Source organism: Vibrio mytili, assembly GCF_000830505.1.
In the GTDB taxonomy this organism is placed as follows: domain Bacteria; phylum Pseudomonadota; class Gammaproteobacteria; order Enterobacterales; family Vibrionaceae; genus Vibrio; species Vibrio mytili.
The window spans coordinates 1-57,671 of record NZ_JXOK01000041.1; the positions used below are offsets into that span (position 1 = coordinate 1).

Here is a 57,671-nt window from a genome sequence, read left to right on the forward strand (position 1 = left end):
TTTTGCTTCATCTTCAATTGTGCTGCGCTTTACGTATGTACGTTTTTTGCGCACCTCAACCTGAACATTCTTACTCTTACCACCACCCGCATTAACACTAAGTGTACTACGAGTTTTACGCTGTAGCGTAAGGCGAGTCGGCTCTGATTCACCAGATTTGTCACCGTGTTCTTTTTTTAGATGAGAAAGAAGTGTTTGCTTCTCGTCATCTGTCACATTGTCAGAGCTCGCCTTTTTAATGCCAGCGTCAGCAAGTTGTTCAATCAAGCGGTCGACTGGCGTACCAATCTCATCACTCAGTGCTTTAACTGTTAATTGTGTCATGCCGCTTCCTCCTTGCTGAAATTATGCTTCTTCGCCGAACCAACAGATGTTACGTGCGGCCATAATTAGCTCACCTGCACGTTCTTCCGTCAGGCCTTCGATACCTTCTAAATCATCAATACCTTGGTCGGCAAGATCTTCAAGTGTTGCTACACCTTTCGCTGCCAATTTGTATGCCATTTCACGCTCCAAGCCTGCAAGACCAAGTAAGTCTTCTGCTGGCTCAAGGCCTTCGAATGACTCTTCTTGAGCAAGCGCAATCGTTGTTAGCGCGTCTTTTGCACGGCCACGCAACTCTTCGATCAACTCTTCATTAAGACCATCGACTTCAAGCAACTCATTCACTGGCACGTATGCCACTTCTTCTAGCGTTGAGAAACCTTCTTCGACAAGCAACTGAGCAAAGTCTTCTTCGATATCGAGGTACTTCATGAAGTTTTCAATAGACGCTTGTGATTCTTCAGCGTGCTTCTTCTGAAGATCCGCGACCGTCATAACGTTCAGTTCCCAACCTGTTAATTGAGATGCTAGACGAACGTTTTGACCATTACGACCGATAGCTTGCGCCAAGTTATCTGCTTCTACCGCAATATCCATTGAGTGTGCATCTTCATCTACGATGATAGACGCAACATCAGCAGGTGCCATTGCGTTAATAACGAACTGAGCTGGGTTGTCATCCCACAGAACGATATCGATACGCTCACCACCAAGCTCACCAGACACTGCTTGTACACGTGCACCACGCATACCAACACACGCACCCACAGGGTCGATACGCTTGTCATTGGTTTTTACTGCGATCTTAGCGCGAGAACCTGGATCACGTGCTGCACCTTTCAGTTCAATGATATCTTCTGCGATTTCAGGAACTTCAACGCGGAACAGTTCAGCTAGCATTTCTGGCTTAGAGCGCGTGATAAACAGTTGGAAACCACGAGCTTCTGGAGCCACTTTGTACAGTAGACCACGAACACGGTCACCTGGACGGAAGTTTTCGCGTGGCAGTTGATCATCACGAAGAATAACTGCTTCAGCATTATTACCAAGATCAAGCACGACAGTGTCGCGGTTTACTTTTTTAACAACACCAGTGATCAAGTCACCTTCGTTATCAATAAATTGCTCAACGATTTGTGCACGTTCAGCTTCACGAACTTTCTGTACGATAACTTGTTTTGCCGTTTGAGTCGTAATACGGTCAAACGTCACTGATTCAATTTCATCTTCGATGTAGTCGCCAAGCTCAATAGACTCATCATCGTATTGTGCCGCTTCTAATGAGATTTCTTTAGTTGGATATTCGACATTATCAACAACCAACCAACGACGGTAAGTAGTGAACTCGCCTGTTTTTCGGTCAATAGCAACACGAACTTCAATTTCGATATCGTATTTTTTCTTTGTAGAAGTTGCCAGAGCAATCTCAAGAGCCTCAAAGATGCGCTCACGAGGTACCGCTTTTTCGTTCGATACCGCTTCTGCTACCGCTAAAATTTCTTTACTCATTGTATTTAGCCTCTAAGCTTAAACTTTTTTAGGGAACTAAAATTTAGGGATCAGGTTAGCTTTTGAAATGTTACTTAAAGCAAACTCTTCTTGCTGACCGTCGACAGTAATAGTCACGGTTTCGCCATCAACGCTGTGGATAATACCTTTCCACTTGCGACGATTTGCTACCGCCATTTTCAAAACGATGCTGACCTCGTGACCTATAAATTGCTCATAATGTGCTGCTTTGAACAGTGGTCTTTCTAGACCTGGAGAAGACACTTCTAGACTGTAAGCAACAGAAATTGGATCTTCGACGTCTAGCACTGCACTCACCTGATGACTTACCTCTGCACAATCATCGACATTAATGCCATTCTCATGATCGATAAAAATACGTAATGTCGAGTGCGCGCCAGCACGAATAAACTCTAATCCAACTAACTCATAACCTGATGCCTCTACTGGCGCTTCAAGCATTTCAGTAAGTTGTCTTTCTAAACCAGTCATTTTAACCACTCCAGAAACAAAAAAAGGGCTCAGAGCCCAATCAAAAAACCAAGCAGTGATCTGAGTCATATTCAAAAAACTCAGATAACAAAAAACCCCGATAGTCGGGGTTTTGTGCTGCTGGACCCTGATACGTTAAGAATAGACAAAAAATCAGTTCTTAACTCGTAGCGTGGTTAGCACTACGCAAACTTGCCCAATCTTCGATTTCTATTAGCAAACTTCTTAAAAGTTTTACCCTAAGAAAGAGATTGGTTGCGGGGGCCGGATTTGAACCGACGACCTTCGGGTTATGAGCCCGACGAGCTACCAAGCTGCTCCACCCCGCGTCCGACTTGCTGAGCATTATACTCGCAAACAAGTGATTTACAAGTTTGTAAAACATGGTGCCGAGAGAGGGACTCGAACCCTCACACCAAAGGCACTAGCACCTCATGCTAGCGTGTCTACCAATTTCACCATCTCGGCAGCAAAACCTACAGCTTATTGTGGAATTTCATCACCCGCAGGGGCTGGAACTTCACTCGCTGCATCTTTAACTTGCTCTACCACTGGTTGACCTAATGTTGGGTCGACCCATTGAGATTCAGTCTTGTGCGTAGACATACGACCAAGTAACAAGCTAATGATAAAGAATACGGTTGCTAAAATAGCAGTTGTTCGGGTTAAGAAATTACCTGAGCCGCTAGCACCAAACACTGTGTTTGAAGCACCAGCACCGAACGAGGCTCCCATATCTGCGCCTTTACCTTGTTGAATCAACACAAGGCCAATTACACCAAGCGCTGCCAACAGGTAAATCACAAGTAGAACTGAAAACATTTTTCCACCTATGTTCCTAATTGTTGAGCCAGCGCCGCTCAAAAAATAATACATGTTATTAAATGAACAAGGCTAGCGACCTCCTAACGGGAGGCGGTGCAATACTAGCGAAAGCCAGTAACGCTGACAAGGGAAAATTAGTAAAAAATCAGTACGAACGTACCAAACGCTCAAAAAAAGGGCAAAAGCTGCCCTTTTCTTTCACTCGGTAAATAAAGCTCTGGATTAGCAGCTTAATTTAACCGCTTCGGCAATCTTAAGCGCTGAACTTTGAACCAGTTCAGCTTCTTCGCCTTCCACCATAACGCGGATAAGCGGTTCAGTTCCAGATTTACGCAGCAATACTCGGCCTTTATCACCAAGTTCGGCTTCCACCTCAGCGACAGAATCTAGTACGGCCTTTGCTTCTAGTGGATTGTTCTCTCCTGAAAAACGTACGTTTTCTAGAACTTGTGGATAAAGAGACATACCTTGAGACAAGTCGTGCAATGACATATCGCTACCAACAACAGAAGCAAGTACTTGTAATGCAGCAACAATTGCATCACCTGTTGTCACTTTATCCAGTAAAATAACGTGGCCAGAGTTTTCAGCACCAATTTTCCAGCCTTTCTCTAGCAACTGCTCCATCACATAGCGGTCACCAACAGCAGCTCGTACGAATGGAATACCTAACTGTTTTAGGCCATTTTCCATACCTAAATTCGTCATTAGGGTTCCAACAACACCACCTTTTAACTCTCCGCGGCGTAATGCATCGCGAGCAATAATGTAAGCAATTTGATCACCGTCCACTTTGTTCCCTAAGTGATCGACCATAATAATGCGGTCACCATCACCATCAAACGCTAAACCTAAGTGAGCTTGCTCTTCAACGACACGTTTCTGCAGGGCTCGTACATCGGTGGCCCCAACTTGGTCATTAATATTGGTGCCATTCGGCTCTACACCTATCGCTACAACGTCAGCACCTAATTCTTTAAACACACTTGGTGCGATGTGGTAAGTTGCACCGTGTGCGCAATCAACCACGATTTTAAGTTTCGCGAGGCTCAACTCAGAAGGGAATGTGCTCTTACAAAATTCAATGTAGCGACCCGCCGCATCGTTCATTCGCGTTGCTTTACCAAGCTCAGCTGACTCAACACACTCGATGTCTTTATCCAGCTCGGCTTCAATCGCCAACTCAATATCGTCCGGTAATTTAGTTCCCTCTGATGAGAAGAATTTAATACCGTTATCGTAGTAAGGGTTGTGAGAGGCAGAGATAACAATCCCGGCTTCTGCACGAAATGTTTGAGTTAGGTACGCAACAGCTGGTGTTGGCATTGGTCCTGTCAGCGTGGCCTTTAACCCCGCAGCTGCCAGGCCGGCTTCCAATGCAGATTCCAACATGTAACCAGAAATACGAGTATCTTTACCGATAATCACTTTTTTTGTACCTTGTTTCGCAAGTACACGACCAGCGGCCCAACCAAGCTTAAGTACAAAATCAGGTGTGATTGGGTATTGCCCAACTTTGCCACGTACACCGTCAGTACCAAAGTAACGTCTTTTATCAGACATAAACTTACCTTTATATATAATATTTTGTTTTAACTAATTTTTTAACTGAATCAAACGACAGCTTTCTAAGCATTGTTTTGGGTCATCTTAACAATTTTCATTGCTTCGATGGTATCTTCAAAGTCATGAACTCGAATGATCTGCGCGCCTTTCATAGCCGCGATAGTGGCACAAACAACACTGGCGTTAGTGCACTCTGCAGGTTTTTTGTCTAACAATTTGAAGATCATTGACTTACGGGACATTCCGGCCAAAATTGGCAAGCCAAATTTATGAAATTTTTCTAAATGAGCAAGCATATGATAATTGTGCTCGAGGGTTTTACCAAAGCCAAATCCCGGGTCAAGAATGATATTTTCACGGGCAATACCTGCTGACTCACAATCGGCGATACGCTCGATAAGAAACTGTTCGACTTCCTGCATCAAATCATCATATTGCGGATTGTGCTGCATGGTTTTAGGTTGACCTTGCATATGCATGATACACACAGGAAGATTGGCTTCCGCGACGGCTTCTATGGCACCGGGCTCCGTCAGAGAGCGAACATCATTAATAAGGTCTGCACCCGCTTCTATCGATTGCTTAATGACTTCCGCTTTGCTGGTATCAACAGAAATCCAAACATCGTACTTTTCCCGAATCGCCTTGACCACTGGTACAACGCGTTGCAGTTCTTCTTCTAAAGAAACGTCTGGCGCACCAGGTCGAGTGGACTCGCCACCAACATCAATAATACTGACGCCTGCACGGACCATTTTTTCAACTTGAGCAAGCGCGGACTCAATGGAGTTATATTGCCCTCCGTCAGAAAAAGAGTCAGGAGTAACATTAAGAATCGCCATCACGTGTGGGCGTGATAAATCTAAGGTTTTGTTATTTGCAGCAATTTTCATAATAAACACAAAAACCCCGAGCGAACTCGGGGTTTATTATTCTCAAACTTATTTATTCAGTGTCTTTTTTTTCTGGTGCATCGCTAGGTGAAGAATCCTGTGAAGAAGGCGTATCAGCATCTTTCGCTGTATCCGCTGGCTTATCTTCTTTTTCTTCTGCCTTCGCTTGAGGCTTGTCGTTATCCTGCGGCTTATTGGCAGCATTGTCGCTCCATCCAGCAGGCTCACGAACCTCAGCTTTACGCTCCATCAGATCGTCAATTTGGCGAGCATCAATGGTCTCATACTTCATCAGCGCATCTTTCATTGCATGCATGATGTCCATGTTCTCTTCCAGAATCTTTTTCGCGCGGTCATAGTTGCGGTCAATGATTTGACGAACTTCATCATCAATCAATTTCGCCGTGTCATCAGACATATGTTTTGTCTGAGTCACACTACGGCCTAAGAACACTTCACCTTCATCTTCAGCATAGAGCAACGGACCAAGTTTTTCAGAGAAGCCCCACTGAGTTACCATCTTACGAGCGATTTCAGTTGCGCGTTCGATGTCGTTCGACGCACCAGTTGAAACTTTTTCAGCCCCGTAGATAAGTTCTTCCGCTAAACGACCGCCGTACAAGCTAGAGATCATAGACTCTAGATGCTGGCGAGACATGCTAACGCGGTCTTGCTCTGGGAGATACATAGTCACACCTAACGCGCGACCACGTGGAATGATCGATACCTTATAAACTGGATCATGCTCTGGCACCAAACGGCCAACAATGGCGTGACCCGCTTCGTGGTAAGCGGTTGACGCTTTAGTTTCTTCAGACATCACCATAGAGCGACGTTCTGCACCCATCATGATTTTGTCTTTTGCCAGTTCAAACTCAACCATAGATACGTTGCGTTTGTTACCACGAGCCGCGAACAATGCCGCTTCGTTAACTAGGTTGGCTAGATCTGCACCAGAGAAACCTGGTGTCCCGCGCGCAATTAGTGATGGTTCAACATCACCCGCTAACGGCACTTTACGCATGTGAACTTTAAGAATTTGTTCACGACCACGCACATCTGGTAGACCAACAACAACCTGACGGTCGAAACGTCCAGGACGCAATAGCGCTGGGTCAAGTACGTCCGGACGGTTGGTCGCAGCGATAACGATAATACCTTCGTTACCTTCAAAACCATCCATCTCAACAAGCATTTGGTTAAGTGTTTGTTCACGCTCATCGTGACCACCACCAACGCCGGCACCACGCTGACGACCTACTGCATCGATCTCATCAATAAAGATGATACATGGTGCCGCTTTCTTCGCTTGTTCGAACATGTCACGTACACGTGATGCACCAACACCGACAAACATCTCAACGAAATCTGAACCAGAAATGGTAAAGAACGGTACTTTTGCTTCACCAGCGATGGCTTTAGCAAGTAGCGTTTTACCTGTACCTGGAGGACCAACCATCAAGACACCCGTTGGGATCTTACCCCCCAACTTTTGGAAGCGGCTTGGATCACGTAGGTAATCAACCAGCTCTTTAACGTCTTCTTTTGCTTCGTCACAACCAGCAACGTCTGCAAACGTGGTTTTGATTTGTTCTTCGCTCATCATACGAGCTTTGCTCTTACCGAAAGACATGGCGCCTTTACCGCCGCCGCCTTGCATTTGACGCATGAAGAAAATCCATACACCAATCAATAAGATCATTGGGAACCAAGAAATGAAAATAGTACCAAGTAAACTCTGTTCTTCAGGAGGTGTACCTTGTACTTTCACATTTTGATTAATTAGGTCATCTAGAAGCTTTTGATCGTACACTGGCATGTAAGTGACCATTTTGGCACCGCCGCCACGACGGACAAAGCTAATCTCACCGTCTTTAAAAGTTGCTTCTTGAATCTGGCCTTGGCCAACTTCCTGTACAAACGTGGTGTAATCCACGGTTCTGCCATTACTTTCCCCAGGGCCAAAGCTCTGGAATACCGACATCAATACGACAGCGATAACAAGCCACAGAATTAAATTTTTTGCCATGTCACTCAAGGTGTAAGCCTCTCGATAACTAATTGTAATTAAAGGTAGGGTACTACAGTTCAATCACTGTAGCTATACTGTTAACTCACTCCCTAGTGGGGAAAATGGTTAACCTTTGTAACCAGTGGCTACAACAAAGACTTCTCGTGAGCGTGCTCGCGATGAGTCTGGTTTTCTGATTTTGACGGTTTTAAACATGTCTCGGACTTCTTTCACATATTGATCGAAGCCTTCTCCTTGGAAAACCTTTACGACAAAGCTACCATTAGGCGCTAGAACTTGTCGACACATATCTAATGCCAATTCAACTAAATACATAGCACGTGGTTGATCAACCGAGCTATTACCCGCGATATTAGGCGCCATATCCGACATGACTACATCGACCATAGAAGGCTGGATTCTTTCCAATAACGCTTCCAATACTGCGTCGTCACGAAAATCGCCTTGCAAGAAGCTGACGCCTGCAATCGGATCCATCGGCAACAAATCACACGCAATGATTTGTCCAGAGTCACCTATTATTTTAGCAGCATATTGAGACCACCCACCTGGGGCTGCCCCTAAGTCAACGACTGTCATTCCCGGTTTTAACAACTTATCTTTTGTTTGGATTTCATCAATTTTGAAATAAGCTCGCGAACGGTAGCCCTTTTTACGAGCTTCATTTGCGTATTTATCATCAAAGTGTTCTTTCAACCAACGTCCAGAACTGGCCGAGTGTTTTTGTTTACTCATTTTAATCCTAACAAGATACAAATAGGAGCTATTGCTACAATAGGCGCAAGCTATTACTCAATAAATTATAGTCTTCAGCATTAGATGGCGTTAAAATAGCGTTTTTCAACCCTCATTTAAAGAAAATTGGCCGCGTAATGAACCTAAGCACCAAACAAAAGCAGCACCTTAAAGGCCTAGCTCACAGTTTAAAACCTGTTGTGCTAATGGGCGCAAATGGACTTACAGAAGCCGTGCTAGCAGAAATTGAGATTGCTCTTAATCATCACGAACTGATCAAAGTAAAAGTTGCTTCGGAAGATCGTGAAACAAAACAGCTAATCATCGACGCTATCGTACGTGAGACGGGAGCAGAAAAAGTTCAGACCATTGGTAAAGTGCTTGTCCTTTATCGTCAATCTGAAGAGCGTAAAATCGAAATTCCCCGCAAATAACTTGCGCTTTAACTTTGATAGATACGCTTTGTAAAACGCCATGACGTCTCAAAGAGACGTGGCAAGAAAAAGGTCGCCATCGGCGACCTTTTTGCGTTTTGTAGAGTAAGAAATTAAATGTATTCCACTCGATCAATTTCGAAGTCTTTCGCGCCACCAGGCGTTTGGATAGCGACTTCATCACCTTCCATTTTACCAATCAAGCCACGAGCAATCGGTGAGCTAACAGAAATACGACCCGCTTTGATATCTGCTTCGTCATCACCGACGATTTGGTAGGTTTTTTCTTCATCAGTATCGATATCGATTAATGTCACTGTTGAACCAAAAATCACTTTGCCAGTGTTTTCCATCGTTGTCACATCGATAACTTGTGCAACAGACAGCTTGTATTCAATATCACGGATCTGAGCTTCACAAATACCTTGTTCTTCACGTGCCGCATGATATTCAGCATTTTCTTTTAAGTCACCCAGTTCGCGAGCTTCAGCAATTGCCGCTGAAATTTGAGGACGTAGCTTAAGAAGACGATCGAGTTCTGCACGTAGCTGTTGTTCGCCACGTAAAGTCATTGGAACTTTTTCCATTATATAAAACCTCAAGCCCAGTGTGTTTTGGACAAAAAAGCCCCACCCTGTCGAAGGACTGGGTAGCGCGTTTAAAGATATGTTTCACTTAGTGTAAACAAACTCTGAAGTGAAATCACCTTAAATCGAATACAAGCCGATTCACTCTTAAAGGTAACACTCTCCTAGCTCATACCGTGACTCAATCCACCTTGAACTCAATCCACCCTGAACTCAATCCGCCTTGAACTATCTGCAAAAAAACAAACAGCGAAAAAACAAACCGAAATGCGACTGAGACTCTTCAAAAAAGTAAAAAAAACTAAACCCTTTCAAATTAAAAACCAAATAAAACCCATTAATTTAATTAAAAATCAGCAAGATAAAAACAAAAAAAACAAATTGAACAGTGTTCATTATATTGCTTGATATTATTTTACTAGCTCCCTGCGGAACTTAGGCGGTACAACGTGTCCAGCAAGTTAGCGCTAAGGGTTAACGATATTTGACTTAATACGTTCTCGATTAATCTGTATCTAAACCAATAACTTGCCGAGAGAATCACTCTCCCACTTACAACAATGATTTATGGACAGCTAACTAGGACAAACGAAGATGAAAAAGACTCTAATCGCCCTTTCTGTATCAGCGGCAGCAATCGCGACTGGCGCAAACGCTGCGGAACTTTACAACCAAGACGGCACATCTTTAGAAATGGGCGGCCGCGCTGAAGCACGTCTATCAATGAAAGATGGTGACGCTCAAGACAACTCTCGCATCCGTCTAAACTTCCTTGGTAAGCAAGCGATCAATGATGGCCTATATGGTGTGGGCTTCTGGGAAGGTGAGTTCACGACAGCAGAGAACGGCGAAGTAGATAACAATAACGATCTAAACACTCGTTACGCTTACGCAGGTCTAGGTGGTGCTTGGGGTGAGTTTACATACGGTAAAAACGAAGGTGCGCTAGGTGTCATCACAGATTTCACTGATATCATGGCTTACCACGGCAACTCTGCTGCAGATAAACTGGCTGTTGCTGACCGTTCTGACAATATGATGTCTTACAAAGGTCAATTCGATAACTTAAGCGTTAAAGCAAGCTACCGTTTTGCTGATCGCGAAATTAAAAATGAAAACACGCCAAATGCAGAGTTCAGCGACAACGGCCAAGACGGCTACTCTCTATCGGCAATCTACGCGCTAGGTGATACAGGTATTAACCTAGGTGGTGGTTACGCAGATCAAGATGACGCTAACGAATACATGCTAGCGGGCTCTTACACTATGGGTGACCTATACTTCGCAGGTGTATTCACTGACGGTGAAAAAGCAAGCAAAGATGGCGACTACACAGGTTACGAATTAGCTGGTGCTTACACCCTAGGTCAAACCGTGTTTACAACCACATATAACAACGCAGAAACTAATGATGAAACATCTACAAACAACATCGCGGTTGATGCTACATACTACTTCAAGCCTAACTTCCGTGCTTACGCTTCGTACAACTTCAACCTAATCGACTCTGGTGACAAACTAGGTAAAGTAGGTGGCAACACGACAGCAAGCAAAGTAGATGCTGAAGACGAGTTAGCTCTAGGTCTACGCTACGACTTCTAATTTCAATGTTTAGAATTGAATCGACAATGCCTGCTTCTTGCGGGCATTGTTATTTAGAGGACTTGTTATTTTGCTGACGTGTTATTCTGTACCGCTGTTTTCTTATCTCGTTCTAGATTAAGCACCAAAAAGCATCTCTTACGTAATCTTATAGATTGAACTAAACTTTCATAGCTTGTCTCATTAATAATCTTTATTCGAGCATTTTGCGGCACGCCTAGCATATTGCTTTAACTCAAGTATACTCAACTTCATGACTAACCCTATAAAGTATCACTATGCGTTTACGTTGGCCTTTACTGTTATTTGCTCTGTTTAACTCCGTTGCGTTACATGCGTACCCTCACCAGGAAGTTTTGCCTGAGGGTGCTCGCATTAGCTTGGTCGCTCAAAAACTCAGTGATAATAAAGAGCTCATCGGTATTCACCCGACAGAACAATTATTCCCACCCGCAAGCACTTTAAAAGTGGTTACTGCATTAGCAGCAAAATTAGAGTTAGGAAATAGCTTTAGATTCCGCACCAAACTCGAAACGTCCAGCACAGACGCCGTCATTCGTTTCGTTGGTGATCCAACACTTCAAACGCAAGATTTAAAGAGCCTGCTGACCCAAGCCAAACAGAATGGTCTTAATCGCATTAATGGTAACTTGTGGCTGGATGACAGCTTATTTACGGGCTATAACCGTGCGGTGGGCTGGCCATGGGATATTTTAGGGGTGTGCTACAGTGCACCAGCAGCAGCTATCACATTAAATAGAAACTGTGTTCAAGCCTCTATTTATACCCAGCAAAATGGTGGTACACGTGTCTTCGTGCCTAAGCACCAACCAATCAAAGTCAATACCTCCGTCGAAACCGTGTCCTACTCGGTTCATAAAAGTCGTCATTGCGGATTAGATTTAATTGCTAACCCAGACAATAGTTATGAGTTGAAAGGTTGCTTGGTAGCAAGAAAAGACCCCTTACCTCTGAAATTTGCTGTGCAGGATCCCGGGCAATACACCAGTAAAAATGTTGCCAAATTGCTCGCCCAGCTTGGTATTGGACTGAAAGGTCAGATCAAAATAGGGACTGCGCCAGAGAAGCAACGTAAAGTGTTGGCAGAACACCAATCGAAAGCTCTGCCAGAACTGTTGGATTTAATGTTAAAACGCTCTGATAACCTGATCGCAGATACATTAACCAAAACACTTGGTGCCAAGTTTTTTGTCCAACCAGGCAGTTTCACTAATGGTACCGAAGCAATCAAACAAATCATCTTCTCTAACACAGGAATTGATATCCGTCAGGCACGTTTGGAAGATGGCTCAGGGTTGTCAAGGAACAATCGTATTTCTGCAGTTAAGATGGCCGAGATACTGCGCTACATCTGGAAGAATGAAAGTAAGTTAAACCTTATCGCTATCATGCCTCGATCCGGGGAATCCGGTACACTCCATTACCGTAAGAGCATGCGTCAAGCTCCTATCAAAGGTCAGTTAATTGCCAAAAGTGGGTCCATTTACGGCACCTACAATATGGCTGGATATGGTCTGGACAAAAATGGCAAACCAAATACGGTTTTTGTCCAGTTTGTGTCTGACTACTTTCCAGATAATAGTAGCGGCCATCGCTCTTCTGTCGCCCCTATTACTCGTTTTGAGAAGCTGTTTTACAACGATGTAGTGAACTTTAGTCAAGCCATCCCTAAACAATAGTCGGCGTTGCTAACATCACTCGGTATAGCAGCAGTAACGACAGTAGAAGCAACAAGCACAAGCTTCTCCATATGACCGGGACCTGTTAGTAAGCTCCCGACAGTCGTTGAGGTCGCCCCCAAATAATAAAAGCGCCCAATGGGGCGCTTTTATTATTTGGCTAGGTTATTGATTACTGAATAGTAATACGAGCGAACTTACGTTTACCCACTTGGAATACGTAAGTGCCTGACTCAGGAGCAAATTTCGCATCTGCAACTTTTTCGCCTTCAATCTTTGCTGCGCCTTGCTTGACCATTCGCATCGCTTCCGATGTGGATGCACACAGGCCGGCTTCTTTCAACAGGTTAGCAACCGGAGTACCGGCTTCGAAATCAAACTCTGGCATTTCATCAGGAATTTGGTTCTTCGCAAAACGATTAACAAACTCTTGCTCCGCTGCATCAGCGTCTGCTTCACTATGGAAGCGAGCAATGATCTCTTTCGCCAAAAGCACTTTAACATCACGCGGGTTTTTACCAGCTTCGATGTCGGCTTTGAACTGAGCGATTTCTTCAAGAGGACGGAAAGACAATAGCTCGTAGTAACTCCACATCAAATCATCCGAGATCGACATGATTTTACCAAACATCTCGCTTGGTGCCTCACTGATACCGATGTAGTTGTTTGCCGACTTAGACATTTTCTTCTCGCCATCTAGGCCTACAAGAAGCGGCATCATTAGAACGACTTGTGGTTTTTGACCATTTGATTTTTGCAGCTCACGCCCCATCAGTAGGTTGAACTTTTGATCCGTACCACCAAGCTCTACGTCTGTCTCCATTGCTACCGAGTCCCAACCTTGCAACAATGGGTACATAAACTCATGAATAGCGATAGGTTGACCACCTGTGTAACGCTTTTTAAAGTCATCACGTTCAAGCATACGCGCCACGGTTTGGTTAGCCGCAAGACGAATCATGCCTTCCGCACCCAGTTCTGACAACCACTCAGAGTTAAACTGAATCTTAGTCTTTGCTGGATCTAGAATTTTGAATACCTGTTCTTTATACGTTTCTGCGTTACGCAAAACATCTTCACGGCTCAACGGTGGGCGTGTCGTATTCTTACCTGTTGGGTCACCAACCATGGCAGTGAAGTCACCAATCAAAAACGTCACTTCGTGACCGAGTTCTTGGAACAAGCGAAGCTTATTAAAAATAACCGTGTGACCTAAATGGATATCCGGTGCCGTTGGATCCGCGCCCAACTTAATACGTAAAGGACGACCTTCTTTTAGCTTTGCTATTAGCTCGTCTTCTGGAATCAGCTCTTCAACACCGCGCTTAATCTCGGCTAGTGCAGCTTCAATGCTCGCCATTCTTGTTCACTCCCACAGATTTGGCAAAAATATAATAGTTGGACATATTACTTGAATAGCGATGCATTTTGAAACGCGTTAGACTAGGTAATGTGAATTTTTACGATTATTTGGCGATCTAGACCCTCATGCATTCGATTTTTGTCCGACTCCCACTCTTGCACAAAGTACTGATCGGCTTTTTTAGTGCGCTAATTATTATCGCAGCGTTCTTTTTGCCCGATCCTCAAGAACTCGATCCGCAACAGAGCCGCTTACAAGTCGGTCAATATTATCCAGTGCCTATTTCTATTGAATTAGCACCGCTGAATGGTGATGCTTCTCAAGCGTCTTCGGTTTTGCGCTGGGAAACCTATAAAGTCAACAATGGCGAAAGTGCTGCAATTCTGTTTAGTCGTGTTGGCGTGTCTGCTCGAATATTACATGAGCTGATCGCTTCAGATAAAGAAGTAGAAAGACAGCTAACTCGTCTTAGACCAGGAGACAAGCTGCAATTCGGTTTCGATGAAAAGCACAACTTTGTTCAATTACGACGAACATTAAGTGCCTTCGAAACCTTTCGTATCAAGTTGCAAGATGGCAAATACGTTTCTGAAGTTGACAAAAAGGAAGTGGATTATCAATACAACTATGCTGAAGCAACCATCAGATCCAATTTCTGGAATGCTGGTATATCTTCTGGCTTAGATGGCAACCAAATCATGGAGCTGGCCGTAATGTTTGGCTGGGATATCGACTTTGCTTTGGATATTCGTAAAAACGACAGTTTCCGTGTTCTCTATCAAGAGCAAGTCGTTGAAGGTGACGTGATTGGTCGCGGAAAAATCATCGCAGCCATTTTTAAAAACCAAGGCGAAACTTTTACAGCAATTTTAGATGAGAAAACCGGCAAGTATTATGACGAGAATGGCCGTGCGATGAAAAAGGCGTTCTTACGTGCACCGCTGGATTTTCGTCGCGTAAGTTCAAACTTTAACCCACGTCGCTTACACCCAGTCACAGGTAAAGTACGCCCGCATAGAGGCACAGATTACGCAGCTCCAGTAGGTACACCAATATGGGCAGCTGGTGACGGTGTCGTACTCAAGTCGTCGTACAATAAGTTCAACGGGAACTATGTTTTTATCAAACACAGCAATACGTACGTGACTAAGTACTTGCACCTGACAAAACGAACAGTCAAAGCAGGGCAAAGGGTGAAACAAGGTCAAACCATTGGTACATTGGGAGGAACCGGTCGTGTTACCGGCCCTCACTTACATTATGAATTTTTGGTCAATGGTGTACATAAAAACCCGCGCACAGTGAACTTGCCGCAGTCCAAATCGTTAACAGGTAAAGCAAGGCAGACCTTTATGGCGAATGCCAAAGTCAGTATGGATAAGCTGGATCGCTATAGCGAGTTGTTGACCATGAACTGATCAGGTTATTGATCACGGTAACACGACTCAAAGAGGCCGCACTTTGCGGCCTCTTGGTTTTTTGCAGCCTCTTGGGCTTAAAGCCCTTCACTTTCTTGTACTGAATACGAGTCTGGATGCTCACGCCCTAACATCAATAGACATGGTGTAAGAACAAGAGTCAGCACTGTAGCAAAAGCTAAACCACCAGCAACCGCTGTCGCCAATTGCGACCACCATTGTGTGCTTGGTGCACCAAACTCCACATTCTGATTAACCAAGTCGATGTTCATTTCTAACACCATTGGCAGTAAACCAAGTATCGTCGTGATGGTGGTGAGTAACACGGGTCTCAAACGTTGTACGCCAGTACGTAAGATGGCATCCGCTTTATCCAGCCCTCTTTTCCGCATTTGATTGTAGGTATCAATCAATACGATGTTGTTATTCACCACAATCCCCGCCAATGCGATCACACCAATCCCCGACATAATAATGCCAAACGGCTTTTGAAATATCAGTAATCCGGCAAAGACTCCAACGGTGGAAAACAACACCGCACTTAAAATCAAAAATGCCTGATAGAAACTATTAAACTGGGTAATCAAGATTAGTGCCATCACTCCAAGCGCCACAACAAATGCATTTTTTAAGAACGCAGAAGAATGTTCCTGTTCTTCGTTTTGTCCACGGATTTTGAACTCGACGCCCTCAGGCAAGCCAAGGTCATCAATTGCAGCAGAGATTTTGGGCAACTCTAAAGCCAAATTGTAACCGTCAGCCATATCGGCGTTGATACTGATGACTCGGTGCCCATCGATACGTCGAATAGTACCTTGCTTGGGCTCATGCTTAATTTGGGCAAAATTAGTAATGGGCACCAAACCCGCAGCGGTTTTTATTCTTAATTGATCAAATCGACCAATATCTCGTTTACCTTCGGGGTAACGCACCAAAATGTCGACTTCTTCGTCAGCATCATCCGGTAAATAGTCACCGATCTTCAAACCATTTGTGACGAACTGTACCGTATTACCGACTAATGTTGCATCCGCTGCAAATCGAGCTGCATCATCTCGTTGGATATCAATTTGCCAGTCAATGCCCTCTTTGTTCGTGGTATCGCTCAAGTTAGTGAAGGCAGGGTTACCATCTGCCCAATTACGCACTTTCTTCGCTGCGGCATCCAAATCCGCAATGCTGTTACTTTTCGAAGACACTTCAATAACGACATCGTTTTCAACGGGTGGGCCAGCATCAGCAAATTTGTACTCAAGCTCCACACCAGAAAAACGGTCTGTCGTTTGTTTAAGTTCCTCTATGATGGTTTTCACTTTACGCCGATACTGCCAATCTACGGGAGTGATTTGGATCTGACCAATTTCATCCCCGTCATTGCTTTTCCCCGTTCGCGTATAAACACTCTCAAACTCATCATGACCAAGCATGACCTTTTCAATCTCTCTCATCACGCTGTCTTTCTCGTGAATCGATAAATCGCCATATGAGCGCACTTTTACAGTGAAATATGCAGGGTCAACTTCAGGGAAAAACTCGGCACCCAGACCAGCTTTGCTGTAGGTAACCCCAACACCAACAGCCAAAACGACCGCACTCAGCAACACTTTCCACGGATGACGAATGGCAACGGATAACGTTTGATAATAGAGCTTAGTGATACCGGTTGCCTTATCAAAATGGCCATTGTGTAAATCGACCATCTGCTTCTGTGCCGAAGGGGTCAACACTTGCGTATTACCAATAATACTCCCAATAACCGGGACAAATAGTAATGCCATGATCAGTGATGCGGACAACGTTGCTATCAAGGTGAGCGGCAAATATTTCATAAACTCACCAGTAATATCCGGCCAGAAAAGCAAAGGGGCGAACGCTGCTAAAGTGGTTGCTGTCGAGGCCGTAATAGGCCATGACATACGCTTTGCTGCTTGCCGGTAAGCGTCGCTACGCGAGACCCCTTCTTGCATTCTTCGGTCTGCAAACTCGGTCACTACGATGGCACCGTCTACTAACATCCCAACCGCCATGATCAAAGCAAACAACACGACAATGTTAACGGTCAGACCAAATACGGAGAGCACCAACAGACCGGTCAGAAATGATCCTGGAATCGAAATTCCCACTAAAAACGCAGTCCGGACACCTAGAATCGCGATGATGACGATCACCACTAAAATGATGGCTGACAGTACATTATTTTGCAGATCAGTCAGCATCAATTTGACTTCTTCGGATTGATCCCATGTGTATTTGACCAACAAATTGTCAGGCCACTCAGCGCGCTGTTGTCCTTCAGCCATCACCGCTTTCACCAGCTCGACCGTTTCAATGATGTTTTCACCTGCGCGTTTTTTAACATCCAAAACAATCGCAGACTCACCATCCAGGCGCGCAAAGCTTTCTGGATCTCGAAATGACCTGCGCACCGTTGCAACATCGCCAAACGTGATCACCTCTTTACCATTCACTTTGATTGGCAGCTCTAAGACATCTTTTAATGAATCAAACACCGATGGCACTTTAACTGAAAATCGGCCATATCCGGTATCCACAAACCCTGCGGCAACAACTCGGTTATTAAGTGCAATCAAGTTGTAGATGTCGGCCTGATCTAACCCATAACTTTCCATCAAAAGAGGATCAACAACAATCTCGACGATATCTTCTCGATTACCAGCAATATCCACTTCTAATATTTGACGAAAACTTTCAAGCCTGTCTCTGAGAGTCTTAGCAACTTGTATAATCGAGCGTTCAGGTAACGTCCCATACAATACAACCGTTAATACTGGCATCTCAGAAGCAAAAGTAACTTCGTTAACCGTCGGCTCATCGCTATCTTGAGGCAACTTGGGTTTGGCAAGATCCACGGCCTCTCGGACATCGGCCATGGCTTTCGTCAAGTCAACCCCAACACTGAACTCTAAGGTGACAGAGGCATTCCCTTCTGATGCGGATGACGTCATCTCCTTCACCCCTTCAATAGACCGCAACTCTTGTTCTATGGGTCGTACTAATAAACGCTCAGCATCAACAGGAGAAATGCCCTGATGACCAACGGAAACGTAAATGATGGGAATGGTGATATCCGGGCTGGACTCCTTAGGAATTGTGACGTAAGTAATAACACCTGAAACCAATAACATAATTAATAATGTCAGCATGGTACGTGACCGTGAAAGCGCAGCATCAATTAATACGTTCATACAGCCTCCTACTGCTCATTGGTTTTATCAACAATGACATTGCTATCGGTAGAAGTCCCACTGTTAGCATTCGCACTACTATCAGCATTTGTGTCACTATCAGCATTTGTGTCACTATCCAGAATAGCTTCACTGACCTTAGTCGCTAACACTGGATCACCATCTCGAACAAACCCTTGCCCCAAAACAATAATATCGGCATGATCGCCAAGTCCTGATAGCCATACTCCATCATTTTCTGCTTTAACCAACTGGATTGGAACGAATTTTACGTGATCGTCCTGCACTGTTTTTACACCAAGGTTACCCTCTTCATCTAGCGCTAACATTGCGGCGGTGACTTTAATCGCTAATACTTCACTTAAAGGCAATTGGACTTCGGCGCTCACACCTGCGGGAATAACAGCACCGCGGTTGTCAATTTCAATTTCAACTGGGAAGGTATTGGTTGCCGTTGAAGAGACTCGACCTATATAACGTAACTTACCTTGAAGGTGCTGCTCATTGATGACCCGTACATCCGCTTTCTGACCCTGCGTGAGAGACTGGACATGTCGCTCACTGACATCTGCTTCAATCACCAAAGTTTCTAGATCTATCAAGGTTGCAATGGGATCACCAATACCAACAAAATCACCTACTTCAACAAAGTGGTGGTCAACGATGCCATCAAATGGAGCTTTAACCAGGGTATGTCTCAAGTCAATTTTTACGGTACTGGCATTTGCTTTGGCTTCAACTAATGCCGCCTGTGCAGTAGCAAATGCAACTTCTCCCTGCAACCCCCGACTTTTGAGCGACTTCGCTGCATTAAATTCTTTTTCTTTAACCAGAAGCATTGCCTGTGCGCGCTGAAGTTGGATATCAAGGTCACGCGGATCGATACGGGCTATCACTTGACCTCGCTTTACCGCTTGGCCCTTTTTGACATCAAGGCTGAGTATTTTACCTGCGATTTCTGCGCCTAATCGCGCCTGACGATTGGGAGCAGTTCGGCCATACAGTTCAATGGTTTTTCGGGTAGGCTGAGCGGCAAAAGTATCATACATGACTTTTGCTACTGGCTTATTTTCTGCTTGAGTGGAAGGTGAGGACGCGGTTTCCCCTGATGATTCGAGTTGACCCATTGTCAACCATGCAATGAGAAGAAGGATAAGAGCGAGAGAGACTAGCCATGGGCGATCGGCAATATGCCGCCCGAGAGAAGTCACAGACATAGGAAAAAGTCCTTTTATTTTTGTTTTCTGCAACTTCCTAACAGAACGTCTTTACGTAATAGACGAACAACTCAATACGCAAAGAACAGGCAATCCATGCGACTGCCTATCATTGTCTCAATTACACGCTAAATGATGCTCCACAACCACATGTGGTTGTTGCGTTCGGGTTATTCACGAAGAAGCGTGCTCCTTCCAGTCCCTCAGTGTAATCGACAATACCGCCAATAAGGTATTGCAGGCTCATCGGATCGACAACCAGTGTGACGCCACTATTTACAATGGTTGTATCACCGTCATTTACATTTTCATCAAAAGTGAAGCCGTATTGAAAACCGCTACAGCCTCCACCGGTAATGTATACACGTAATTTCAATTCTGGATTTTCTTCTTCCGCAATCAATGCTTTAACGCGTGATGCTGCGGCATCAGAAAAGGATAATGGTACGTTTACTTCGCTCACGAAGACCTCTCTCACTCGTGTCATGCGTCAAGCCTGGAGCAAGACGTCAAATTTGTACTAACTAGCCACGATTATCTAATACCTGACAAACTCGTTCAAGTATTCGCCGTTGATTCTTTATAACAGATGGCGATATGACTGCGAAAGTACACATAAATTGAGCAAAACGTTTCTAAGTTGATTATAGCTAGGTACAATGCGCTCCACTTGGTCCGAGCAATCAAAAGAGGAAATCCCATGACCAAATCATCAGATCTGTATCAAAAAGCTCAAAAAATCATACCCGGTGGTGTGAATTCTCCAGTTCGTGCATTTAACGGAGTTGGCGGTTCTCCACTGTTTATTGAACGAGCAGACGGTCCATTGATTTTTGATGCCGATGGAAAAGCGTACATTGATTACGTAGGTTCATGGGGCCCAATGATTCTTGGTCACAACCATGCCATAATCAGAGAAGCAGTGATTGAAGCGGCTCAACGTGGCCTTAGCTTTGGCGCACCAACCGAGCTGGAAATCTCTATGGCTGAGTTGGTTTCTGAGCTTGTGCCTTCAATGGAACAAATCCGCATGGTCAGCTCAGGTACAGAAGCAACCATGAGTGCAATTCGTCTTGCGCGTGGTTTTACTGGACGCGATAAAATCATGAAGTTCGAAGGTTGTTACCACGGGCACGCTGATAGCCTTCTTGTCAAAGCAGGCTCCGGCGCACTAACTCTGGGTCAACCAAGTTCTCCAGGCGTACCAGCTGACTTTGCAAAACATACATTAACCGCAACATTTAACGATCTCGATTCTGTTCGCGAGCTGTTTGAAGCAAACAAAGGTGAAATCGCGTGTATCATCGTTGAGCCAGTCGCAGGGAACATGAACTGTATTCCACCGGTAGAAGGCTTCCATGAAGGTCTGCGTGAAATTTGCGATCAAGAAGGTGCCCTTTTGATTTTTGACGAAGTCATGACGGGTTTCCGCGTAGCACTTGGTGGTGCACAAGCCCATTACAATATCAAGCCTGACTTAACGACATTAGGTAAAGTCATTGGTGGTGGTATGCCTGTTGGCGCTTTCGGCGGCCGCAAAGAAGTCATGCAACACGTTGCACCAACGGGACCAGTTTACCAAGCGGGCACGCTCTCTGGTAATCCAGTGGCTATGGCTGCGGGATTTGCGTGTTTAAACTTGCTAAAAGAAGAAGGTAACGAAAAACGCCTCGCATCCAAAACCAAACAACTGGCTGACGGTTTTAAATCTTTAGCTGAAAAGCACGGTATCCCTTTGGTTGTAAACCAAGTCGGCGGCATGTTTGGCTTCTTCTTTACTGAACAAGACAGCGTGACGTGCTACGAAGACGTAACCAAGTGTGATACGGAACGCTTCAAACGCTTCTTCCATCTTATGCTCAAGCACGGCGTTTATCTCGCACCGTCAGCATTTGAAGCCAGCTTTACGTCGCTAGCGCACAGCTCAAAAGAAATTGACGCAACACTAGAAGCGGCGGATCGTTGCTTTGCAACGCTCGCAGCAGAAGCGTGAACGTGGCACTGAGTCAAACGCGATTTGCGCACAAACCGTTTTTAGACTCAAACAGATAAGGGCCCTCGTGGTCCTTTTTAATGTCAGTTAGCTCTGTTTCCGACTCACTCTATTACCAACTGACTCTACTGCCAACTCACTCTATTTCCAGTTAATAATCACCAATACCACCAGTAAACTCACCGCGATACCAAACCAAGGCACACGTCTCACTCTGGTGTTAGTTTGCTGTTTCTCATCACGATGACAGTTTTTATCACTATTACAGCATCCCATATTAGATCTCCCGATTGATAACCGCCTGATTTGTCGTCATTATAGCAGCGTCATTTACACCTTCCCATTCACCAGTGTCATGACATTGGTAACATTAAGCGTGTAAAATATTATAAAGTTATCCTCTAGAGTCAAAGCATTAACTAAAGATAACTCAATCATAAATCGCAAACGTCACCCGTAAGTTGGACTTATCGTCATGCCAAACAATGTAAAAATCACGTCGAGTCACCGTGTTTTAATGGTCGCTCTGCTCGCCGCTGCTTTTGCTTGCTATTTATTGGTCGAACCGTATATCAATTCGATCATAATGGCTTTTATCATTTCACTACTGATGTTTCCGTTACATGAGTGGTTTGAGCGGAAAATGCCTAAGCATCGTAACAGCGCTTCGCTGCTGTCTTGTATTGTATTAACCTTTATTATTGTTATCCCCCTTTTATTTGTGTTTGCCGCAATCGTTCAACAAGGTTCAGTATTTTCGCAAAACACCTACAAATGGGTTACGGGTGGTGGCATCCAAGATATTTTCCAACATCCATTAGTTATCAAAGGCTTATCCTTAGTTAATGAGTACTTACCTTTTGATACAATCGAGCCTAAATCCATCGCAGAAAAAATTGCCCAGTTTGCCACATCCTTCGGTTCAAACCTGGTTGCTATCAGCGCCAAAATTTTAGGGGATGCGACGAACTTTTTGATGGATTTCTTCTTGATGTTGTTTGTGCTGTTCTTCTTATTACGTGATCATGACAAAATCATTTTAGCACTACGTCACATATTGCCTCTGTCACGCAGCCAAGAAGACAAAATATTAGATGAAATAGAACAAGTGTCTAAATCAGCTGTGATGGGCTCATTTTTGACGGCTATCGCACAAGGTCTCGCTGGCGGCATTGGTATGTGGCTTGCAGGATTCCCTGGCCTATTTTGGGGGACCATGATGGGCTTTGCCTCGTTCATCCCCGTCGTCGGCACAGCACTAATTTGGATTCCAGCGGCGGTGTATTTGTTCTTAACCGGCGATACCACTTGGGCGCTATTCCTAACCGTGTGGAGTGTGGTCGTGGTTGGTTCGATTGACAACTTGTTACGCCCTCTTCTTATGCAAGGCAGCTCTGGAATGAACACTTTAATGATTTTCTTTTCACTGTTAGGCGGTTTGCATCTATTTGGTTTGATCGGCTTGATTTATGGTCCACTGATATTTGCGATTACGTTAGTCCTATTTAAGATCTATGAAGAAGAGTTTAAAGACTTTCTTAGCCAACAAGACAACAGCTAATTTAGTGAGTGGCGATTAATTTGCAGCCACATAGACTCAAAGTGTTGCATTCAGCATCTCAAGGTCACATGAGCATAGACACGTTATTCACTTCAAGCTTGGGTCAGATTATGCGAAAATCCGACCCTAGTTATTTCTGATGAACCAAATTTATGTCCGCTTACATTGCCCCAAGCCAAATCGCTCAGCGTCAGTTAGAGTACTTCAACGGAAAGCACGTTTTAGTGGCAGGTGAAGTAGAAGATCTCTTCCCCCTGGAACTAACCGCACACTGCAAGGCGGTTGAAGTTTTCACTTCTAACTACAGCTACTACCGTCAAATTTGTCGTTCAGACAAAGTCAAAAGTTACTTTGGTTCTGAATTTAGTGCCGAAACACAAGCAGATATGCTGCTGCTTTACTGGCCAAAAGCGAAAGCCGAAGCTGAATATCTGCTGACTATGCTTATGGCTAAACTAGGCAAAAATACCGAACTTGTCGTGGTTGGAGAAAACCGCTCTGGCGTAAAGAGCATTGAAAAAATGTTTGAGCAATACGGTCCTGTGAATAAATACGACTCCGCTCGTCGCTGTTCATTTTACTGGGGTCAATGCATCAATGAGCCACAGCCATTTAAACAAATGGACTGGTTTAAATCTTATGATGTTGCTTTAGGTGAACACTCACTCACTGTTGTGAGCTTACCGGGCGTGTTCAGTCATGGTGAATTTGATTTAGGCAGTCAATTATTGCTGGAAACATTACCGCCTTTGTCAGGCAAAGTACTCGACTTTGGTTGTGGAGCTGGTGTTTTAGGCGCATTCATGGCCCAAGCACATCCAGAGATAGACATCGAAATGTGCGACATCAACGCCTACGCGATTACCTCCAGTCAAGCAACGCTGGAAGCAAATGGCCTTAAGGGGCGTGTGTTTGCATCCGACATTTATTCCGATACAGCCAATGATTACCGTTTTATTATCAGTAACCCACCGTTCCATAGCGGACTAGAGACGAACTATAGTGCGGCAGAAACTTTACTGGGTGATGCACCAAACCACCTATCCGCAACGGGTGAGTTGATCATTGTAGCAAACAGTTTCTTAAAATATCCGCCGATTATTGAGCGAGCTTTCAATAACTGCGAGACTCTCAATAAAACCAATAAGTTCTCCATTTATCACGCTAAAAAAAGTTAGATACTCATTGCGCAGAATGACGTCATTCTGCGCAATTCTGTGCCACAACTGAGCATTTACAATAAAATTTGCGTGATTCTGCACGGTTTACAGCCAACTTTCTTGTCAAAGAAAAAAAACTCGTTAATTTTGTCATTTAACACCCTATCCGTTTTTTGACGAGTATCCCGGTAGCGGCAATCACATTGACCTACCCCCTTTATGAGTTGTAGCCATATCCATGTTTAAATTCTACAAAAAGCAGAAGTTTAAGCGCCTTCAAAGTACGTTAATGACTGCGTTTCTTGTACTGAGTATCACCCCTCTTACGATCACTGCAATTTTTTTCCTCCAATCCCATAGTAAAGATCTGCAAGAGCAAAGTACCTCTCATTTGTTATCCGTGCGAGACACGAAGAAACAACAGATCATCAACTATTTTGAGGCGAGAGAAACCGAAGTCATGGGATTTGTGCGTTCGGAATTGGCTTACGCCAGTGGAGGACGATTTTACGGCTTAGTCAATGCATTCAGCCGCTTAGGCAATGATATTCAAGAGGCACGCACCAACGCTCAGCAACGTTACATCAAAGGTAGCGGTGATCAGATAAAGACCTCGATATTGCGTGAATCGTCGAATTACGTAGGAAGTGAGCGTTATCGCCTCCTCCATAAACGTTACCATTGGGCCTACTTGGAATTACTTAAACGCTCTGACTTTAACGATATACTTTTAGTTGATATTAACGGTAACGTCACTTACTCCATTAACAAAGATGACAACTATGGTACTAATCTGCTTACGGGGATCTATAAAGATTCTGCCCTTGGGAAAACCTTCAAACGTTTAGCCCATGATGTGAATGAGCGCCGCAAAGTTAATGAAGATTATACTCCCATCATCGTCTCAGACTTCGAACTGGAAAATGGCAGACAAGTTGCGTGGCTAGGCGCTCCCATCGTTCAGCAAGGATATCTACATAGCTATGCCATGTTCCGCCTGCCAAATAATGGCATCACTAAGTTGATAGCGGGTAAGAGTCAAGAGTCCTCAGTAAATACGCTACTGGTTGGCAGTGACAAGCGGCCTAGAACCATCAACACAAAACTCGATGACATTCGAAACAGTGTGGAAGTCGTTGACAAAGCGCTTGCTGGAGAAACAAGTGTCGGTACCTACACTAATGCTCTCAATGAAACAATCATCGCGGCTTATACATCAATAAAGACACGGGGCGTGCACTGGGCATTAGTTGTTCAACTTCCAGAAAAAGAAGCTTTCTCTCGTATTCACCAACTTGAAAAGTTGTTCATTATCGCCATGATCATCGCGATTGTACTGGTGGTGATCGCTTCACATTATCTGTCTAATTTTATCACCTCACCACTGCTTAAGCTCACGTGGGCCGCAGAGAAGGTATCAGCGGGTGATCTCGACGAAACAACATTTAACACCAAGCGGAAGGATGAAATCGGGCGCCTTGCTATTAGCTTTGAGCGCATGCAACGTTCCATCAGAGAAAAAATTCAGACCATAAAACAACAAAATGAAGAGCTGGAAAGCAACATTCAGTTAATTCAAAAACAAAATGATGAATTACAACTTGCCGATAAATTAAAAGATGAATTCCTAGCAACCACATCGCATGAGCTTCGTACGCCTTTGCATGGTATGGTCGGCATTGCTGAAACCTTAGTATCGGGTGCAAATGGCGCCATTCCAGCGAGTCAAAAGTATCAGCTTGATATCATCATCAAAAGTGGTCAACGTCTTGCGAATCTCGTTGATGACCTTTTGGATTACCATAAAATGCGCTATGGCAGTATGGACATTCATAAGTCAGCGGTCAGTCTGGCCAGCGCAACAAGACTGGTTCTAGAACTATCAAGCCACCTGCTTGGAAACAAAACCATCCGTATTATTAATCAGGTTCCTGCTGATTTGAGTGCGGTGTCCGCGGATCCACAGCGTCTCGAACAAGTGCTATATAACTTAATCGGAAACGCGATTAAATACACCAGCGAAGGCAAAATTGTTATTTCTGCTAGCGTTGTTGACGATCACGTACGCGTTCAAGTCGTCGACACAGGACAAGGTATCCCATCCGAGCACCTAGAACACATATTCGAGCCGCTCATTCAAGCAGGACAAGATGAAAGCCGTTACCGCCAGGGCGCTGGTTTGGGGCTATCAATCAGCCGCCAACTCATTGAACTAATGGGAGGCTCACTATACGTTAGCAGTCAACCAATGGTCGGCACGACGTTTAGTTTCACCCTGCCACTTGCCAGTGAAGAAGAGATTGAAGCGACTCAATCCATGGCAGCGCATGGGCATTTCCAAATACCAGAAATCAACCTCGACAGCACGGATGACCTATCATTACCCGAAAACCCTGATGGCCCTTTACTCTATGTTGCTGACGATGAACCCGTAAACTTACGTGTACTCGAGAGCTTCCTACGATTAGAAGGGTATCGAGTGCGCACCATTGCTGATGGCCCTGATACTCTAGCTTTGATTGAGCAAGAAAAGCCCGAACTGTTGCTCCTCGATATCATGATGCCAGGGATGAGCGGCTATCAGGTGTGCAGTGAATTGCGTCAAACTTATGATCATGCCGAACTGCCGATCATAATGCTGACGGCTTTAAATCAAACAGAAGACCGCATTAAAGGCTTTGAAGCAGGCGCGAATGACTATTTGTCTAAACCATTTAACAAGCAAGAGTTAGCTGCCCGAATTCAAGCACATTTGACCGCTAGCAAAGCAGAAATGCGCCACATAGAAAACCAATTACTGGAATCTCAGTTACGCCAACGTGCAGAAATCGAAGCCAGCTTACTCGAAACGCAAGGGCGCTTACTTGAACAGCTTGAATCTGCACCAGAAGCCATCATTTGCTTACGTGAAGACCAACGTGTTCGCTTTGCTAATGAAGCGGCATGCAAGCTATTTAAACGCAGTTTGGAGCAACTCAAACGCTCTTCTGCCGACGAACTTATTGCCCCCAAATTCCTTACCGTCAAGCAACCCCATTACTGTGGAAAAATTGATATTTATATTGAGGATATCAGACAAAACATCGACGCCGATATTCTAAAAATGCCCGAGGGTTCAGGTCTCGACATTATGTATATTTTTAATGTCGGCGGTGGAGCCAATGCTGCGCGAATTCATAACTTGGAAACCGCAGTCGAAGTGTTATCGAGCTATGCCTTTGATGGTGATAAAGAGCAATTGCAAAAATTGAAAGAGTTGGGCGGAGAGTTCACGCGTCTAGCTGATAAAGCGCTGGGAAATAAAAAAGACAAACACGAACTACTTCGTGAGGTACTCGTAGATGTTATGACCCATGCGCTTGACTATTGGGAGTCTGTAACCGGTGAAAGTAAGTTTGCTTTTGCTGAACAAAGTGGACTATGGCGTGTTTACCTTGACCGTAGTACTTTGCAAACCCGAACACTCGATAAGTACATGCGAATAGAAACACTGCCAAAAACCCCACGCTGGCGAACAGTGTTAAGCTCCATTGAATTTATTCTAGAGCACTGCAAAGAGCACAGCCCGGAACGTGCTTACATAGAAGCGCAACGTGACAAACTTCAGCGCCTACTAACCAGTTGATAGTTTACTCGGTATAAAGATACGGCCCCATTTGCCACATGCTGCAATGGGGCTTTTTCTTGGCCACGACCAAGTGTTTACTTCTCTAATGCCAACATGCACAACGTTTTATAATCAAGTAACTTCAAGGTGCTTGTTCAGTGAGGATTTATTCGCTCTTAGGCAAGGCACTGGTTTAATGCCAATCGTAGTAAATCACTGGTCATTATAGCTTGTTAAAGTACTCGATAACTTCGTTGCCTTTCTCGTTTATAAAGTAGGTTGATTGTAGAATAACTACTTATCGAAAAATTGCGCCTTGTTCTCAAGCATTTTTCCTACGCTATTTCTGATCACTTATTTACTGTGCTTGGTATAAATACATCGTTATTTATACGTAAAAAGTTACTTCTACGAAAAAGCAGTCACTCTGCTCGCGGCAATCGCGCTATAAGGAGCGCGACACCAAGAGCATGAGCTCAGAGTCCAAGTAAAAAGCCACACATTAACGCTTTGTCTTGCTTAATGTATTACACATCATCCAAATCCAGACGTTCATTGAGCGGGATAATCTTCTATATAGTCGTCGCTAAACACAACCACAGCACTTAGTTCATAAACTAAAAAAAGGTCATTTTTTCTTTGTAAGCCGAGCGTTTTAAGCCGCTATTTTTACGATAAATTAAAAATCTAACCAACAATTGACAAAGATTGCGAAGTCAATCACAACAGAACGGCAGATTAAATTTCACCAAGTTAATTAACACAAAAAAGTCATGTGAGCCAGATCTCTTAAGTAAAACAAAAAAAGAAACCCCCTTAAAACAAAGAGGAAAAGAGTAAGCGAACACTAACAAACATAATGTGGATAGATATAAACTGCGACACATATCTATGTTAATTCAGCCCGCGAAATTGATAAAAAAATAAACAAAATGACGTTTATGACGAGAGTTAAGTTTGTTTTAACGTTTTTGACGGGAAACCTGTTTGATTATTTTCGGCTTAAGGTGTTTTCTTACTCCTGCCTAAGGTCTACAGGCCACTCTTAACGGGACTCAACACAAACGCAGAGAATCCAATATTGAGAGGTAGGCCTTGGGGAGTGTTTATCAATTGATGACATTCAATTCCATTAAGTGAAATGAAAGCAAATAGTAAGGAACAGCTATGCTTGCCAATATTAAAAAAACAGCACTAGCAACAGCAATTATTGCAACGGCTACTACCGGTTTTGCATCGGTAGCTACTGCGGCTGAACGCAGTGAACTGACTATCCACCCGAAAGAGTTTACAACTTTTGTTCGTAACTTTAACCCTTTCCTAGGTGCAACTAACCTACATACAACAACAGACTTCATCTATGAACCACTTGTTGTTTTCAACGAAATGCACGGTAACACTCCGGTATTCCGTTTAGCTGAAAACTTCAAAATGGCTGATGACCTAATGAGCGTTACTTTCGATATTCGTAAGGGCGTAAAATGGTCTGACGGCGAACCATTTACTGCCGATGACGTTGTCTACTCTTTTAACCTTGTGAAAGAGAAACCTGAACTAGACCAATCAGGTATCAACTCTTGGGTAACAGGCGTAGAGAAAGTTAACGACTACCAAGTTAAATTCAATCTAAGTGAAGCAAACTCAAACGTTCCTTACGAAATTGCTAAAGTACCAGTGGTACCTAAGCACGTATGGAGTAAAGTGAAAGATCCAGCATCATTTACTAACGAGAATCCTGTTGGTAGTGGTCCTTTTACCGAAATCGATACTTTCACACCACAACTTTACATCCAGTGTGAAAACCCAAATTACTGGGATGCAGACAACTTAGATGTTGACTGTCTGCGAGTGCCACAAATCGCAAACAACGACCAGTTCCTTGGTAAGATTGTGAATGGTGAGATGGACTGGACGTCTTCATTTGTTCCGGATATTGACCGCACTTACGCAGCAGCAAGTCCTAATCACCATTACTGGTATCCACCAGCAGGTACTCAAGCATTTGTTGTTAACTTCAAAAACCCAGATGCAGCTAAAAAAGAAGCACTGACTAACGTAGATTTCCGTCGTGCTTTCTCTATGGCACTTGACCGTCAGACGATCATCGACATTGCGTTCTACGGTGGTGGTACAGTGAATGACTTCGCTTCAGGTCTAGGCTATGCGTTTGAGTCTTGGTCTGATGAAGCCATTCATAACAAATACAAAGGTTACAATACCTACAATGTAGAAGGTGCCAAAAAGCTACTTGATAAGGCTGGCTTCAAAGATGTCAACAACGATGGCTTTGTCGATACGCCATCAGGTAAGTCTTTCGAGCTTCTTATCCAATCTCCAAATGGTTGGACTGACTTCAACAACACGGTGCAGCTAGCCGTTGAGCAGTTAGCAGAAGTAGGTATCAAAGCCCGTGCACGTACACCTGACTTCTCTGTTTACAACCAAGCAATGCTAGAAGGTACCTACGACGTTGCTTACACCAACTACTTCCACGGTGCAGATCCACACTTGTACTGGGATAGTGGCTACAACTCGAAGCTACAGTCTGGTGACGGTATGCCTCGATTCGCGATGCACTTCTACAAAAATGAGAAGCTAGATAATCTACTGAATAGCTTCTACAAAACGGCGGATAAACAAGAGCAGCTACAAATCGCTCATGGCATCCAAAAAATCATCGCGGAAAACCAAGTTACGATTCCTGTACTGTCTGGCGCATACATGTACCAATACAATACAACTCGCTTCACTGGTTGGTGGAACGAAGAAAATCCTAAGGGTCGTCCAAACATTTGGGCTGGTATCCCAGAGCGTCTACTACACGTATTGGATCTAAAACCAGTTAAATAAGTAGAAGTTCATTTCTAGCGGCATACTCCCGTATGCCGCCTATAAAAATCCCCTTATCACGAAAGCAAAAAATGGCGCTCGTCGTCAGGGGATTTTTCGCTCTAAATTTCGCTGGGAGCGACCTGAAACCAGAAACAGGAAAAAATCTGGGTGAGTAAGGTGTGAGTTATGGGTTATTTTTTAAGACGTTTGTCGTTCTATCTTGTCGCGCTCTTAGTTGCAGCGACGTTAAACTTTATTATTCCGCGAGCAATGCCAGGTGACCCCGTTACCATGATGTTTGCTAACGCAACAGTGCAAGTAACACCAGAACGAATTGCAGCTATGAAAGAGCTGTTAGGTTTCGTTGATGGTCCAATTTACATCCAGTATCTGTCCTACATTAAAAACATTCTAAGCTGGGAGTTAGGTACATCGATTCAGTTCTACCCGCTGTCAGTGAACACTTTGCTTGGTAACGCATTTGGATGGTCTCTATTCTTAGCAGGTACTGCTGTTGTCCTTTCCTTCTCTATCGCTTCTGTTCTTGGCATTTTTGCCGCATGGAAGCGCGGGAGTAAATACGATGCTTTCGTAACACCGGGCACACTGATCATTCAAGCGATTCCACAAATGGTTATCGCAATGCTAGCGCTATTTACTTTTGCGATAGGTTTGAAATGGTTCCCATCTGGCTATGCTTATACGCCAGGTGTCATCCCCGATTGGACAAGCTGGGAGTTCATCAAGAACGTTGGTTACCATGCAATATTACCTCTTTTCTGTGCAACCATCGTTCAGATTGGCGGCTTCCTAGTAAACATGCGTAACAACATGATCAACCTGTTGGCTGAAGATTACATCACGATGGCAAAAGGGAAAGGGTTGAGTGAAAACCGCGTGGTGTTCAACTACGCAGCTCGTAACGCCCTACTCCCAAGTGTTACCGCACTGTCGATGTCTTTGGGTATGGCCATTGGCGGTCAGCTTATTATCGAGATGATTTTCAACTACCCAGGATTGGGAACTGTGTTACTAAACGCAATTCACTCCCGAGATTACCAAGTACTTCAAGGTCAGCTAATTATCATGACGATGTTCATGCTGTGCTTAAACTTAATGGCTGACATGCTGTACATGATTCTAGACCCTCGCCTACGTAAGGGAGGCAAATAATCATGAAACAACTATTTAAACTTATTTTAGGTAACGCTTTTGCGCGTATAGGCCTTGGCATTGTTAGCATCTTTATCTTTGTCGCTATCGCTGCCCCTCTTCTCACTCAACATGCACCAGACAAACGTACAGGTAACCCACACGAGTACCCTGGTTTTGTCGTGAAACAAGCGCAAGCCAATCCAGATGGTTGGGTAGCAAAAAACCTCGCTGACGATCGCCGTACTCTTCTGATGTCGAAAGATGGCGACCATGTATTGGGGACGAGCCGCATGGGACGTGATATCTGGTCTCAGGTTGCTTATGGAGCGCGCGTCTCACTCGGTGTCGGCTTTGGTGCCGGTATCATTGTCTGTTTTCTTGCGACAGTCATAGGTATCTCTGCGGGTTACTTTGGCGGCAAAGTGGATGACGTGTTGAGTGCAGCAATGAACATCATGCTGGTTATCCCTCAGTATCCACTACTGTTCGTACTCGCGGCCTTTATTGGTGAGGCAGGACCACTGACGATTGCTCTAATTATTGCTGGAACTTCCTGGGCATGGGGCGCACGTGTTGTTCGCTCACAAACCATGGCACTGCGTGAAAAAGAGTTTGTAAAAGCAGCTGAAGTACTGGGTGAATCTTCATTCCGCATCATCTTCGTTGAGATTTTACCAAACCTAATTCCAATCGTAGGTGCAAGCTTCATCGGCTCGGTCATGCTCGCCATCAACACGGAAGCGGTGATTTCATTCTTAGGTTTAGGCGACGCCAACACCATCAGCTGGGGCATCATGCTGTACAACGTTCAAACCTCTTCAGCCATGCTTATCGGCGCATGGTGGGAAGTATTAGCACCTTGTATCGCACTAACGCTTTTGGTAACGGGTCTTGCGCTGCTTAACTTCGCCGTTGACGAAATAGCTAACCCACAACTTCGTTCACACAAAGGAATGAAGCGCTGGAAAAAGCTAGCAAAAAAAGACAAGAAAGAACGTGAGCCTGAATTGGCACCACAAAATGCACTATGGAGCGGAGATAAATAATCATGACTGCACCACTAATTTCTATCCGTAACCTATGCGTGGATTACATTACCGATGCGGGTGACGTCCGTGCCTGTAATAACGTTAGCTTCGACATTGCGCCAGGTGAAGTCTTTGGTCTAGCTGGTGAATCTGGCTGTGGTAAATCAACCGTCGCGTTCTCGCTAATGCGTCTGCATAAGCCGCCCGCATTCATTACTGGTGGCGAAGTGATCTTTAATGGTGAAAATATTCTAAAGTACAGCGATCAACGCATGCAGTCATTTCGCTGGAGTGAAATGTCCATGGTGTTCCAAAGTGCGATGAACGCGCTTAACCCTGTACTCACTATGGAAGAACAGTTTTGCGATGTCATCATGCGTCATACCAACATGACTCGCGCACAAGCCAAAACTCGTGCAGAAGGCTTGTTGGAGATTGTTGATATTCACCCTAGCCGTCTCAACGATTATCCGCACCAGTTTTCTGGTGGCATGCGCCAACGGCTCGTCATTGCCATCGCGTTGGCTCTCAATCCAAAAATGATCATCATGGATGAACCGACGACTGCACTCGACGTTGTCGTTCAGCGTGAAATTCTCCAAAAGATTTATGCACTTAAGGAAGAGTTTGGCTTCTCTATTTTGTTTATCACTCACGATTTGTCTTTGATGGTTGAGTTCTCGGACCGCATCGGGATTATGTATTCGGGTGAACTGATTGAAGTCGCGCCTTCTAAACAAATTTTGGAAAGTCCTTATCACCCATACACCAAAGGGTTGGGCAGCTCTTTCCCTCCACTGACTGGTCCAAAAACGAAGCTAACTGGCATTCCAGGTAACCCATTGAACTTGCTTGAGATTCCACAAGGTTGTCGCTTCCAAGCTCGCTGTGATCGAGTCCACGAAGCTTGTACAAAAGTGCCAACCCAGTTACGTCAAATTGAACCAGGCCGTTTTTCAAATTGCCATTTGTACGGCGAACCCATTGCTCAAGCCAAGGTTTAACGACCCGAGATTAAGCTAGCGAAGAACAAAATTTTACTGGAGAGAATTATGAGCAAACAACTCGGTGAGCTGCTAATTGAGGGTAAGAATGTCGTTAAAGACTTCCCACTAAACAGTAACTCTATCAAGCAGTCCAAGATGCGTGCTATCAATGACGTATCATTCAAAATGTATAAAAGTCGTGGTTTATCAGTGGTTGGTGAGTCTGGCTCAGGTAAATCTACTACTGCAAAAATGATTGCGAAAATGTATGCGCCTAGCGATGGCATCATTGAATACAAAGGACAAGATATTCAGGAAATCTCTTCGAGAAAAGACTTAATGTCTTATCGCGAAGGCGTGCAAATGGTTTGGCAAGATCCGTTTGGCTCCCTGAACCCAACACACAATATCTTTCATCATATTGCACGTCCGCTACTGATTCATAAAAAAGTGTCACCCGGCAACAAGAAAGAACTTGAAGAGCGTGTATACGAGCTGCTGGAACAAGTCGGTTTGATCCCGCCAAAAGAGACCGCGCAAAAATTCCCTCACCAACTTTCTGGTGGACAGCGTCAACGAGTCAACTTAGCACGCAATATTGCAGTCGGAGCAGAGGTCGTCTTAGCTGATGAACCCACTTCAATGCTAGACGTCTCTATTCGTGCTGGTGTTCTTAACCTCATGGAAGAGATGAAGTTCGAAAAACAGATGTCGCTACTTTACATTACCCACGATATCGCCACCGCTCGCTATATCGCTGAAGATCTCGCCGTTATGTACGTTGGACACATGGTTGAATGGGGAGATACCGAAGAGATCATCCATGCCCCTCAACATCCGTACACTCAGTTATTGGTGTCTGCAGTTCCCGATCCATCAAAATCGATTCACGAAAAGCTGAAGGGGAACAAAGGCGAAATTCCTCTTTGGACACCAGACTCTGTTGGGTGTCCATTTGCAGGACGATGTGTACACGCCACTGACAAATGTCGAGAGCAACTACCTGACGTTACCCAGCTATCAGAAAACCACTTCGTCCGTTGTTACTTATTTGAACAATAACCCTTGTGACTATCAAGGTATAACTAGGGTCAGTTTTCTACTGGCCCAACCCAAACTTTGTTATTTCGCGGAGACATTGAATGCTGCTACTCACTAATCACATTGGTTATGAACGCCTTGGCCAAAAAAAAGCAATAATCCAGACACAGCAGCCATCATTAACTGCCGTTACAGCTTCGTTGATCTGCGCAGAAAGCCAGCAAACGGTCGCAACATTGGCAGTTGAAAAAAGCGGAAGCGTTGCGCGTTGGCATCATGGTGATTTTTATCTCATCGATTTTTCTTCATTTACAACACCCGGCTATTATTACATCCAATGTAGCAATAACCGCTCATCTTGTTTTGAAATTGGCGACAACCTTCTCCTCGAACGCACACTGTCTGATGTGATCCATTATTTCAAATCACAACGTTGCAGTGGAGTATTCGATCACGCCGATCGTCATGCACCTATTTTGAATTCAGACAAAACTGTCGACGTCCATGGTGGTTGGTATGACGCGTCAGGGGATGTCAGTAAGTACCTTAGTCACCTTTCTTACGCCAATTACCTTAATCCGCAACAAATTCCGATGGTCGTCTGGAATATGCTGAAAGGATTATCTCTGTTTGAAAACAGTGATGCTATCGCGCAATTCACTCGCACCCGCCTGACTGACGAAGCTTTGTTCGGAGCAGACTTTCTCGTTCGCATGCAAAACGACAAAGGCTATTTCTATATGACCGTTTTTGACAAGTGGAGCAAGGACACGGCACAACGAGAGATTTGTGCTTACGAAACCCAACTTGGCCACAAGTTCGATGATTATCAGGCAGGTTTTCGACAAGGAGGCGGCGTGGCAATTGCTGCACTTGCTGCGGCATCGCGTTTACATTCACACGGTGAGTTCGACCAACAAACCTACCTTAATGCCGCACAAAACGGGTATTGGCACCTAAAAGAGCACAATATCCAATACCTTAATGATAGTGAAGAAAACATCATTGATGAATATTGCGCCCTACTCGCCAGTATTGAACTGTTTAAAGCGACGACAGAAGCTCGCTACTTGAACGAAAGCCGTTTGTGGGCAAAACGATTAATCGCCCGTCAAATGAGCGATGAACATGTCCAACATTATTGGACAGCAAATCGCGATGGCAGTCGCCCATATTTTCACGCGGCAGAAGCAGGACTTCCGGTTATCGCCCTGTGTGAATATTTAGGCATAGAAAAAGATCGAGAACTCGCGGAGTCGGTAAAACAAGTCATCAACCAAGCATGTGATTTCGAGCTGACTATCACGAATAAAGTCAACAATCCATTTGGCTACCCGCGTCAGTATGTCAAAGGATTACAAGAAGCAAAACGTGATGCCTTCTTCGTCGCCCACGACAATGAATCAGGTTATTGGTGGCAAGGCGAAAATGCTCGCCTAGCATCATTAGCTACCATGGCTCACCTTGCACTTCCATACATTGATTCGTCAACTCAACAGCAAAAACTAACGCACTTTGCGCAAGATGCTCTGAACTGGATCGTCGGATTAAACCCTTACGATATGTGCATGCTGGACGGACATGGCCGAAACAACCCCGATTACCTTCCTCAATTTGGGTTTTATAACGCTAAGGGTGGGATTTGTAATGGCATCACAGGTGGTTTTGAAGACGAGGAAGACACCGCCTTTAATCCACCAGCACAAAAAGAAGACATGTTGCAAAACTGGCGCTGGGGAGAGCAATGGATTCCCCACGGTGCTTGGTATCTTCTCGCGATCATGACTCAGGCTCAACGCTTTTCTCAGTCTACATTTTTTCAAGACATTAAGGAGCACACATCATGACCACCTATTTTGTCGGAATTGATGGTGGCGGAACCTCTTGCCGGGCTCGTATAAAGGACTCAAAAGGACATTGCCTTGCGAAGCCAAAAGCGGCAGTGCCAATATTATGCTAGGCGCAGAAATCGCGATGGCATCAATTTTAGAGTCTATCGCCTTAGCCGCAGCGCAAACCGGGTTAACAGAGTCAAGCTACGCGTCTATGCATGTTGGTCTCGCGTTAGCCGGGGCTGAACACAAAGCGTCATGGCAAGCTTTCATGTCATTACCCCATCCTTTTGCCAGTATGACACTCAATACAGATGCTTATGGTGCATGTGTTGGTGCACATAATGGTCAAGATGGCGCCATCATGATTGCGGGAACGGGCTCCTGCGGTATCTACCTCAAAGGGTTAGAACAGCATGTGGTTGGTGGGCGAGAGTTTCCGATTTCAGACCAAGGAGGTGGAGCTGTGATGGGCTTGCGTTTAATTCAGCAGGTTCTCCTAGCAGAAGATGGCATTCGAGACAAAACGCCGCTTTCACAACACATCATGACGCATTTCTCCAACGAAATTGACAACATTGTCGCGTGGTCTAAGAAAGCGCTCCCTCGAGACTACGGACAGTTTTCGCCAGCAATATTTCAGTATGCTCAGCAAGGCGATGTGCTCGCGATTGAAATGCTAAAACAAACCGCCGCTGACATAGAAATGTTTCTTATGGCACTCAACAAGCACGGCGCTACTCGCATTTGTTTAATGGGCAGTATCGCTGAACGAATGAAAAACTGGTTATCACCACCAGTTCAACAATGGATCGTAGAACCTCAGTTTGATGCGATTGAAGGGGCAATTATGTTCGCCGGTAAAGCGGAACATAACCTTTACTCGGTAAACCGTGGCTAGGAGTAAAGATGGAATATCGCGTTGACTTAGTCGTCTTATCAGAACAGAAACAAAATTGCAGATTTGGTCTCACTTTTCATAATTTGAGTGACCAGAATTTGTCTGACTGGCATTTAACTTTCGCTTTTGACCGCTACATTTTACCAAACAGTGTATCAAGTGGTTACATTAAGCAAATAGGCAGTTACTGCGTGCTTAAGCCAGAGTCGATGGTTTTAGCCGCAAATCAACACTTTTATTGTGAGTTCAGTATTGGTTCAAACCCATTTCGTTATTACTCAGATGGGTTCAACGAAGCGTTAGTGGACTTTATGATTGATGGCAAACTGCAACGAGCAGAGGTTGACGTAACGCCAATTGTGTTAGCCTCTCCGTACAAAGAACGCAGTAGTGTGCCGCCAAGCCAAGCTCACTCACAGCCTTTGGTACCAAAGCCGAACCATATTGAAGTAGCAGAGCACACTTTTACGCTGGGTAAGCATGTTGGTATTTCAGCACACTCCAACTTAGCTAGCTCAGCACAAGCTTGGTTGACCGAAGAGTTGCAGAGAATATATCAACTCGATCTGACCACTTCGAGCAATAGTCAGATACTCTTTCAAGCCAACCCAACACTAGATGACGCTGCTTATAGGCTCAAAGTATCGCAAGAGTCCATCAAAGTTGAAGCCGGATCGCCATCGGGATTTATTCATGCGAGCGCAACTTTATTGCAATTGATAAAACCAGGAGAACAACCCGATTCTTTCGATGTAGCTTGTTGTGCGATAGAAGATCGACCTCGCTTTCACTATCGTGGAATGATGCTCGATTGTGCCCGACATTTCCATTCCGTCGATCAGGTGAAACAATTGATCAATCACCTCGCTCACTACAAATTCAATACCTTTCATTGGCACTTAACCGATGATGAAGGTTGGCGAGTTGAAATTAAGGCCTTCCCTGAGTTAACGAATATTGGTGCTTGGCGTGGTTTAGATGAGGTCATAGAACCTCAGTACACGAATCTCTCGAAACGGTATGGGGGTTTCTACACACAAGAGCAAATCAAAGATGTCGTCGCGTTTGCCGCTCAGCGAGGCATCACGGTCATACCTGAAATTGATATCCCTGGACACTGCCGAGCCGCCATTAAATCCCTACCACATCTGTTGGTTGAAGAATCTGATACCACAGAGTATCGCAGCATCCAGCATTACAACGATAACGTCCTCAATCCTGCACTACCAGGCAGCTATGAGTTTATCGATAAAGTGTTGGAAGAAGTGGCTGAACTTTTCCCTGCACCTTATCTACATATTGGTGCAGACGAAGTTCCACACGGCGTTTGGTCCAAAAGCCCTGCATGCCAAGATTTGATGCAACAACTTGGTTATCACGATTACAAAGAGTTGCAAGGTCACTTTTTACGCCACGCGGAAGACAAACTACGCAAACTTGGAAAACGGATGTTGGGTTGGGAAGAAGCACAACACGGTGACAAAGTGAGTAAAGATACGGTGATTTATTCTTGGCTTAGTGAGGAAGCGGCATTGAACTGTGCTCGTCAAGGCTTCGATGTCGTATTGCAGCCAGCGCAAAGCACTTACTTAGACATGACACAAGATTACGCCCCAGAAGAACCTGGAGTGGACTGGACCAACCCTATTTCGTTAGAGACAGCTTACAACTACGAGCCATTAGCGGAAGTTCCGGATGATGACCCAATCAGAAAACGTATTTGGGGGATTCAGACGGCATTATGGAGCGAAATCATCAATAACCAATCACGTATGGAATACATGGTATTCCCGCGTCTTACTGCTATGGCAGAGGCATGTTGGACGGATAAACACAACCGAGACTGGACCGACTATTTATCGCGTTTGAAAGGCCACCTCCCTCTACTGGATTTACAGGGTGTGAACTACCGTCAACCGTGGAAGTAACCCAAACCAATGCTTCACTTTTTTAGAGATTAATCTTTTAGCTGTCTACGCAGCTTTGTAAAAAGGAAATACACAATGAAATACGGCTATTTCGATAATGAGAATCGTGAATACGTCATCACTCGTCCTGACGTTCCAGCACCTTGGACTAATTACTTGGGTACAGAGAAGTTCTGTACTGTTATCTCTCACAATGCTGGCGGTTACTCATTCTATAACTCTCCAGAATACAATCGTGTGACTAAGTTCCGCCCTAACGCGACGTTCGATCGTCCAGGGCATTACGTGTATCTGCGCGATGACGAGACGGGTGATTACTGGTCAATTTCATGGCAACCAGTGGCGAAAAGCCTAGATGAAGCGAGTTACGAAGTTCGTCATGGCTTGTCTTACTCTAAATTTAAGTGTGAATACAACGGTATTACCGCGACGAAAACCCTATTCGTTCCGAAAGGCGAAGATGCAGAAGTTTGGGACGTCGTGATAAAAAACACCTCTAATAAGCCACGTACCATCAGCGCATTTTCTTTTGTTGAGTTTTCGTTTAGCCATATTCAATCAGACAACCAAAACCACCAAATGTCGCTATACTCAGCGGGCACTGCGTACAACGATGGCGTGATTGAATACGATCTTTACTACAACACCAACGACTTTGAAGGTTTCTACTACCTAGCATCGACGTTCGACCCTGATTCATACGACGGTCAACGCGATAGCTTCCTCGGTCTTTATCGTGACGAAGCCAACCCTCTGGCAGTAGAGCAAGGACAATGCTTCAACACAGCACAAACCTGCTACAACCATTGCGGTTCGCTGCATAAGCAGTTCACCATCCAGCCGGGTGAAGAAGTCCGTTTTGCTTATATCCTAGGTATCGGTAAAGGTAATGGCGAGCGTCTGCGCACGAAGTACCAAAACCTTGCTGAAGTGGACAACGCATTTGCAGGCATCAAAGCTCACTGGGATGAGCGCTGTGCGAAGTTCCAAGTGAAGTCGCCAAATGAAGGGCTGGATACCATGATCAACACTTGGACGCTTTATCAAGCAGAAACTTGTGTGGTCTGGTCTCGCTTTGCCTCCTTTATTGAAGTCGGGGGACGTACGGGTCTTGGCTACCGTGATACCGCGCAAGATGCGATTTCAGTCCCTCATGCTAACCCATCCATGACGCGTAAACGTTTGGTTGATCTCCTCCGTGGCCAAGTAAAAGCGGGGTACGGTTTGCACTTGTTTGATCCAGATTGGTTTGATCCGGAAAAAGCAGACGTTAAACCGTCCAAATCACCGACGGTCGTGCCAACTCCGTCTGATGAAGACAAAATCCATGGCATTGAAGACACCTGTTCCGATGACCACCTATGGCTCGTCCCTACTATCTGCAAATACGTCGTGGAAACTGGTGAACACAGCTTCTTTGACGAAATGATCCCTTATGCGGATGGTGGTGATGCCACCGTTTACGACCACATGAAAGCTGCGCTTGATTTCTCCGCAGAATACGTCGGTCAAACCGGTATTTGTAAAGGTCTTCGTGCGGACTGGAATGACTGCTTGAACTTAGGTGGTGGTGAATCATCGATGGTGTCTTTCCTACATTTCTGGGCACTGCAAGAGTTCATTGAACTCGCCAAGTATCTAGGTAAAGACGCGACGTAGAAAAATACACCGAAATGGCGGCCAATGTTCGCGAAGCATGCGAAACTCACCTGTGGGATGAAGAAGGTGGCTGGTATATTCGCGGCTTAACCAAAGACGGCGATAAGATTGGTACAGCACAACAAAAAGAAGGCCGTGTCCACCTAGAGTCAAACACGCTCGCGGTACTTTCTGGTGCGGTTTCTCAAGAACGTGGCGAGAAAGCGATGGACGCCGTGGACGAGAACTTGTTCTCTGAGTATGGCTTGCACCTCAACTCCCCTTCGTTTGCCACGCCAAATGATGATATCGGCTTCGTGACTCGCGTCTATCAAGGCGTAAAAGAAAACGGTGCCATTTTCTCGCATCCAAACCCTTGGGCTTGGGTTGCAGAAGCAAAACTGGGGCGCGGTGATCAAGCGATGAAGTTTTACGATGCCCTAAACCCATACAATCAAAACGACATCATTGAAAAACGTATCGCAGAACCATACTCATACGTTCAATTTATTATGGGGCGAGATCATCAAGATCATGGCCGCGCCAACCACCCTTGGCTAACGGGTACATCTGGCTGGGCTTATTTTGCCGTAACGAACTTCATCCTTGGCGTTCGAACAGGCTTTGATGGCCTCACTATCGACCCATGTATTCCAACCAACTGGCCGGGATTTGAGGTCACGCGTCAGTGGCTAGGGGCAACGTACAATATCAAAGTCGTTAATCCAGACTCGGTGAGTAAGGGCGTGAAGTCTATCACTCTCAATGGATTAGCCGTCACCGGCACTTCAGTACCGGTACAAGCTGAAGGTACGGTTAACGACGTCATCGTCACGCTTGGTTAATCCACTTAAGTTAGTCTAATGCACCGACCGTTTTGGGAAGGTGCATTGGGTCTGCTAGCAATATTTTCAGGGACGATAACAAAACGCCCTTATAGAGGTTCGAATTATGATCAAATTTGGTACAGGCGGTTGGCGCGCATTTATTGGCGAAGAGTTCACCAAAGACAATGTCCGATTAGTGGCACAAGCCATTGCAAACATCACCAATGATGAGTCTGTCGCCGAGCGGGGCTTTATCATTGGTTATGACCGCCGATTTTTATCAGATAAAGCGGGACGTTGGTTTGCTGAAGTTCTTGCCGCGAACGGCATCGTAGTGAGCTTCATCGATAAGTTTGTTCCAACCCCAATCGTGATGTTTAAAGCGAAAGAAATGGGTTGTGCCTATTCAGCCTGTATCACCGCCTCTCACAACCCTGCGGATTACAACGGCATAAAAGTGTTCATCGAAGGTGGACGAGACGCAGACGAGATCATCACAGAAAAGATTGAATCACAAATATCGACCCTAAGAATTCAGGACATCAAAAGTATCGATTTTGATCAAGCCGTCGAAGACCACCTGATCGATATCATTAACCCAATGAATGAATTCGTCGACTCAATTATTGACTTCATCGATATAGAGTCAATAAAGCAAGCCAACCTGCGTGTGTTGATTGATCCAATGTTTGGTGTGGCAAAAAATGCGTTGCAAACAGTATTGATCAATGGTCGCTGTGAAGTCGATGTAATCAACGATGGTAAAAATCCAGATTTTGGTGGCTTAATGCCATCGCCAAGTGCCGCAACTCTTTACCGACTGATGCACTTGGTCGCTCAACAAGGCTATGACATCGGTATTGGCACTGACGGTGATGCCGATCGTTTAGGCATCATTGACGAAAAAGGCAACTTCATTCACCCAAACGAAGTTCTGATCTTACTCTACTATTACTTGCTCGAATACAAAGGTTGGAAAGGCTCTGTCGTACGTAATATCGCCACCACACATTTACTCGATAAAATCGCACAAGATCATGGAGAAACGTGTTTTGAAGTGCCTGTCGGATTCAAACACATTAGCTCACAAATGGAAGCCGATGATTCTTTAATTGGCGGGGAAAGCTCAGGCGGCTTGACCATTCGCGGTCACATCAAAGGTAAAGATGGCGTTTTTGCTTCCAGTCTACTCGTTGAAATGATTTCGGTAACGGGCAAAAAGATTTCAGAATTATTGGACGAAATCTACAGTAAGTATGGTTACGCCTATATGGCAGAAGGCGACTGCAAATTTAAACCAGCGCAAAAAGAACAGTTGTTCAACAAGCTATACGTTGAGAAACAGCTGCCCGAATTTGAATTTGATATCGAAAAAGTCAGTTACGAAGACGGAGCGAAAGTCTACTTCCAAAATGGCGGCTGGGTCATCGCTCGTTTCTCTGGCACTGAGCCACTTTTACGAATTTTTGCCGAGATGAAAGACAAAGACACTGCAGAACGTGTTCTTCAGCAGTTTAAAGACTTTTTGTCTTTATAACTGTCCAGAGACTTAAGCGTGTTGCTTAAGTTGTATTAAAGAAGGGGAACACTTGCCCGGTATCACAGCCGGGCCTTTTTTGTCGAGCAATCAACTTAGGTAAAAGCGAGCACACCCTGCATATCAATTTGCACCACAACACGATCACCCACATTCAAAGCTTCAGTCGAAGTCGCTAACAGATGGTCTCCTTCGACATCAATCACATACCTGCAATGGTCTCCCATAAAATGCTGTTCCAACACCTTCACCGCACTACTGTCATCTTGTTTAATTAATACATGTTGTGGACGTAGTAATAATGCGCATTGAGCTTGTATATCAATCACCTGTTGCGCGTTCGCTTCGACCAGGCCTAGGTGAGTGTTAAACTGGGTTTCTGAGACTCTTGTGGCTTCTAGATAACTTCCTCCCCCTAAAAAATCCGCCACAAATTTACTCGAAGGTTGATAGTAAAGCTCTGAAGCCGTGCCATATTGTTCAATGACCCCATTATTCATCACCGCCAATTTATCCGCAAACGCAAAGGCCTCTTCGCGACTGTGAGTAACAAAAATCGCCGTTACTCCCTGTTGCTTGAAAATTTTTCGAATTTCACGAATTAACTCGTGACGAACTTGGGTATCAATATTAGAAAATGGCTCATCCAGCAACAAAAGATCAGCTGTAAGCCAATGAACGAGCAATCGCAACACGCTGCTGTTGCCCCCCCGACAACTGATGAGGATAACGATCTGCATATTCTTGAAGGTGCACAAGTTCGAGCATTTCTTGTACCTTAGTTCGCTTTGCTGTTGTTGATAGGTTTTCCAAACCAAAGGCAATATTTTGCGCGACGTTAAGGTGGGGAAAGAGCGCATAATCTTGGAAAATCATCCCAATATTACGCTGCTCTGGTGGCAACCAATGCTTGCTATCATCAAGGATCAACGAATTAAGGCGCATTTCGCCTGAGCTCAAAGGCAGTAGCCCTGCTATGGCTTTGAGCAAGGTTGTTTTACCGCAGCCACTTGCACCAAGTAGGCACACAATTTGTCCCTGCTCCACATCTAATGATAAAGACTCCAGAACGGTTTGATCATCGTATTGGCAAGTCAGGTTATTAATTGATAATGCGCAGGTCATCAGTGATTTTGCTCCAGTGAACGGTTGACAACAACAAGTGGGACTAACCCAACAAGAACCAGCAGCACAGCAGGCAAAGCCGCCAATTCTAAGTGCTCATCTGACGCAAAATTATAAACATAAGTCGCCAGAGTTTCGAAATTAAACGGGCGTAAAAGTAACGCAGCATTAAGCTCTTTCATCGACTCAATAAACACCAAAAGCGCCGCAATTAATGCTCCGCGCTTAATCAATGGCATATGCACTCGCCATAGCATCGTATTTGGAGAGCACCCCATAGTGCGAGAAGCCATATCTAAGGATGGAGAAACTTTATTGAGATGACTCTCTACACTACCAATTGCAACAGCAGAGAACCGCACCACCATAGCAAAAATAAGCGCAAACATTGACCCAGAAAAGATTAACCCAGGTCTTCCCCACTCCATCACTTTGGCAACGTCATTAATACGATGATCCATAAACAATACGGCAACCATCACACCAATGGCTAAGACAGTGCCGGGGACTGCATACCCCATGGAAGACAAGCGCATGCACATTAAGCTGTCTCGTTTGCCATTCAGTCGATGAGTAAAATTCACGACGACAGCAACGGCAACACCAATAACGGCAGCAATTATCGACACCACAACACTGTTGTAGGCGTACTCCCGAAATTCAGGCGTCCAGCTTTGTGCGAAATAAGTAATGGAATAACTGATCAACTGCATGAGTGGCAAAATAAACGCGATGGTCACTATCCCCCAACACCAAGCCAGTGCCGCCCATTTTTTCCATCCGTTGAGCTCATATCTAAAATCTTCATGGCTGTTAAACTGACTCTGAAACAGTTTCTGCTTACGACGACTGTACCGTTCCGCACTCAACAAAAGCACCACAAACACGAGCATGATTGCAGAGATTTTAGCCGCTGCATTTAAATTAGAGTAACCTAGCCACGTATCATATACCGCTGTCGTTAGCGTATTTACCGCAAAGTAACTGACCGTACCAAAGTCACCAATGGTTTCCATTGCCACCAAAGACAAACTAACCGCAATTGAAGGACGCGCCAAAGGCAGAGAAATGCGTAAAAAACTCTTCCAAGGGGAGCACTTCAACAGTCGAGCACTTTGCAGTAATGAGACATTTTGTTCCATGAATGCGGCACGACAAAGCAGATATACATACGGGTATAAAACTAAGGACAACACCCACGTAGCACCGAACACAGTGCGAATATCGGGAAACCAGTACTCTCCCGGCCCCCAGCCGGTGAAATCACGCAATAACACCTGAATCGGACCAGCGAAATCAAACCAGTCGGTAAAAATATAACCAATGATGTAGCCTGGCATCGCCAAAGGCAGCACCAACGCCCACTGTAACCATTTTTCAGAGGGAAGCTTGCACATTGCCATTAACCAAGCACTAGGAATACCCAGTATGAGAGAGAGCACCATCACTCCGACAGTCAGTGTGATGGTGTTATAGATATAGGTCGGCATAACTGTTGACATCAAATGAGCAAACAGGTCATCCGTCTCACCAATTGCGGTGTAGAAGATCGCTAAGATCGGCAAAACCAGCAATAGGGTTAATACTCCACTGCTGGCTTTCCATGAAGAATGTTTATCTTTCATTGCCTAATTACTGCAAGGCTGTACAAAATATAAATGCTGCTGCAAATACATCTCATATCCTTTAATTAAATGGGGCAACCGTTATACCCCATATACCCAAATAACTTCAAGATGAAGGGTTCAGAGCGTTACCATTCGCGCAAGTTCAAGAAAAAATACGCACCTACTAAGCACATTGTCCCTTATCTAGACAGCTCGGATATCGACATTAAAGGTCAAATTTGACTTCATCGAGCAGTTTAATTGCTGCTTCATGATGAGCAGCGATCTCATCGAGTGAGATAGTGTCCGCTTTAAAGTCACCCCATGAATCAACTAGTTCAGAGCGTGGTACGCCTTCTTTAACCGGGTATTCAAAGTTAACTTCTGCATACATTTTCTGCGCTTTATCACCGGTTAAAAACTCCATGAGTTTTAATGCGTTCTCTTTGTTCGGTGAGTATTTCGCCATTGCCATACCGGAAATGTTTACGTGAGTACCTGTCGTCTCTTGATTAGGAAAGTTGATATAAACCGCATCAGCCCAAGCTTTTTGCTCTTTATCATTAACCATTTTCCCTAGGTAATAGCTATTACCTAATGAAACATCACAAAGACCTTCTTTGATCGCTTTCACTTGTGCACGATCGTTGCCTTGAGGTTTACGAGCCAAGTTTGCTTTCACTCCCTCTAACCACTGCTTAGTCTCAACTTCACCATGATGCGCAATCATAGAAGAAACAAGCGAGACATTGTATGGGTGCTTGCCGCTACGCGTACAAATTTTACCTTTAAACTCAGGCTTCGCTAAATCCGCATAGTTGAAGTCTGCACCAAGTTTACCCACACGATCTCGGGAAGAATAAACGCTACGAGTACGCAAAGTTAGAGCAAACCATTCGTTCTCTTTGTCTTGATATTGAGCTGGTACATTTGCTTCAATGATGTCACTGTCAACTTTCTGCACTAGACCTTTATCAGTGAGTTCGGCTAGACGACTAATATCGGTAGTCAGCACGACGTCTGCTGGGCTGTACTCACCTTCTTGAACGAGCTTTTCTGCCAGTCCTTGTTTGGCAAACTTGACGTTTACTTTAATACCCGTGTCTTTAGTGAATTCATTAAACATCGGCTCAACTAAAAAAGGCTGGCGGTATGAGTAGACATTCACCTCTTCAGCGGCTGAAATCGTTGGTGCAAATATAGCGCTAGTCAATACTGAAAGAGCTAACAGTTTTTTCATTGTTTAATCCTTTACGATGCTAATGATAACGTTTATCAGTTGCGTTATTATAATCATGTCCAATAGTAAAACAACGACACAAATAAAAAAACCTGCTCATCAGAGCAGGTTTTGTGATTAAGAATGTAACGAAATACTACTTAGAGATTATTTCGCAGTGACGAACTCAGGATACGCACCTACACCACAATCGTGCATGTCCATGCCTTCCATCTCTTCTTCTTCACTAACACGGATACCCACCGTTGCTTTCAAGATTGCCCACACAACTAAGCTCGCACCAAATACCCAAGCAAAGATAACGGCAGCACCAAGGAGCTGAGCACCAAATGTTGCATCACCATTGCTTAGTGGAACAACCATCAGACCGAAGAATCCACACACACCGTGCACTGAAATAGCACCCACTGGATCATCGATCTTAAGTTTATCTAGGCCAATGATGCTGAATACCACGACAACGCCCGCGACCGCACCAATTGCCACTGCGTAAAGTGGTGATGGTGATAGAGGGTCAGCAGTGATAGCAACCAGTCCAGCCAATGCACCGTTTAGAATCATTGTTAAATCCGCCTTACCCCATGTGTCTTACAGACAAACAGTGCCGCGATTGCACCCGCAGCTGCTGCCGCATTGGTGTTGAGGAAGATTTGACCAACTGCTGTCGCATTCTCAAAGTCAGAAAGCATCAACTGAGAACCGCCGTTAAAGCCGAACCAACCAAACCACAGGATGAATGTACCTAGCGTTGCCAATGGCATGTTTGAACCTGGAATTGGGTGGATTTCACCGTTTTTACCATATTTGCCTTTACGAGCACCAAGCAGTAGTACACCAGCTAGAGCCGCAGACGCGCCTGCCATATGCACAATACCTGAGCCAGCGAAATCACTAAAGCCAGCCTCAGCTAGGAAACCGCCACCCCACGTCCAGTAACCTTCCATTGGGTAGATGAATGCGGTCAAAATTGCTGAGAATACTAAGAAAGACCATAGTTTCATACGCTCAGCGACCGCACCAGATACCACAGACATTGCAGTTGCTACGAATACCACTTGGAAGAAGAAGTCAGACTCTAGTGAATGATCTGCACCTTCACCTTGCGTACCAATCAAACCACCAAATGAAGGCAACCAACCGCCTTCACCGTTGCCGACGTACATAATGTTGTAACCGACGACTAGATACGTCGTACAAGCAATGGCGTACAAACAAAAGTTCTTAGTTAAAATTTCTGTTGTATTTTTAGAGCGAACTAGGCCCGCTTCAAGCATGGCGAAGCCTGCTGCCATCCACATAACCAACGCACCGGAAATGAGGAAGAAAAAAGTGTCGAGTGCGTAACGTAGCTCCGTTACCGTTGTTGCTAATTCCATAATAATTACTCCAATCCCTTGAATTCTTAAAGTGCTTCAGCGTCCATTTCACCCGTACGGATACGCACAGCTTGATTCAGGTCGTAGACAAAAATCTTACCATCACCAATCTTTCCTGTTTGTGCTGCTTTTGTGATCGCTTCTACCACGCGATCCACGTTATCAGCATGAGTGGCGATTTCTATTTTTACTTTTGGTAAAAAATCGACTTGATACTCAGCCCCACGGTACAACTCTGTGTGACCTTTTTGACGACCAAAACCTTTGACCTCTGATACTGTCATCCCTTCGATACCAACGTCAGCCAATGCTTCACGAACATCGTCTAACTTGAACGGCTTAATAATGGCATTAATTATTTTCATTAAATTTTCTCCGAAGCTTTCATCCTGAAACGATCTTATTAATCCAAACAACGTGCCAAGTTTTTAAGCTTATGATTTTAAACAACTAACCATATTGGAGACCAACATAAAAAAAAAGAGCGCACCATTACAGTGCACTCTTTTCACAATTATAAAGCAAGCCAATATCTGTTACCCAAAACTGTGCATCAAATATTCAGAAACGATTTCCATTGTTCGATAAGGGTGACAAAATCTTCTCGACCGCAACTGGCTGTGCTTTCCGCGTTGTAAAAGTCAAACTCGCTTTCCAATTCAATATCGTGATCGTGTGACATAGTGTTCTCTTCCACCAGCACCTCGTCTCCATGAATCATCAAGCTGATCTCTGTACCCAACAAACTATGCTCTTGAGAAGGCGAACAAAATGACTGCTCAATCAATGCTTCTACTTGGGCGATTTTCATCTGGTCTTTGCCAATTTCTTCTTGTAACCATCGCCCTACAATCTCATGTCCCATACTGCACTTAACGTAATATTCTCCCATTAAGGTATTACGGATGAATTCAAACTCCATCGAGATCGCCTTTCATATCGGTTATCAATTTGGTGCGGAGTATAACCAATTGATTATACCAATCACAGTAAATAAGTGATCAGAAATAGCGCAGGAAAAATGCTTGAGAACAAGGCGCAATTTTTCGATAAGTAGTTATTCTACAATCAAAAATTGTAACGAAGTTATCGAGTATTTTAACAAGCTAGAATGACCATTTATTTACTACGATTGGTATTATAGATACCCAAATACCATAAAAAAAGCACCTCAATTGAGGTGCTCTCTATTAGTGCAATCTATGATTCACTTTTTGGTGCGATTACTTATGCTGGCTCTTGGAAAATAACCGTATCCGCTTTCTCAGTGTACTGTTCCATCTTGTGGAAGTTCAAGTAACGGTAAGTATCCGATGCCGTCGCATTAATTTTCGCTGCATACTCTAAGTATTCTTCCTTGGTCGGAATGCGACCTAGGATTGCCCCAACCGCTGCGAGCTCCGCTGAAGATAGGTAGACATTTGCACCTGTACCAAGACGGTTCGGGAAGTTACGCGTTGAAGTCGAAATCACCGTTGCCTTATCTGCGACGCGGGCTTGGTTACCCATACACAGTGAACACCCTGGAGTTTCAATGCGAACACCAGCACGACCATAAATACCGTAGTAACCCTCTTCAGTTAGCTGGTCACGGTCCATTTTCGTTGGTGGTGCAACCCAAAGACGGGTATCTAACGTACCACCCCATTGCTCAAGCAGTTTACCTGCCGCACGGAAGTGGCCGATGTTAGTCATACAAGACCCGATGAAAACTTCATCGATCTCAGTACCTTGAACTTCAGACAACAAGCGAGCATCATCTGGATCATTCGGTGCACATAATACAGGCTCACCGATCTCATCCATATCAATTTCAATGACGTGTGCGTAGTCTGCATCTTTATCCGCTCGCATCAGCTCTGGATTTGCTAACCACTCTTGCATTGCAGTAATACGACGCTCGATCGTACGGCGGTTACCGTAACCTTCCGAGATCATCCACTTCAGCATCACGATGTTAGAATTTAGGTACTCTTCGATCGACTCTTGAGATAGGTTAACGGTACAACCTGCCGCAGAACGCTCTGCAGATGCATCAGACAACTCAAACGCTTGCTCTACGGTTAAGTGCTCTAGACCTTCAATCTCAAGGATACGACCAGAGAATTCGTTGATCTTGCCAGCTTTCTCTACTGTCAATAGGCCTTGCTTAATACCGTAGTAAGGAATGGCATGAACAAGGTCACGTAGTGTGATTCCTGGTTGCATCTTGCCTTTAAAACGCACCAAGATAGATTCTGGCATATCGAGAGGCATTACGCCTGTCGCTGCTGCAAAAGCAACCAAACCAGAGCCAGCTGGGAACGAGATACCAAGTGGGAATCGAGTATGCGAGTCACCACCAGTACCAACCGTATCAGGTAGTAGCATACGGTTTAGCCACGAGTGGATAATACCGTCACCCGGACGTAGGGAAACACCACCACGGTTCATGATGAAATCAGGTAATGTATGGTGTGTATTCACATCGACTGGTTTTGGATATGCAGACGTATGACAGAAAGACTGCATGACTAAGTCGGCAGAGAAGCCAAGACAAGCAAGATCTTTAAGCTCGTCACGCGTCATTGGACCTGTCGTGTCCTGAGAGCCAACCGTCGTCATTTTAGGCTCACAGTATGTGCCTGGACGAATACCTTCTACGCCACACGCTTTACCTACCATTTTCTGTGCAAGTGAGTAACCTTTGCCAGAATCAGCAATGTCACCTGGCTTGCGGAAAATATCGCTAGGTTCAAGCCCTAGTGATTGGCGAGCTTTGTCAGTCAGACCACGACCAATGATCAGTGGGATACGACCACCAGCACGTACCTCGTCAATAAGTACGCTGGTTTTTAGCTTAAATTCAGCCAGTGTTTCGCCTGTTTCGTGGTTGCATACTTTACCTTCAAACGGGTACACGTCGATCACATCGCCCATATTGAGCTTAGACACGTCAACCTCAATCGGCAGAGCCCCTGCATCTTCCATCGTGTTAAAGAAGATAGGCGCAATCTTACCGCCAAGTACGTAACCGCCAGCACGTTTGTTTGGTACGTAAGGGATATCGTCTCCCATAAACCAAAGCACAGAGTTCGTTGCTGATTTACGTGAAGAACCTGTACCAACAACATCACCAACGTATACCAGTTGATGGCCTTTGTTTTTTAGTTCTTCAAGTTGTTTTATCGGACCAACATTACCTGGTTGATCCGGATTGATACCCTCACGCTCATTTTTTAGCATCGCAAGTGCGTGCACTGGAATATCTGGACGAGACCATGCATCTGGTGCAGGCGACAGGTCGTCGGTATTTGTTTCGCCCGTCACCTTGAATACGGTCAGAGTGATTTTTTCTTGCAGTTGAGGCTTAGATAGGAACCACTCCGCATCAGCCCAAGATTGTAGAACTTGCTGGGCGAATGCATTACCAGCTTTGGCTTTCTCTTCTACGTCGTAGAAAGCATCAAACATCAGCAAGGTATGAGACAAAGCTTTTGCAGAGATTGGCGCGAGCACCTCATCATCCAACAACTCAACGAGTGGGGCGATGTTGTAACCACCTTGCATCGTGCCAAGCAATTTAGCTGCTTTTTCACGATCAACGAGTGGCGACTTCACTTCACCTTTCGCTACAGCAGTTAAAAAACCAGCTTTAACGTAAGCCGCTTCATCAACACCTGGTGGAATACGGTTTTCAAGAAGATCAAGAAGAAACTCTTCTTCACCTTGTGGGGGAGTTTTAAGCAATTCAACAAGTCCAGCGACTTGCTCAGCGTCTAGGGGTTTAGGAACAACTCCTTCGGCAGCACGCTCTTCGACGTGTTTACGGTAGGCTTCAAGCACGACTTTTTCCTCTCATTGCGGTTCCTCCTTTATTATTACTATTGTTAAAGTAAAGGAGTAAACATCCTTGGAAACTTGGCTCTCCATTGCCCTTGTTTTCATTCAATAATGATTGAGAAACAGCGCCGTAGAGGCCAAACTGTGGGCAAGAGAATAGCAAATTTAACCTTCAATTAAAATCTAATCATTTTGACCAACATAGCAACTTACGACTAAAGTCCGGCTAATTTTGCTCAAATATGCTTAACATTTGCTTTCTTTTGCTAATTAATTAAACGATGTCCCTACGATCAAATACACCGCACTCATATTCTGTTCCGTAAGACCATAAGCCAACATAATCGGTCCAATTGGAGAGTCAACGCCAAAAAACAGCGAGCCGGCATTATACAGTGGCGCATCATTTAACTTCATATCATTGTCCGACCACACACCACCATGTTCTACCGATGCTCCCAGATAAACGGGAGCCTCAAACAGACCAAAGTCGTTATCGAACCATTTGTATCGATATACTAGGCTGGTATAAAACAAGTTATTACCAATTAGGCTGTTTCTCGGAATACCAGAAAGATTTAAAAAGCCACCAAGTTCTCGAGGATTTAACGGAACAGAAGCGTTTTTGCTATCGACGAAACTGTAGTCCGCATGTCCGACTAAAGTATGACGCTGATGGCTAACCGCGCCTTTAAGGCGAGCTGATATTTCATACACAGTATCTTCTGCCGTTTCATAGTTATCAATACTCCCATATGGGCTTGTATCATGCGAGACGACGTATTCTAAATCGACCAAATAACCGCGCGTAGGAAAAGCAAAGTCATCCAGAGTATCTAAGCGATAATCCGCGAATAGCCCTCGCCTTTCGAAATCAATTTTACCAGCAGACGCAACCGTTGAGAGTTCCACATTGCCCGTTGAATATCGAGCGCCAAAGCGAAGTTCTTGCCATAATGTCGGTTGAAGACCAAGTGCCACCTCGGAAGTGAAGTAACCGTAAGACACCGGCCAAAAATCTTTCACCGAATGCAAACCATCACTTTGGAAATCGTCCAACGGTAAATTTCTGTTTTCACTGTGATAAGCCAATCGCGAAGAAACGAAAACCTCTTGGCTAGACATAACAGGAGTGTAAAGCTCCGCTTCAATCAGTTTATCCGTGCCCATTTCAATATTGAGCGCTAACTCCGCACCATCAGAATTGAGGTTCGTAAAATTAGTCGACATGCCGATTCCATACTGACTCTCTGTATCAAAGTCGTCTTCAAGGAAAAAACGAAAATTGAGATAATTAGGACCCCATGACTTTTCATTGACAGTGAAGACCAGATGCGTCAAACCATCAGCCTCCTCAAAGTGATAAGTAACCAGCTCAAACCGGTCAAGGGCATAAAGGTTTTCAACCGCTTTTTCTATCTCTTTGGTTGGAATTTTCCGCCCCGTTTCTAAATGCAGACGGTTAGTCAACAGAACATCACTATAGTGCGTATTATTAACAATGACGACGTCGTCAATAACTCGCGTATCGCCATACACCAATGTCTTACGGACAGCCTGCTTATGGTCGATGTATTTCTGGTAGTCAGCGTTAGATAGACGCAGTGATTCAAACTTGTCTTGCAACGTCTTAGTAATATCATAACCGGATTGAAATGCGGAAGGCATTTTATCAAAGTCGACCGTTTCCATTGCACCAACGTTAGGACGAATATAAATATCTTGCTCTTTCAACTCTTCCCGTTGTTGTTGGGTACTACGGCGGACAAGGTAGTTAGAAAGTTGGTCCGCGACAGTAAATAACCCAGTAAAATCTTCTTTCGTTTTGTAGTCAGTACTAATGTCGACAGCAATAACCACATCCGCCCCCATGGCTCGCGCGACATCGACTGGCATGTTGTTAACCACACCGCCATCAACCAACATATGGCCATTTAAATAGTAAGGAGGAAGTGCGCCTGGTACCGACATACTCGCCATCATCGCATCAACCAAATAGCCGTTACCAATGACAACCTCTTCCAGATCTAGAATGTCAGTCGCGACGGAGCGGTATGGGATCGCGAGTACGTCGAAAGAATCGAAGCGTCCTAGATTGCCAGTAGTTTCTCGCAAGATACGCAACATATTCTGTCCCTGCACAACACCGGTCGGAGCGCGGATTTCACCAAACCTAACCCCGAGATCTGTGGTGATTTGGTATCGGTCTTCATAAACTTTGTCACGGACTCGACGTTGACTTCTATCAACGCGATCACGATAACCGCTGTTCCAATCGATGCTATAGATAAAGCTCTCGATTTCATCCGCACTCATGCCCGTCGCATACAAGCCACCAACATACGAGCCCATACTCGTCCCCGTCACAATATCAACCGGGACGTTCATTTCTTCTAGCGCTTTTAATACCCCGATATGAGCTGCGCCTTTTGCCCCGCCTCCCGCGAGAACCACAGCAATTTTAGGACGAGATAAAGATTCATTATTTTGAGTTTGAGCAAAGGAAGAAGGAACGATTAAGAAGACACTCACTATGAGTACTAAATAGCGAGTAAATGATTCTGACAACAGCAGATTGAACATTCATAACTTCCTTTATTAATTCCTGGGTATACCCAAACATCAACAGACCCTAGGTTCAGTGAGAATGACTTGGTTCGCAAACAAGGTAACCATTTGAGGATCGAGTGGTTCTCAATCAAAAATCGTTAACAAAGACTGTGGACCAAGTCATTTGGGTATAAATGGGCGCTTAGGCGTAGTGACAGACATTGCCCATCACCACTTAGCCCTAAAACCGCCCTAATATGTACTAAGAATTGTTCTGTGAGACAAGTCAATGTTGTCGATTTGGCGACACTACCAATCAAACAAGCTATTCAACCAATTAGATTTTTTCTCACATTGCTGTTTTATTTGTCCATTTTTATCCCAAACTGGCAATTTGTATTCACTGCGACAATTCAGCTCTAAACCACCTTTATTGGTTTTTTGAAAACCCAAAGTGGTGACTTCTCGCGGCCAAGGCAACTGTAAACGTTCTGGAATACGTTGATTGAGGTATTCTGCATACACTCGCAAAGCACCGCTCGATCCGGTCAAATGTGTGGGTTTATTGTCATCACGACCCAGCCAGATGGTTGTAACTTCACGACCATCAACTCCGACAAACCAACTGTCACGCGTATCATTACTGGTGCCCGTTTTCCCAGCCAACGCGGCCCAAGCGAACTGGCTTTGCAGAAATCGCCCCGTCCCCTGAGCGACACCCTGTTTCATTGCATAGGTTGTTAGCCATGCAGCTTGCTCATCTACGGCTCTTGATGAACGCGGAAGTGACTGATACAGCACATTACCTTGCATATCCATCACAGAACGCAATGCCGTCAGTGTCGCTCGCTTACCTGAGTTAGTCAGTGTCTGGTACATCTGTGACACTTCAAATGGGGTTAACGAGAACGAGCCTAAGAACATAGAAGGTACAGGACGAATTTCGTCTTTATTTATCCCCAAACGGCTCAGCGTGTCTGAAACTTGAGGAATGCCTAACTGCATCCCCAAACGCACGGTGGGCACGTTCAGTGACTTGGCTAGTGCGAGGAAGAGCGGCACATCACCTCGGTATTTTCTATCGTAATTTCGCGGCGTCCAAACTGTGCCTTCACTGCCCTTTAAGCTCAAAGGCGTATCATGCAATGTTGTCCCTAAATTGTATTTCTCTGGGTGCTCCAGCGCGGTGAGATAAATCGCGGGTTTCACCAAAGAGCCAATTTGACGACTGGCGTTCAGCGCGCGGTTAAAGCCTCATAGCCGACGCGCTTTCCGCCGACCATCGCGCGAATTTCACCACTATGACGATCGACCGCTATAGCAGCAGCTTCAAGTTCTTTCCCTGCACGCTTAGCCAGCTCAGGTATTTTCTTACTGATCGCCAGCTCCATTTTACTTTGTGACACAGGGTCTAAAGAAGTGAAGACTCGCAAACCTGATTCAGCTTTAAAGCGTTCGCCCACTTTGTCTTTTAATTCAATACTAAGTTGCTGGAAATACGCGGGCTGACGGCTGGCAATACGTGGCTTACTTTGCGTATCGAGTGGACGACTTACCGCCTGCTCGTATTGTTGAGCGGTCAGCATCTCTTGTTGCATCAATAAGCGCAGCACCAGATCACGGCGCGTTTTAGTCCTTTCCGGGTAACGAATTGGGTTGTAGTACGACGGTCCTTTGACCATCCCAACTAGCATCGCCAGTTGGTCAATACGCAATTCTTGAATGGGCTGACCAAAGTAATAACGTGACGCCAAGCCAAATCCGTGAATCGCTTCACCACCACTTTGTCCTAAGTACACCTCATTTAAATACGCTTCCAGAATACGATCTTTGCTGTATCGATAATCAAGAATAAGTGCAAGGTACGCTTCACGTATCTTACGCCACAGCGTTTTATCTCGAGTTAAGAATATATTTTTCGCCAGCTGCTGAGTTAAGGTACTGCCACCCTGAACTGTCCGTCCCGCTTTAATATTCGCGACCATGGCACGCGCGATTGCAAGTGGAGACACACCATCATGC

General features: G+C 44.8%; 35 protein-coding genes, 2 tRNA genes and 6 pseudogenes (1 of these 43 running past the window's edge). 18 read left to right on the top strand and 25 right to left on the bottom strand.

Annotated elements, in window-relative coordinates; genetic code table 11:
• From SU60_RS11170 to rlmE, 10 genes are all read right to left on the bottom strand, one after another.
• Positions 1-324, bottom strand: a 324-nt coding sequence (locus SU60_RS11170) for a translation initiation factor IF-2 associated domain-containing protein (protein ID WP_041155577.1), incomplete at its 3' end; no start/stop codon positions are given.
• 21 nt (positions 325-345) lie between these two features.
• Positions 346-1,833: a transcription termination factor NusA gene (gene nusA, locus SU60_RS11175; protein WP_041155578.1), complete on the bottom strand. Its 1,488-nt coding sequence runs from the start codon at positions 1,831-1,833 to the stop codon at positions 346-348.
• A gap of 36 nt (positions 1,834-1,869) precedes the next feature.
• Positions 1,870-2,325, bottom strand: coding sequence for a ribosome maturation factor RimP (gene rimP, locus SU60_RS11180; protein ID WP_041155639.1), 456 nt, complete (start codon positions 2,323-2,325; stop codon positions 1,870-1,872).
• Between the two features lie 252 nt (positions 2,326-2,577).
• Positions 2,578-2,654, bottom strand: a tRNA-Met gene (locus SU60_RS11185).
• Between the two features lie 55 nt (positions 2,655-2,709).
• Positions 2,710-2,793: transfer RNA gene (locus SU60_RS11190), tRNA-Leu, on the bottom strand.
• Between the two features lie 15 nt (positions 2,794-2,808).
• Positions 2,809-3,147 (bottom strand): preprotein translocase subunit SecG, encoded by a 339-nt coding sequence (gene secG, locus SU60_RS11195; protein ID WP_005439454.1) that lies wholly within the window; start codon positions 3,145-3,147, stop codon positions 2,809-2,811.
• A 225-nt stretch (positions 3,148-3,372) separates the two neighbouring features.
• A complete protein-coding gene (gene glmM, locus SU60_RS11200; RefSeq protein ID WP_041155579.1) occupies positions 3,373-4,713 on the bottom strand; it encodes a phosphoglucosamine mutase in 1,341 nt (446 codons plus the stop codon).
• A 65-nt stretch (positions 4,714-4,778) separates the two neighbouring features.
• Positions 4,779-5,609, bottom strand: a complete 831-nt coding sequence (folP, locus tag SU60_RS11205; protein ID WP_041155580.1) for a dihydropteroate synthase — start codon at positions 5,607-5,609, stop codon at positions 4,779-4,781.
• Between the two features lie 52 nt (positions 5,610-5,661).
• A complete protein-coding gene (gene ftsH, locus SU60_RS11210) occupies positions 5,662-7,638 on the bottom strand; it encodes an ATP-dependent zinc metalloprotease FtsH (protein WP_041155581.1) in 1,977 nt (658 codons plus the stop codon).
• Positions 7,639-7,746: 108 nt separating this feature from the next.
• Positions 7,747-8,376, bottom strand: coding sequence for a 23S rRNA (uridine(2552)-2'-O)-methyltransferase RlmE (rlmE, locus tag SU60_RS11215; RefSeq protein WP_041155582.1), 630 nt, complete (start codon positions 8,374-8,376; stop codon positions 7,747-7,749).
• A 137-nt stretch (positions 8,377-8,513) separates the two neighbouring features.
• Here rlmE and yhbY point away from each other — a divergent pair, with 137 nt between their 5' ends.
• The gene (gene yhbY, locus SU60_RS11220) at positions 8,514-8,810 is read left to right on the top strand and encodes a ribosome assembly RNA-binding protein YhbY (RefSeq protein ID WP_005380066.1); all 297 of its coding nucleotides are present in this window, start codon (positions 8,514-8,516) and stop codon (positions 8,808-8,810) included.
• A 113-nt stretch (positions 8,811-8,923) separates the two neighbouring features.
• Here the strand turns inward: yhbY and greA are convergent, their stop codons facing one another.
• On the bottom strand, positions 8,924-9,397 hold the full coding sequence (gene greA / locus SU60_RS11225; protein WP_041155583.1) for a transcription elongation factor GreA: 474 nt from the start codon (positions 9,395-9,397) through the stop codon (positions 8,924-8,926).
• 594 nt (positions 9,398-9,991) lie between these two features.
• On the opposite strand from greA, the gene SU60_RS11230 reads away from it, so the two are divergent.
• Together SU60_RS11230 and dacB are read left to right on the top strand one after the other, a co-directional pair.
• A complete protein-coding gene (locus SU60_RS11230) occupies positions 9,992-10,999 on the top strand; it encodes a porin (protein WP_041155584.1) in 1,008 nt (335 codons plus the stop codon).
• A 278-nt stretch (positions 11,000-11,277) separates the two neighbouring features.
• Positions 11,278-12,699, top strand: a complete 1,422-nt coding sequence (gene dacB / locus SU60_RS11235) for a serine-type D-Ala-D-Ala carboxypeptidase (RefSeq protein ID WP_041155585.1) — start codon at positions 11,278-11,280, stop codon at positions 12,697-12,699.
• A 172-nt stretch (positions 12,700-12,871) separates the two neighbouring features.
• Here the strand turns inward: dacB and tyrS are convergent, their stop codons facing one another.
• A complete protein-coding gene (gene tyrS / locus SU60_RS11240) occupies positions 12,872-14,059 on the bottom strand; it encodes a tyrosine--tRNA ligase (RefSeq protein ID WP_041155586.1) in 1,188 nt (395 codons plus the stop codon).
• A 128-nt stretch (positions 14,060-14,187) separates the two neighbouring features.
• On the opposite strand from tyrS, the gene shyC reads away from it, so the two are divergent.
• Positions 14,188-15,480: a peptidoglycan DD-endopeptidase ShyC gene (shyC, locus tag SU60_RS11245; protein ID WP_041155587.1), complete on the top strand. Its 1,293-nt coding sequence runs from the start codon at positions 14,188-14,190 to the stop codon at positions 15,478-15,480.
• A gap of 77 nt (positions 15,481-15,557) precedes the next feature.
• Here the strand turns inward: shyC and SU60_RS11250 are convergent, their stop codons facing one another.
• From SU60_RS11250 to erpA, 3 genes and pseudogenes are all read right to left on the bottom strand, one after another.
• Positions 15,558-18,686, bottom strand: a complete 3,129-nt coding sequence (locus SU60_RS11250) for an efflux RND transporter permease subunit (RefSeq protein ID WP_041155588.1) — start codon at positions 18,684-18,686, stop codon at positions 15,558-15,560.
• A gap of 122 nt (positions 18,687-18,808) precedes the next feature.
• Positions 18,809-19,903: pseudogene (locus tag SU60_RS11255) on the bottom strand (efflux RND transporter periplasmic adaptor subunit); the annotation flags it as partial.
• Between the two features lie 121 nt (positions 19,904-20,024).
• Entirely contained in the window at positions 20,025-20,366 is a 342-nt protein-coding gene (gene erpA / locus SU60_RS11260) for an iron-sulfur cluster insertion protein ErpA (RefSeq protein WP_041155589.1), read from the bottom strand.
• A 237-nt stretch (positions 20,367-20,603) separates the two neighbouring features.
• Between erpA and hemL the strand changes: the two genes are divergently transcribed.
• Positions 20,604-21,896 (top strand): glutamate-1-semialdehyde 2,1-aminomutase, encoded by a 1,293-nt coding sequence (hemL, locus tag SU60_RS11265; protein ID WP_041155590.1) that lies wholly within the window; start codon positions 20,604-20,606, stop codon positions 21,894-21,896.
• A gap of 141 nt (positions 21,897-22,037) precedes the next feature.
• On the opposite strand, the gene SU60_RS22635 is transcribed toward hemL, so the two are convergent.
• Entirely contained in the window at positions 22,038-22,172 is a 135-nt protein-coding gene (locus SU60_RS22635) for a hypothetical protein (protein WP_280806715.1), read from the bottom strand.
• 199 nt (positions 22,173-22,371) lie between these two features.
• On the opposite strand from SU60_RS22635, the gene SU60_RS11270 reads away from it, so the two are divergent.
• From SU60_RS11270 to SU60_RS11330, 13 genes and pseudogenes are all read left to right on the top strand, one after another.
• A complete protein-coding gene (locus SU60_RS11270; RefSeq protein WP_041155591.1) occupies positions 22,372-23,457 on the top strand; it encodes an AI-2E family transporter in 1,086 nt (361 codons plus the stop codon).
• A 152-nt stretch (positions 23,458-23,609) separates the two neighbouring features.
• Positions 23,610-24,635 carry a 16S rRNA (guanine(1207)-N(2))-methyltransferase RsmC gene (gene rsmC / locus SU60_RS11275; RefSeq protein ID WP_041155592.1) on the top strand — a complete coding sequence of 342 codons (1,026 nt, stop codon included), beginning with the start codon at positions 23,610-23,612 and terminating at the stop codon, positions 24,633-24,635.
• Between the two features lie 220 nt (positions 24,636-24,855).
• Positions 24,856-28,242: a response regulator gene (locus SU60_RS11280; protein WP_041155593.1), complete on the top strand. Its 3,387-nt coding sequence runs from the start codon at positions 24,856-24,858 to the stop codon at positions 28,240-28,242.
• Positions 28,243-29,391: 1,149 nt separating this feature from the next.
• The gene (locus SU60_RS11285) at positions 29,392-31,074 is read left to right on the top strand and encodes an ABC transporter substrate-binding protein (protein ID WP_041155594.1); all 1,683 of its coding nucleotides are present in this window, start codon (positions 29,392-29,394) and stop codon (positions 31,072-31,074) included.
• Between the two features lie 168 nt (positions 31,075-31,242).
• Positions 31,243-32,229 carry an ABC transporter permease gene (locus tag SU60_RS11290; protein ID WP_041155595.1) on the top strand — a complete coding sequence of 329 codons (987 nt, stop codon included), beginning with the start codon at positions 31,243-31,245 and terminating at the stop codon, positions 32,227-32,229.
• Between the two features lie 2 nt (positions 32,230-32,231).
• On the top strand, positions 32,232-33,257 hold the full coding sequence (locus SU60_RS11295; RefSeq protein ID WP_041155596.1) for an ABC transporter permease: 1,026 nt from the start codon (positions 32,232-32,234) through the stop codon (positions 33,255-33,257).
• 2 nt (positions 33,258-33,259) lie between these two features.
• Positions 33,260-34,243 (top strand): ABC transporter ATP-binding protein, encoded by a 984-nt coding sequence (locus SU60_RS11300; RefSeq protein ID WP_041155597.1) that lies wholly within the window; start codon positions 33,260-33,262, stop codon positions 34,241-34,243.
• A 48-nt stretch (positions 34,244-34,291) separates the two neighbouring features.
• Positions 34,292-35,287 (top strand): ABC transporter ATP-binding protein, encoded by a 996-nt coding sequence (locus SU60_RS11305; RefSeq protein ID WP_041155598.1) that lies wholly within the window; start codon positions 34,292-34,294, stop codon positions 35,285-35,287.
• Positions 35,288-35,367: 80 nt separating this feature from the next.
• Entirely contained in the window at positions 35,368-37,113 is a 1,746-nt protein-coding gene (locus tag SU60_RS11310) for a glycoside hydrolase family 9 protein (RefSeq protein ID WP_041155599.1), read from the top strand.
• Positions 37,110-37,999, top strand: a pseudogene (locus SU60_RS11315) (glucosamine kinase nucleotide-binding domain-containing protein). The gene SU60_RS11310 and the pseudogene SU60_RS11315 overlap by 4 nt, the downstream one beginning before the upstream one ends.
• Before the next feature lie 8 nt (positions 38,000-38,007).
• A complete protein-coding gene (locus tag SU60_RS11320; protein WP_041155600.1) occupies positions 38,008-39,927 on the top strand; it encodes a beta-N-acetylhexosaminidase in 1,920 nt (639 codons plus the stop codon).
• 75 nt (positions 39,928-40,002) lie between these two features.
• Positions 40,003-42,410, top strand: a pseudogene (locus SU60_RS11325) (glycoside hydrolase family 94 protein).
• 106 nt (positions 42,411-42,516) lie between these two features.
• Positions 42,517-43,929, top strand: a complete 1,413-nt coding sequence (locus SU60_RS11330) for a phosphoglucomutase/phosphomannomutase family protein (protein ID WP_041155601.1) — start codon at positions 42,517-42,519, stop codon at positions 43,927-43,929.
• A 95-nt stretch (positions 43,930-44,024) separates the two neighbouring features.
• Here the strand turns inward: SU60_RS11330 and SU60_RS11335 are convergent.
• The 9 genes and pseudogenes from SU60_RS11335 to mrcB all read right to left on the bottom strand — a co-directional run.
• Positions 44,025-45,054: pseudogene (locus SU60_RS11335) on the bottom strand (ABC transporter ATP-binding protein).
• A complete protein-coding gene (locus tag SU60_RS11340) occupies positions 45,054-46,679 on the bottom strand; it encodes an ABC transporter permease (protein ID WP_041155602.1) in 1,626 nt (541 codons plus the stop codon). Before SU60_RS11340 ends, SU60_RS11335 begins: the two are co-directional and overlap by 1 nt.
• 208 nt (positions 46,680-46,887) lie before the next feature.
• The gene (locus SU60_RS11345) at positions 46,888-47,901 is read right to left on the bottom strand and encodes a Fe(3+) ABC transporter substrate-binding protein (RefSeq protein ID WP_041155603.1); all 1,014 of its coding nucleotides are present in this window, start codon (positions 47,899-47,901) and stop codon (positions 46,888-46,890) included.
• Between the two features lie 147 nt (positions 47,902-48,048).
• Positions 48,049-49,277: pseudogene (locus tag SU60_RS11350) on the bottom strand (ammonium transporter).
• Between the two features lie 26 nt (positions 49,278-49,303).
• Positions 49,304-49,642: a P-II family nitrogen regulator gene (locus SU60_RS11355; protein WP_005386570.1), complete on the bottom strand. Its 339-nt coding sequence runs from the start codon at positions 49,640-49,642 to the stop codon at positions 49,304-49,306.
• Positions 49,643-49,830: 188 nt separating this feature from the next.
• Positions 49,831-50,199: a YacL family protein gene (locus tag SU60_RS11360; RefSeq protein WP_041155604.1), complete on the bottom strand. Its 369-nt coding sequence runs from the start codon at positions 50,197-50,199 to the stop codon at positions 49,831-49,833.
• A 305-nt stretch (positions 50,200-50,504) separates the two neighbouring features.
• Positions 50,505-53,102, bottom strand: coding sequence for a bifunctional aconitate hydratase 2/2-methylisocitrate dehydratase (gene acnB, locus SU60_RS11365; RefSeq protein WP_041155605.1), 2,598 nt, complete (start codon positions 53,100-53,102; stop codon positions 50,505-50,507).
• 267 nt (positions 53,103-53,369) lie between these two features.
• Positions 53,370-55,682 carry a patatin-like phospholipase family protein gene (locus tag SU60_RS11370; protein ID WP_041155606.1) on the bottom strand — a complete coding sequence of 771 codons (2,313 nt, stop codon included), beginning with the start codon at positions 55,680-55,682 and terminating at the stop codon, positions 53,370-53,372.
• A 276-nt stretch (positions 55,683-55,958) separates the two neighbouring features.
• Positions 55,959-57,671 (bottom strand): annotated as a pseudogene (mrcB, locus tag SU60_RS11375) (penicillin-binding protein 1B) (it continues 659 nt past the right edge of the window).

Coding starts and splice junctions, on each gene's coding strand:
- nusA (WP_041155578.1), bottom strand. CDS start 1,833: ATGAGTAAAGAAATTTTAGCGGTAGCAGAAGCGGTATCGAACGAAAAA.
- rimP (WP_041155639.1), bottom strand. CDS start 2,325: ATGACTGGTTTAGAAAGACAACTTACTGAAATGCTTGAAGCGCCAGTA.
- secG (WP_005439454.1), bottom strand. CDS start 3,147: ATGTTTTCAGTTCTACTTGTGATTTACCTGTTGGCAGCGCTTGGTGTA.
- glmM (WP_041155579.1), bottom strand. CDS start 4,713: ATGTCTGATAAAAGACGTTACTTTGGTACTGACGGTGTACGTGGCAAA.
- folP (WP_041155580.1), bottom strand. CDS start 5,609: ATGAAAATTGCTGCAAATAACAAAACCTTAGATTTATCACGCCCACAC.
- ftsH (WP_041155581.1), bottom strand. CDS start 7,638: ATGGCAAAAAATTTAATTCTGTGGCTTGTTATCGCTGTCGTATTGATG.
- rlmE (WP_041155582.1), bottom strand. CDS start 8,376: ATGAGTAAACAAAAACACTCGGCCAGTTCTGGACGTTGGTTGAAAGAA.
- yhbY (WP_005380066.1), top strand. CDS start 8,514: ATGAACCTAAGCACCAAACAAAAGCAGCACCTTAAAGGCCTAGCTCAC.
- greA (WP_041155583.1), bottom strand. CDS start 9,397: ATGGAAAAAGTTCCAATGACTTTACGTGGCGAACAACAGCTACGTGCA.
- SU60_RS11230 (WP_041155584.1), top strand. CDS start 9,992: ATGAAAAAGACTCTAATCGCCCTTTCTGTATCAGCGGCAGCAATCGCG.
- dacB (WP_041155585.1), top strand. CDS start 11,278: ATGCGTTTACGTTGGCCTTTACTGTTATTTGCTCTGTTTAACTCCGTT.
- tyrS (WP_041155586.1), bottom strand. CDS start 14,059: ATGGCGAGCATTGAAGCTGCACTAGCCGAGATTAAGCGCGGTGTTGAA.
- shyC (WP_041155587.1), top strand. CDS start 14,188: ATGCATTCGATTTTTGTCCGACTCCCACTCTTGCACAAAGTACTGATC.
- SU60_RS11250 (WP_041155588.1), bottom strand. CDS start 18,686: ATGAACGTATTAATTGATGCTGCGCTTTCACGGTCACGTACCATGCTG.
- hemL (WP_041155590.1), top strand. CDS start 20,604: ATGACCAAATCATCAGATCTGTATCAAAAAGCTCAAAAAATCATACCC.
- SU60_RS22635 (WP_280806715.1), bottom strand. CDS start 22,172: ATGGGATGCTGTAATAGTGATAAAAACTGTCATCGTGATGAGAAACAG.
- SU60_RS11270 (WP_041155591.1), top strand. CDS start 22,372: ATGCCAAACAATGTAAAAATCACGTCGAGTCACCGTGTTTTAATGGTC.
- rsmC (WP_041155592.1), top strand. CDS start 23,610: ATGTCCGCTTACATTGCCCCAAGCCAAATCGCTCAGCGTCAGTTAGAG.
- SU60_RS11280 (WP_041155593.1), top strand. CDS start 24,856: ATGTTTAAATTCTACAAAAAGCAGAAGTTTAAGCGCCTTCAAAGTACG.
- SU60_RS11285 (WP_041155594.1), top strand. CDS start 29,392: ATGCTTGCCAATATTAAAAAAACAGCACTAGCAACAGCAATTATTGCA.
- SU60_RS11290 (WP_041155595.1), top strand. CDS start 31,243: ATGGGTTATTTTTTAAGACGTTTGTCGTTCTATCTTGTCGCGCTCTTA.
- SU60_RS11295 (WP_041155596.1), top strand. CDS start 32,232: ATGAAACAACTATTTAAACTTATTTTAGGTAACGCTTTTGCGCGTATA.
- SU60_RS11300 (WP_041155597.1), top strand. CDS start 33,260: ATGACTGCACCACTAATTTCTATCCGTAACCTATGCGTGGATTACATT.
- SU60_RS11305 (WP_041155598.1), top strand. CDS start 34,292: ATGAGCAAACAACTCGGTGAGCTGCTAATTGAGGGTAAGAATGTCGTT.
- SU60_RS11310 (WP_041155599.1), top strand. CDS start 35,368: ATGCTGCTACTCACTAATCACATTGGTTATGAACGCCTTGGCCAAAAA.
- SU60_RS11320 (WP_041155600.1), top strand. CDS start 38,008: ATGGAATATCGCGTTGACTTAGTCGTCTTATCAGAACAGAAACAAAAT.
- SU60_RS11330 (WP_041155601.1), top strand. CDS start 42,517: ATGATCAAATTTGGTACAGGCGGTTGGCGCGCATTTATTGGCGAAGAG.
- SU60_RS11340 (WP_041155602.1), bottom strand. CDS start 46,679: ATGAAAGATAAACATTCTTCATGGAAAGCCAGCAGTGGAGTATTAACC.
- SU60_RS11345 (WP_041155603.1), bottom strand. CDS start 47,901: ATGAAAAAACTGTTAGCTCTTTCAGTATTGACTAGCGCTATATTTGCA.
- SU60_RS11355 (WP_005386570.1), bottom strand. CDS start 49,642: ATGAAAATAATTAATGCCATTATTAAGCCGTTCAAGTTAGACGATGTT.
- SU60_RS11360 (WP_041155604.1), bottom strand. CDS start 50,199: ATGGAGTTTGAATTCATCCGTAATACCTTAATGGGAGAATATTACGTT.
- SU60_RS11370 (WP_041155606.1), bottom strand. CDS start 55,682: ATGTTCAATCTGCTGTTGTCAGAATCATTTACTCGCTATTTAGTACTC.